Source organism: Streptomyces sp. NPDC050161 (assembly GCF_044460025.1).
Lineage (GTDB): Bacteria > Actinomycetota > Actinomycetes > Streptomycetales > Streptomycetaceae > Streptomyces.
Window position 1 is genome coordinate 1 of record NZ_JBITJM010000020.1, and the last position, 57,671, is coordinate 57,671.

Below are 57,671 nucleotides of genomic sequence, written 5' to 3' on the forward strand. Positions count from 1 at the left end.
CCTGGCACGCACGCTCGCCGCGTTGTCGGGATCTCCCCGGTACGCCCAGTACCGGGAAGACCCTCCGCCTTGCGAGCGCACGCACCAGACGCCGCAGGGCCCGCCCTCCGGGCGGACGACGGGAGTTCGACGACAGGCCCCAGCAGACTAACCAGTCGGTATGTCCCAGCGGAAGAGGCCGGAGCCCAGGCGGCCGGGATCGTTCCCTGGCGGGCCACGGAGCGTTAGCGTGCGCGGGGCACGTCGTTCCCACCGCTCACGGAGGTGCGCACATGGCCCTGTCGAGACGCGTTCTGCTCGGACGCCTGGCGGCGACCGGAGCCGCGGCGGCCACGGTCGGCACGGACGCCGGCCCGGCCCGCGCCGCGCACCCCGCCCACGGCGGCGGGACGGTGCACACCGGCTTCGACCGGCTGGCCGCCGACGGCTACCGGCTCCTGGACGGACACCGGACCGGCATCGTCACCAACCCCACGGGGGTCACCCGGGACCTGCGGCACATCGTGGACGTCATGCACGCCGACGACCGGGTACGGCTGACCGCCGTCTTCGGCCCGGAGCACGGCTTCCGCGGCACGGCGCAGGCGGGCGGCTCGGAGGGCCGCCACGACGACCCGGCGACCGGCCTCCCGGTGTACGACACGTACGACAGGAGCGGCAGGGAACTCGCCGCGATCTTCACCGAATCCGGCGTGGACACCGTGGTGTTCGACATCCAGGACGTCGGCGCGCGCTTCTACACCTACATCTGGACGCTGTACGACTGCATGGTGGCCGCCGCCCTGGCGGGCAAGCGGTTCGTGGTGCTCGACCGGCCCAATCCGGTCACCGGACGCGCGGCCACCGGACCGGTGCTCGACCCGGCCTACGCCTCGTTCGTCGGCCGCGAGCCGATCGCGCAGGCGCACGGGATGACGGCGCTGGAGTTGGCCCTGCTCTTCAACGACCTGTTCGTGCCGAGGGCCGCCGGGCGCCCGGTGCGGCTGGAAACCGTCCCGATGGGCGGCTGGCGGCGCGGTGACTTCTTCGACGCGACGGGGCTGCCGTGGGTGCCGCCGAGCCCCAACATGCCCACCGCCGACACCGCGCTGGTCTACGCGGGCACCTGCCTCTTCGAGGGCACCAACCTCTCCGAAGGGCGCGGCACCACCCGGCCGTTCGAACTCCTGGGCGCGGACGGCATCGACCGCCGGTGGGCGGCGGCGGTGAACGCGCTCGGGCTGCCCGGGGTCCGCTTCCGGGAGGCGTACTTCGCGCCGACGTTCTCGAAGTTCGCGGGCAAGACGATCGGCGGCGTCCAACTGCACGTCCACGACCGGGAGTTGTTCGACCCGGTCCGCACCGGCATCGCGCTGCTGGTCACCGCGAAGCGGGTGTGGAGCGGCTTCGCCTGGCGTCCCGACCACGGCATCGACCGGCTGACCGGCTCGGCGCGGGTCCGCACGATGATCGACGCGGGCGCCGGTACCGACGAGGTGGTCGCGGCCTGGCAGCCGGACCTGGCCCGCTTCCGTACCGAACGGGCCCGCCACCTGCGCTACCGCTGACACCGCCGCGGCGACCGCGCCAACCTCCGGATGTCCGCACCGGTTTGGGAACAACCGTGCCCCGGACGGCGATGATCGGCACAATGCAGGGGTGGGAAATTTCAACGAACTCCAGCTCGCCGACGGAACCGCCATCCGGTTCGACGTGACGGCGGGCGACGGCACACCCTGGCCGGACGGCGCCCCCGGGGCCGGCCAACTCCCCGATGACGCCGGGGAGTCCCGGCACCCGGAGGGCCCCGGCGCGCCGGACGAGGAGGCGATGGCCGAACTGCCCGACGGCATGGGCCCCAGCGTGCCGGTCGCCCGGGGCGACGGGGACAGCCGGGTGTCCCGGATGGCGGTGCGCACGGTACGGGCGGCGCTCGCGCCCGTCGGCTCGCTGCTCCAGGAGGTGCACGACGCGGTGCTGTCGGCGCCGCAGCCGCCGGAAGAGGTCACGGTGACCTTCGGCGTCCAGATCGGCCAGGACCTGAAACTGGGCGTCGTGGGCGGCACCGGCCAGGCCCATCTGACGATCGCGGCGTCCTGGCGGCCCGGCAGCAGCGGGGACTGAGCGTGGGCTGGTTCCACTCCTCGGTCAGGTCGCCGTCGGCGCAGCCGCTGTACTCCGTGGTCTCGGTGCTGCGGGCCAAGGACGGCAAGAGCGCGGGCGCCGGTGTCCTGCTCGCCCCGACCACCCTGCTGACCTGCGCCCATGTCGTCAACGACGCCCTGCAACGCCCGATGTTCGACGACCGGGAACCGTCCGGGGAACGCGTCAAGGTGACGCTCCACCGGCCCCACGAGGTCACCAGGACCTGGGCGGCGGTCACCCACTGGCTGCCGCCGAGGCGCCGGGTGCCGGGCGGGCCCGGTGCGGCGGGCCGGCTGCCGGTACGGCCGCTCCAGGACGCCGAGTGGCTGGGCGACCTGGCGGTGCTGGAGATCGAGGCGGCGGACGGCGAGGTGCACGTGCCCCAGTGGGCGCCGATGGCCGAGGGGCAGATGCTGCGCGCCTGGCACGGCTCGGCGCGCAGCAGCACCTACGCCGACGTCCGGGTCGGGCCCTGTGACGGGGAGATCGGCTACATGGACGGCTGGCCCACCGGCATGGCCATCGGGCCCGCCTACAGCGGCGGCCCGCTGTGGTCCACGATGCACAACGCCGTGGTCGGTCTCGTCTGCGCGCACGTCGGGCCGCCCACCGACGCCGCCGGCCGGCCGCTGCCTTACACCCCGCAGCACATCGCCCGGCGCAGCTGGGGCATGCCCTGGCAGCGGATCACCGAAGAACTCCGGGCGGCGGGCGCCGGGCACCTCTTCGACCCGCCCGAGGCGGACGCGGACGATCCGGCGGCGGGGCTGCTGTGCAGCCTGCTGAAGAGCCTGCTGCCGTCGGGGGTCAGGCGCGCCGACTACGCGCGGGCCGTCGCCGGCCGCTGCGGCTACGGCTACCCCGAGGGCGCGTCCTCGCCCTCCCCGGAGGAGTTCGCCGCGTTCCTGGTCACCGAACCCCGGGCGCTGGCGGCGCTGTCGGAGGTGCTGCGGCGCAACGAACCGCACGCCGCCGCGCAGTTGCTCGCGGTCGGCTGGCTCTCCCGGGTGCCGCGGCTGCTGGCCCCGCGCGAGTACCGCAGGCTGCACGACGTACTGGCGACGGTGCCCGCCGGGGCCCTGGCCAGGCTGCCGGAGGCGGTGCGGGCCGCGCTGCCCCGCACCGCCTCCTTCCCGGTGGAGGAAGTGGCCGGGCACCTCGGGCGGGACACGTCCGAGACGTCGGGAACCGGCACGGCCCAGGCACTCGACGCGCTCCTCGACCACCTGGAATACCTGCCGGGCGACAGCCGCAGCGAGCGGGGCGGCCCCCGCGTGCCCGCCCTCCTGACGGCCGTCGAGTACTTCTCCGCGCTCTGCCCGCCCGCCCAGCGGGCCCATCTGCGCCTGTGGTCCGACGGGGTCGCCGAGCGGCTCGCCGTCCCCCGCCAGGCGATGACCGAACGCCGGTCGGTGGCCGCCGGCTGGCACCAGACGCAGGACCGGGCACGGGCCCAGGGCGCCGTCCCCCGGGTGCTGGCCCAGATCGGCCTGGAGGCCGGGGACCGCTACCGGCTGCGGGTGTGGTGCGACGAGGGTTCGGGGCTCCGGCAGGTGTCGACCGAGGGCGACGTCACCTACAGCGCCACCGAGGCCGCCCGGGTGCTGCTGCGGGCGGTGGAATCCCTGTACCGGACCGCGCCGGTGGAGAGCAGGCCGGTGGTGGAGGCGCTGGTGGACCGGGGCGCGCTGAATCTGCCCATCGACGAATGGGAGAGCGTGGGGCCCGACGACGTGGTGCCCGAAGTGCTCGGCGTGGGGTACCCGCTCGTCGTCAACTGCCCCGACCTGCGCCGCAAGGAGCGCTTCCTGCACGACTGGCGGGACCGCTGGCGGAAGCTGGACACCGGCCACACGCTGCGGCTGGACGACGCGGCGGTGGGCGTGCGTGAGGTGTACGCCATGCTGCTGGACCGTACGGACACCGTGCGGGTGGCGGTGGACGTCCCGCAGGCGCTGCGGGAAGCGATCGTGCAGACCTGTCTGTCCGTGGGGGTGCCGGTGGTGGTGTGGGACCGGCAGGCGGACGACGGCGGCTCGCACGCCGTGCGCGAGATGACGGCGGTGACCACCAGAAAACTGCCCGAAGAGGTCAGGACCTACCGTGCCAAGTCCGTCCACCGGCCGCAGGAGTTCACCGGGCGTCCGGTGCTGGCCTGGGCGGACGCCGACCGTACGGTGCCGCAACTGCATCTGTCGGAGCCTCAGGAGGGCCCGTGAACGACGTACCGCAACCCGCATCGCCGCCGTCGGACGACGACTGGCGGCTCTTCCGTGGCGACGGGGTGCCGCGCCGGGTGACCATGCCGCCCGCGCCGCCCTGGCGCCGCTTCTCACCGGACGACCGCTCCGTCGCCCCGCTGCCGTACCTGATCTCCCGTGAGCACGCGGACGTGGTGAGCGCGGCGCTGCAACTGCGCCGCCCGCTGCTGGTGACCGGACCGGCGGGCACCGGAAAGTCCTCGCTGGCCCGCGCCGTCACCCATGAACTCGGCCTCGGCGAACTGCTGCGCTGGCCGGTCAACAGCCGCTCCAGCGTGCAGGACGCGCTCTACGGCTACGACGCCATCGGCCGGCTGCGCGAGACGACGCTCAGCCGGGACCGCGGCGAGGCGGAGCCGTCCATCGGCAGTTTCATCCGGCTCGGGCCGCTGGGCACGGCGCTGGTGCCGCGTGCGGCGCCGCGGGTGCTGCTGGTCGACGAGATGGACAAGGGCGATGTGGATCTGCCCAACGACCTGCTGACCGTCTTCGAGGACGGCGTCTTCGAGATCCCCGAACTGGTGCGGCTGCCCGAGGAGTCGGCCGAGATCGAGGTGCACACCGCCGACCACCAGGAGACCGTCACCGTCCGCAGGGGCCGGGTGCAGTGCACCGAGTTTCCGGTCGTCATCATCACCAGCAACGGCGAACGCGACTTCCCGCCGGCCTTCCTGCGCCGCTGCGTACGCCTCGACCTGCCGGTGCCTGGCGAGGAACGGCTGCGGGAGATCGTCACGGCGCATCTGGGCCCGGACGCGCTCCAGGAGGCCGACGGGGTGCTCCAGAAGTTCCTGAGCCGCCGCGCGCCCGGCGAACTGGCCACCGACCAGCTGCTGAACGCGGTGTTCCTGCGGGCGGGCGGCGTGGACCTGGACGGCAAGGGGCTGCTCGACGCCGTCCTGCACCAGCTGACCGGAAACGTCTGAGCGCCATGACACATCCGGGGGACGCCGCGGTGGACCGGGACCGGGACGCGGCGCGCGAGGAGCGTCTCGGCGCCGTGCTGCGGGTGCTGCGCACGGCCGGTTGTGACCTCGACGCGCAGGAGGCCCTGGACGTGCTCTGGCTGGCCGGGCGGCTGCCGGACGGCGGCCGGGGCGCGCGGCTGCCGCTGGCGCTCGCCCGGCAGGACGCCGAGGTCCCGGTGCCGGACGCGGCGGACGACGTGCCGGCGGAACCCGGTGCGGACGACGCGGAGCCGCAGGCGGAGCAGCCCGGCACCGACCCGCTGCCCGACCTTCCGGTGCCCGAGCTGCACGCCGCCCCGCGGTCCCGCCCGTCCGAACCGCCCGCGGTCGCACCCCAGGACCCCGACGAGCCGCAGCCCGCGCTGCCGGTGCGGGTGCCCGAGGTCAAGGCGCTCGCCCAGGAGTTGCTGGTCGGGCGGGCCCTTCGGCCGCTGAAACAGCAGCGGCCCAGCCGGTGGCGGCAGGAGCTGGACGAGTCGGCGACCGCGGCGGCGTTCGCCGAGACCCGGCTGCCGGACGTGGTGACGCGTCCGGCCAGGGAGCGCTGGCTGCGCCTGGTGCTGGTGGTGGACGACGGTCTGTCGATGCTGCTGTGGCATCAGCTCGCGGTGGAGTTGCGCACCACCCTCCAGCGGCTCGGCGCCTTCCGCTCGATCCAGGTGCACGGCCTGGACACCCGCACCTCGGGCGAAGTGGCCCTGCGCGGGCGCCCGTTCGACCCCGGTGAGGCCACGCTGGCGCCGTCGTCGGCCGCCGACCCTTCGGGGCAGACCCTGGTCCTGGTGATCAGCGACGGTATGGGGGCCGCCTGGCGCACCGGCCGGATGCACGAGGTGCTGCAACGCTGGGCCTCGGCCGGGCCCACCGCCGTGCTGCACACCCTGCCGCCGTCGCTGTGGCGCGGCTCGGGGCTCCAGGCCGACCGCTGGCAGGTCACCACCCACCGGCCCGGCGGCCCGCACACCGCCTGGGACGTCGCCGATCCGGTGCTCCCCGTGGAACTCGCCGCGTTCCACGGTGTGCCGGTCCCGCTGCTGGAGCCGTCGGCCGTGGCGCTGCACCAGTGGGCGCGGCTGGTCGCCTCGCCCGGCACCACGGCGGAACTGCCGCTGCTGACCGAGCCCCGGCACCACGCGGCGGTCACCGCCGCCCGTGAGGTCGGCACGGTGCAGCACTTCCGGGACGCCGCGTCACCGGAGGCGTACCGGCTCGCGGCGCATCTGGCGGCGGTGTCGCCGGTGTCGGTGCCGGTGATGCGGCTGGTGCAGGCGGCGGTGCCGTGGCAGGCGCGCACCGCGCAGCTGGCGGAGGTGTTCCTCGGCGGTCTGGTCGGCCCCGCGCCGGCGCCGGTGCCGGAGCCGGTGCCCGTCAAGCACCGGATCTTCGACTTCACCGAGGACGCCAAGAGCGCGCTGCTGGACGCCGTGCCCAGCGCCGAACTGATCCGCACCAGCCGCCGGATCGGCCGTCACCTGGAGCAACTGGCGGGCCGCTCACCGGACTTCCCCGCCTGGCTCGCCCACCCGGACGGCGATGACGCGCTGCCGGACGCCTTCCGCCCGTTCACCGCGGTCGAACGCCGGCTGCTGAAGCGGTTCGGGGTCAGCGTGGAGAGCATGGAGTCGCTGCGCTCCCGTACCCCCCTGGCCCCCGAAGCGGCGCCCGGCGCCGAAGCGCCCGCTTCGTGGCGTCCGCTCACCGGCCAGGATCCGCGCCGGCTCGGCGACTTCACCCTGCTGGGCAGGCGCCTGGGCGCCCGCACCGTCGTCTACCACGGCCGGGACTCGGGCGGCAGGGAAGCGGCGCTGCGGGCGGTGCGCCCGGGGCTGCCGACCGCCACGGAACGGCTGCTGGCCACCGAGGCGGAGGCGTTGCGCCGGATGAACGGCCGGTACGCGCCCCGTCTGGTGACCACCGGGCTGAACGACCGCCCCGCGTGGCTCGCCATGCAGCAGGTGCGCCGGGCCGACCGGACGCACGGCAGGCCCGGTGGCCGCGCCAAGGGCGACGCGCCGGCGCGGCTGGACGAGTTGCTGGAGATCGTGCTCCCCGGTGAGCTGGGGGTCCTGGACATCCTCAGCAGCCTCACCATCGCCTGGCAGCTCGCCGACGCGGTCCGGCTCTGCCATCTGAACGGCCTGGTGCTCGCCGATCTCACACCCGCCGACGTGATGGTGCTCGACCGCACGGTGCTGCTGGCCGGTCTGTCGGACTGCGCGGTGGACGGCGCGTGGTCGGGGCCCGGCCCCGCGCCGACCGAGGCGGGCAACATCAGCGCGCTGGGCGAGGTGCTGCGCGCCACGGCCAGCAAGCCGCCCGGTGTGCAGACCTGGGTGGCCGAGGGCATGCACCTGTGGCAGGGCGACATCTGGCTGCCGCTGCGCGAGCTGGTCGCCCGCTGCTCCGCGACGGATGAGGCGGAACGGCCCACCGCGGCGGAGGCGGCGGAGACCCTCGCACGGTACGTCGCACTCGCCCAGGCCATGCAGGGCACCGAGGCGCCGCGGACGGGTGCGGCAGGACCGCGGACCGGCAGCGGAGCAACCGGCGGCGCGGCAGCGGGCGTTGCGGCTCCGGACGCGTCACCCGCCGCCCGGCCCCCGCTCACGCCGCGCGCCGCCGGGGCGCCGGAACCGGTCAGCAGGATCGGCCGGCGGTCGCCGCGCGCCGGGCTCGGCGGGCGCCGGGCGGCGCACGAGAGGCGGGTGGCGGCGGCCCGCAGGCCGCTGTCGCACAGCCACCGCATCACGCTGGTCGGCACCGCCCCGGGGTCGGGCCGGCTGACCACCACCGTGGCGCTCGGCTCCGTGTACGCCGCCGTGCGCGCCGAGCCGGTGCTCGCCCTGGACGGCGCCCCCGGCCACGGCGATCTGCGCGACCGCTTCCCGCGGCCCGTGCCCACCACGCTGCGCCAGGTGAGCGAGCTGCCCACCGACGCGCCCTACGAGCGTCTGCTGCCCTTCGTCACGTCCACCGCCTGCGGCCTGGAGGTGCTCCCCTTCACCGCGCGTGCCGCCGCCGGGCGCAGTCAGCACGCCGACGAGTACGGCAGGCTGCTGGCGCTCAGCGCGCACCACTATCCGCTGGTGCTCACCGACTGGGCGGCGCCCGCCACCGGCCCCGCCATCGGCCCGGTACTCGGCCTGACGGACCGTCTGGTGCTGTGCGTCTCACCGGCCAGGGCTTCGGTGGAGACCGCTGCGGCCCTCCTGAAGAGCTGGCGCGCCGACGCGGCCAGGCGCCGTCTCGCCGAGCACGCCGTGGTCGTCGTGTCCCAGGTCGGCGTCCCCGACCCGCTTCCTGACGACACGGTCAGGGCGGCCCTCCCTCCGCTGCCGCTGGTCTTCGTCCCGTTCGACACCCACCTCGCCGGGCTGCGCGAGGTGTCGCTCCCACGCCTCAAGTCGCGTACCGCGGAGGCGTTCCTGGAGCTGGCGGCCCACCTCATGGAGGACGCCGGACACTGAGCGCACACGGCCCGCCTTCGTCTCACATACCAGGACGAAACATTCCACCTATTGACTGCCCCGTCCACAGGACGTGAGCATGCCGCTCGTGCGAACTGATGCGACACCAGCGAAGAAAGCGCCGGGAGCGGCGGATACGGCGGACGGTGCGGAGTCCGGCGGCGGCGAGAGCCTGCGCCGGGTGGCGGTGGCCTCCTTCATCGGGACGGCCATCGAGTTCTACGACTTCTACATCTACGGCACCGCCGCCGCGCTGGTCCTGAACCAGGCGTTCTTCCCCACCCTCGACCCGGTGAACGCCACCCTCGCGTCGTTCTCCACCTACGCGGTGGCGTTCGCCGCCCGGCCGCTCGGCTCGCTGGTCTTCGGCCACTTCGGCGACCGGATCGGCCGCAAGTCGGTGCTGGTCGTCTCGCTGCTGATGATGGGCCTTTCCACCGCGTTCGTCGGCCTGCTCCCCGGCTACGGCACGCTGGGCATCTGGGCCCCGCTGCTGCTGATCCTGCTGCGTTTCGTGCAGGGCATCGGGCTCGGCGGCGAGTGGGGCGGCGCGGCACTGCTGGCGGTCGAGCACGCGCCGCGCGCACGCCGCGGACTGTACGCGGCCTTCCCGCAACTCGGCCCGTCCGTCGGGTTCTTCGCGGCGACCGGGGTGTTCTGGGCGCTGTCCGCCGGGCTCGACGACGCGGCGTTCCGCTCGTGGGGCTGGCGGGTGCCGTTCCTGCTGTCGTTCCTGCTGGTCGGCGTCGGCCTGTTCGTCCGGCTGAAGATCAGCGAGACGCCGGTCTTCACGAAGGTGCTGGACGCGCAGGAGGCGAGCCGGGCGCCCGCCCTCGATGTGTTCCGGCGGCATCCGCGCGAACTCCTCCTGGGCACCGGCGGCATGATCATCGCGTACGGCCTCTTCTACACCGCGACCACCTACTGCCTCTCCTACGCCACCGGCTCCCTCGGCGTCTCCCGCAACACCATGCTCGGCCTCTCCCTGGTCGCCTGCCTCTTCCTGGCGGCCGGCACCTGGCTCGCCGCGACCCGCTCGGACGCCGCGGGGCGCCGCAAGCTGATCCTCGCGGGCACCGGCCTGGCCGTGGTGTGGGGTCTGGTCCTCTTCCCGCTGCTCGACACCGGGCAGCCGGTGCTGATCGCGCTCGGCATCGGCGGCGCGCTGTTCTGCATGGGTGTCGTGTACGGGCCGATGGGCGCCTACCTGCCGGAGCTGTTCGGCCCGACCGTGCGGTACTCGGGCGCCTCGCTCGCCTACAACCTGGGCGGCGTGCTGGGCGGCGCGGTCGCCCCGCTGTTCGCCACCCGGCTCCAGTCGGCGTTCGGCTCCGCGTCGGTGGGCTGGTACGTCAGCGCGATGGCCGTGGTCTCGCTGCTGTGCGTGCTGGCCCTGCCCGAGACCAGGGAACGCGAACTGGCCTGAACCGCGAGGCTCCCCGTACGGACGTGCCGTACGGGGAGCCGTCCTGTTCCCGGGCCGAGAGGGCCTACCGGTGCGAGGGGAATTCCACGACCTGCTGGTAGGTCGGCCGGTTCTGCCAGCTGATGGCGTCGTGGGTCAGACCGCCCACCGCGCGCTGCACGATGGAGTCCGCGCACCACTGGTCGCCCGCCTTGCAGCTGTCGTCGCCCGGGTAGACCTGCTCGGCGGTCTTGCCGCTCGCCTGCCTGAGCGTGTCCAGCAGGGTGTCGCGGCAGGCGGCGAGGTCGCCGTTGCCGCAGTACGGCACGGCGAGCGGGCCCTGGACCCGGTCGCCGAGCACCGCGCGCAGATCCTTGTCCGCGTAGCTCCACCAGCCGTACTGGAACGCCGATCCGGCGTGTGCGCCGGTCGGACCGTGGCCCGCCGAAGGCGACTCGTCGACGGCGAGGTTGGCGCCCAGCGCGTCGTAGAGGTCGCCGCCCAGGCCCGGTTTGAAGGCGCCTTCGATCATCAGCGGCCACCAGGCGTCCATCAGGCGTACGGCGTCGGGGTGCGTGTAGGTGTGCGAGCCGGCGCTCGTCTCGCGGCGCTGGGCGCCGTCCTTGCGCCAGGAATCCAGCTGCTGCACCGCCGTCCTGAGCTTCGGGTCGGTGACCGGCTTGCTGTTGAGCACCCGCAGGAGCCGGGGCAGTACGTCCTCGCCGCGCAGGTCGGTGACGGCGGCCTCGGACATCGCCCGGGTCAGCGCGGCGCGGGTGACGCCGCCCTCCTTGGTGAGCGCCGCGACCCGGTCGTCGAGCAGGTCGGCGCGGTGCACCGAGCCGTTGCCGAAGCCCGCCGAGTCGTAGTCCTTGGCCTGCTTGTTGTTCCAGGAGATGTAGTAGTCCTGGTCGACCGACTGCGGGTGCTGGTCGGGCGGTGTGTAGTCGGTGGTGTTGGCCTTGGGGTCGTAGCCCCGCCACTCGTACTCCGGGTCCGCCTTGATGGGCAGCGCCGGGTCGACGTCCGGGTTGCGGACCGGGTTGAGGCCGCTGTTGTAGTAGGCGATGTCGCGGGAGTCGGCGTAGAACCAGTTGAAGGCGTAGCCGATGTGCTGGGCCGCCTTCTGGAAGGTCGCCGCGTCACGGACGTACGAGGGGTCGTTGAGCATCTGGAAGCCGATGATGGAGTCGGCCTCGTGGCGGTAGGTGCTGCGCAGCGCCGTGTAGGCGACGGGCTTGCCGCCGACGGTGGCGCGGTGGGTGACGGTGCCGTACTTGGTGCGGAAGACCTGCATCCGGTACGAGCCTGCCGCGGTCGGGTCGGCGATGGTCGGCTTCCAGGAGTTGGTGCGCTCCAGCTTCTCCATCGGGACGCACGCGCCGTGGTAGCGGTAGGAGGTGGACTCCTTGGTGGCCGGTGAGCCGTCCTTGTTGCACAGGTCGACGGCGTAGGTGTCGGTGATGTCCTGGCCGGCCGACGTGGCGCTCCAGGCGTAGTCCTGGCCGCGGCCGAGCTGGACGTACATGCCGACCCCCGCGAAGGAGGCGCCCCGGGCGCTGATGCCGGGGCCCTGGATCTCCTGGAGCATCAGCAGCTGCGGCGCGAAGTAGCCGGTCTGCGGGCCGAAGACGGCGACCGGGTGGCCGCTCGCGGTGTGCTTGCCCGACACCAGGAGGGCGTTGGACATGCCGCGGTGCTGGGTCGGGTCGAAGCTGCCCTTGGGCAGCACCCCGTCCTTGAACATCCCTTCCAGCTTGCGGTACTTCTCCGGCGCCTTGACCGGGTGCTGTGCGGGCTTCTTGTCGCCGGCCGCTCCGGTGCGGTCGAAGACCAGCGGCTCGGGGGTGACCGAGCCCGCGTCGGGCAGCGCGGTGCCCTTGGCCTTGGCCGGCTTGACCGCGTACGGGAAACTCTGGCCGTCGTGCAGGGTCTTGGCGGCCTCGGGGTCGTTGCGCTCCCGGAAGGACTCCCAGACCTCGGTGCCCTTCGTGACGCCGTACTTCTGCTGGGCGGAGAGCAGCGCGAGGGCGGACGGGACCTCACCGCCGCCGCCGTTGCCGAACAGGCCGCCGACGACGGAGGCCAGCGCGATCAGGTCGGTGAGCTTGAACGGCGCGATCTCACCGGCGTTGGTGATCGCGTCGACGTGTCCGGTCAGGACGTACTCACCGGGGAAGTAGCGGCCGTTCTTGGACTGTTCCCGGTAGGCGTTGATGCCGTCGACGTACGCCTGGGCGTCCTCCATGGCCTGCTTGCCGCGCGCCCCGTTGGTGTCGCGGATCCGGTCCACCTGGGCCTGGAGGTCGGCCTCGGTGTACGGGGCCTGCGGCCAGAACTGCTGCTCGAGGCCCTGGTTGGCGAGGGCGCCACCGGCGAAGGAGGTGAGTTCGCCGCGGCCGATGTGGCGGAAGAGGTCCATCAGCCAGAGCCGGTCCTGGCCCGCGGCGTAGCCCGCGCCGTACTCGGTGCCGTAGCGGGTGGTGCCCTTGATGTGCGGGACGCCGGTCTTCTTGTCCCGGGTGATCGTGACGTCGTCGCGCGGCGCGGTGACCTTGGCCACCTGGTCCTTGGGGACGCCGAAGGAGGCGTCGTTGAAGAAGTCGGTGAGGGTGTCGTCGGTGAGCGACTGGTAACCGCTCGCCAGGGCGCCGTACGGGGCGAGTTGGTCGGTGGAGTGCCCGGGGTGGGTGCCGAAGACCTTGCTGGCGAGTATCTCGGCCAGGGTCGCGTTGCCGTTGGCGCCGGGCGGCAGGATGTCGGCGCACTGGCCCTGGCAGTAATCGGTGGTGCCGGTCGGTCCGTCGGCCGCGGCAGCGGTGGGCGGCGGTGCCAAGAACGTGGCACCCAAGGCGAACAGGGCTGCCGCGGCGGCGGTCCTGAGCCTTCCGGTACGTCGTCGCATTCCTGCTCCTCGAACGGGATTCCCCCCGCTCTTCGGGAGCCCGGGGGAGGGTGCGCCGGACGTTACCGCCGGTTACTCGCCGCCGGAAGATGAACAACAGTCACCTTTTCCAATTCCCCACAGGGGCACACCCGCTGCCCCGCTCCCGCCCTCCCGAAACCGCAAGAAAATTCGATGGATCCGGCGGACGGTCCGCTACGTCCATTCCCTGTCCAGTCGGGTCCTCCCCACGGAGGTGGGATGAAATTGGCCGGTTTCAGAGCTCTCGCGGAACAGGTCCGCAATCCGCGACTCGTCGCGGCCCAGCGGCGCACCGCCCTGCGCAAGTGCCTGGAGCGCTTCGCCCCTTACGGGCACCGCGCGACGTGGCACCACCTGTGCACACGGTCCGGGATCGCCACCCAGGACCGCGACCCCGACCCGGAACGGCTGCTGGCCGCGCTCGCCGAACTGGAGGAGGCACGCGCCCTCTGGCTGGCGTACGAGGCGGAGTTCGCCGCCCGGCGCAGGCGGGAGAAGCACGACGGCATCCGGCAGCCCAGCGCGATCGACGACTGGCACCGGCGCACCTGGGGCGGCTGCGACATCGTGCCCTGCGCCGCGCCGCACCTGCACCCGGCCGCCCGGCTCGCCGTCGTCCTGCGCAGCATGATCACGGCGATGGAGTCCGGCAGGCCGCGGCGGGACTGCCCGGTGTGCGGCGGCGACCGCTTCAACCGGCTCACCGGCACCGGCGGTTGCCCGGCGGCCGGCCCCGTGTGCGGCGACTGCGGGGTGGTGGTCCCGGCCACCGTCCTCGCCCGCGAGGCACTGACCGCCGCCGGGCCCGGCGGCGACGAGGCCGGGGCCGGACGGCTCCCGGCGTACGCGGCGGCCTGAGGGGCAGCGCGTCCGGGGCGTCCGGCGAGGGCGACGGCGCGCCCTGCGCCAGGCGGCGCGGCGCACGGCGGTGACCGGTCCGCCGGGCGGCCGGGCGCCGTTGTCAGACCCGTGCGGCACTATCGAGGCATGGTGCAAGTCTGTCTCAACGGGCCCCGGACCGCGGCCGATTCCGGAGCGGTGCCCCTGTCGCCCGCCGCGCTCGCCGAGGCCGCGCGGCGCGCCGTCGCGGCCGGCGCCGATGACGTCCACGTCCACCCCAAGACCCCCTGCGGCACGGATTCCCTCTCGCCGCGCGTCCTCGCTCCGGTGCTGGAGGCGATACGCGCGGCGGTCGACGTACCGGTGGGGGTGACGACGGGGGCGTGGGCCGAGCCGGATCCCGCCCGCCGGGTGGCGCGCATACGGGCCTGGACGGCGCTGCCCGACCACGCCTCGGTGAACTGGCACGAGCCGGGCGCCGACGAGGTGGCCGCCGCGCTGCTGGCGCGCGGCGTCGGCGTCGAGGCCGGTGTGTGGTCCGGCACGGCGGGAGCGGAGCGCTTCGCCCGCTCCCCGCTGGCGCCGCGGGTCCTGCGGGTGCTCGCCGAGGTGACCGACCGGGATGCCGCGTCGGCGGCCCGGTCCGCGCGGGATCTGCTGGCGGCGCTGGCGGAGATACCGCACGGCCGCCCGGTGCTGCTGCACGGCTGGGACGCCGGTGCCTGGCCTGTGGTGCGGCTGGCCGCCCGCATCGGCCTGGCCACCCGCGTCGGCATCGAGGACACCCTGCTGCTGCCCGACGGCTCCCCTGCGGCCGACAACGCCCAACTGGTCGCCGCCGCCCTGTCGTTGACGGACGCGGCCGGCGAGGAGGGCGGCGGATGAGGCCGGCGCGACCGCCCCCGGATCGTGCCACGCCCACGCCCCGGCGTGCCGTCGGGCACCGCCCGGCGTCCGCCACGCACGGTCCCGGCCGCCGGTCCCCCACGCCCCGGCGGGGGCTTTACGAACCCGCCGGGAGCTGAAACAACTGTTCACGGGCCGTCCCGCACCGGCGGCGGCCCGACCGCCGGTGCGGCAGCAGGGCCGCACGGGCACGCGCGAGAGGGTGGAGTCCATGGCCGAACTGCACGATCTGACCGCTCTGGAACAGGCCGGGAACATCAGATCGGGGGCGCTCTCCCCCGTCGAACTGACCGAGCACTACCTCGCGCGGATCGAGCGGCTCGACGACACACTCGGGGCGTTCCTCACCCGCACCCCGGAGATCGCCCGCAAGCAGGCGGCCGAGGCCGAGAACGAGGCCACCGCCGCCCGCAGGGAGGGCCGCGCGCTGCCGCCGCTGCACGGCGTTCCGGTGCCGGTGAAGGACCTGTCCCAGGTCGCCGACGTGCGCTGCACGATGGGCTCGCGCGCGTTCGCCGACCACATCGCCCCGGTGGACGACCACGTCGTCGGCAAGCTCCGCGCGGCCGGCACCATCCTGCTCGGCAAGACCAACACCCCCGAATTCGGCCTCCCCTGCTACACCGAGAACGCCCTGGCGCCGCCCGCCCGCACCCCCTGGGACCTGGAGCGGTCGGCGGGCGGTTCGAGCGGTGGCGCGGCAGCCGCCGTCGCCGGTGGCCTGGCGCCGCTCGCGCACGCGTCCGACGGCGGCGGTTCGATCCGCATCCCGGCGGCGGCCTGCGGCCTGTTCGGCATCAAGCCGAGCCGCGGCCGGGTCAGTTCGGGCCCTGTGCTGCACGACATCACCGGCCTGAGCACGTCGGGGCCCCTGGGCCGCACGGTCGCGGACACCGCGACGCTGCTCGACGTCCTGTCGGGCCCGATGCCGGGCGACCCGTACACCGCGCCCGCGCTGCCGCCCGGCGAGACCTTCGCCGCGCAGGCGGGACGCGACCCCGGGCGGCTGCGCATCGCGGTGCTCGCGGACGCCCCCGTCCCCGGCGTCGAGGTGCACGACGACTGCCGGGCCGCCGTCGCCGGGACCGCCGCGCTGCTCTCGGACCTCGGCCATCAGGTCGAGGAGCTGTCACTGCCCGCCGACGACGGCCTGCTGCACTCCTTCACCCGCGTCTGGTCGGTGATGGCGGCGCTGCGCCCGGTGCCGCCGGAGCACGAGGAGCTGCTGCTGCCGCTCACCCGCCATCTGCGCGAGCGCGGCGGCACGGTGCAGGGGACCGACCTCGCGGGCGCGCTGCACGCGTTCCGGATGCTCGCCCAGACCGTCGCGGACGGCCTGATGCCGCCCGGCGGCGGATACGACATGATCCTCTCGCCGACGGTCGCCGCACCGGCCCCGAAGATCGGCGCGCTGCGCAACGACGCCGATCCCCGCGCCGAGTTCGCCGCCATAGGCGCGTTCACCCCGTTCGCGGCGCTCTACAACGCCACCGGTCAGCCCGCGATCAGCGTGCCGCTGCACTGGACCGACAGCGGCCTGCCGATCGGCGTGATGTTCGGGGGCCGGTACGGCGACGAGGCCGGGCTGATCGCCCTGGCGGCGCAACTGGAGCAGGCCAGGCCCTGGGCGGCGCGCAAGCCGGCACTGTGGTGACCGGCCCGCGGCCCTGCCGCTCGACGGCGGCGGTCCCGGCCGCCGCCGCTCAGGGCTCGCACGGCTGAGCCGCGTCCCCGGGTGCGGCGCACGGCCCTGCGGTCGACGGTCCGGCGGAGCCGTCCGCCGGACCCTCGCCGCCCGCGGCCCGCCGTCCGTCCCGTGCCCCCTTGCCCGCGGTCACGGGGTCCGTGGCGGTCCGGTCGACGCGCAGCCGCTGCGCGCCGGGCCCCTGTATGCCGAGGTTGTCGTAGGGGTTGGACAGCGCGCAGCGCTCCAGCGAGAGGCAGCCGCAGCCGATGCAGTCGGTCAACCGGTCCCGCAGTTCGACGAGTTGGCTGATCCGCTCGTCGAGTTCGGAGCGCCACACCTCGGAGAGCCTGGCCCAGTCCTCGTGGTTGGGTGTGCGCTCGTCGGGCAGTTCGGCGAGCGCGTCCCTGATCACCGCGAGCGGGATCCCGACCCGCTGCGCGGCCCGCACGAAAGCGACCCTGCGCAGCGCGTCACGGGTGTAGCGGCGCTGGTTGCCCGAGGTGCGGGTGCTGCTGATCAGCCCCTTGGACTCGTAGAAATGCAGCGCGGACACCGCGGCCCCGCTGCGTGCGGAGAGCTGGCCGACGGTGAGTTCATGAACCTTGAACGGAAGCTGGGGCACGGTCCCAACCCTAGGTCCTGTCGTCGAGACCCCGCCGTCCGCCCGGATGCCCCGCATCCGTTGACAGCGGGCGCCCGCACTCAGCATGCTGAGCAAGCGCTTAGTAAGCGTACGGACGCGGCGGAGCGGGTGTCCGGCGCACGGATCCTTCAGGAGGCAGACGGAGATGGCAGAGCCCCGAGTGTTTGGATCGCTCGACGAGCTGCGGGCCGCGGTCGGCGAGGACCTGGGCACCAGCGACTGGCTGGAGATCGACCAGAAGCGGATCGATCTGTTCGCGGAGGCCACCGGCGATCACCAGTGGATCCACGTCGACGAGGAGAAGGCCGCGGCCGGACCGTTCGGCACCACCATCGCGCACGGCTACCTGACACTGTCGCTGCTGCCCGCGCTCGTCCCGCAGCTGATGCGCGTCGACAACGTCAAGATGGGGATCAACTACGGCACGAACAAGGTGCGTTTCCCCGCCACCGTCCCGGTCGGCTCCCGGCTGCGCGCCACCGCCAGGATCGCCGAGGTCACCGAGGTGCCCGGGGGCGTGCAGCTCACGACGACGGTGACGATCGAGCGCGAGGGCGGCGACAAGCCGGTCTGTGTCGCCGAGGCGGTCAGCCGCTTCTACCTCTGATATCTCTGAGCCGCACCGTGCGGCACGTCGGACGGGCGTGCCGCACGGTCGTGCGCGCACCTCCGGTGACCGCGTCCGCACGGCCGCGCTCACACCGCGTCGGCGCCCACCATCCGCAGCACCAGGTCCGCGTAGAGCGCGCCGACCTCGTCGGGGGTGCGCGGCCCGTCGGCGGCGAACCACCGGGCGACGTCCACGCACAGCGACAGCACGGCGAGCGTGGTGCCCGGCACGTCGTCGGCCTTGAACTCCCCGCTGTCCGCGCCGTCCTGGATGATCTGGCGCAGCAGCCGGTCGGTGCTGCGGCGCAGGCCGGTGATCTCGGCGTAGTGCTCGGGGCTCAGCGCCTGGAGTTCGTACTGGATGACCCGGGCGGTGGTGTGGTGTTCGGCGTGCCAGCGGGCGAAGGTCCGCACCGCGCCGGTCAGCCGCTCGGTGGCGCTGCCGCCCGCACCGGCCGCCGCGTCCATGATGCGCAGCGCCTTCTCGTGGCCGATGCCGCTGATGCGGTAGAGCAGCTCTTCCTTCGTCTTGTAGTGGATGTAGAGCGCGGCGGGGCTCATCCCGGCCCGTCCTGCGATGTCGCGTGTGGTGGTGGCGTGATAGCCGCGCTCGGCGAACGCCTCGACGGCGGCGCCGACCAGCCGCCGCGCGGCATCCGGCGTCACATCGGCCCACTCCTCGCCGGTCTGTGCCGCCTCCTGCGCCTCCGTGTCCATCGCGCACCCCGCTTCTCGACCCGCCGCGGGCCTTCCGCCGACGGATCGCACACGATACCGCGCCACTGAGCGCACGCTTAGGAAGCGCGGACGGCGGCCCGGCCGTGATTAGCGCTGCTAGTTTTCCGTCGGCGGCCCTTACCATGTGCGGCATGGCCCGACCCCGCAAGCCCCTGCTGAGCCGCGAGCGCATCGTCACCACCGCGCTGGCCCTCATCGACGCGGAAGGGCTCCCGGCGCTCTCCACCCGGCGGCTGGCCGCGGAACTCGGGGTGAGCGGGCCCTCGCTCTACAACCACTTCACCACCAAGGACGAGATCCTCGACGCGGTCGCCGACACGGTCATCGCGCAGGTCGACGTCTCGGCGTTCGCGACCGGCGACTGGCGGGCCGGGCTGCTCGGCTGGGCCCGCTCCTACCGTGCGGCGCTCGCCGCCCACCCGCACGTCGTGCCGTTCCTTGCACAGGGCCCCGGCCGCCGCCCCGCCGGGCTGAAGATGGCCGACGCGGCCTTCGGCGGCATGGTCGACGCGGGCTGGCCCCCGGGGGCGGCGACCCGGATCTGCGCGATGGTCCGCTACTTCGTGGCCGGCTCCGCCCTCGGCTCGTTCGCCCGCGGCTTCGTCGACGACCCGGGCGCCTACGACCCCGCGGACTACCCCCATCTCGGCCAGGCCCACCTCCTCCCCGACCATCAACGCCAGGTCGACGAGGGGGCGTTCGACGCCGGGCTGCTCGCGCTGGTCGACGGGCTCGCGCTGCGCCACCCCGGTCTCGCCCCGCCGGGCCGGTAGCGCCACGGCCGCACCCTGCGGCGCCGGAGCCGGAGCCGGTCCGTGCGGCGAGGCCACCGGCCACAACACCCCACCCTTACCTGCCCTTTGCTGTCGCATTACCGACAGACCTCCCGTACCCGTCGAACCTCTATGGCCCCACACGTATCCCCGCACCCCACCCGTAACACCCCTAGGTCATAGATGTAGAGTGCACCAGTCCCTGACGGGCAGGGGCAGCGTCAGGGAGCGGAGGCGCCATGCGCCAGCTGACAGCGGCCACGAGCCGTGACACCACGGGGCGTTGGCAGCCCTTCGCCGCCGAAGTGCTGCGCGGCCAGGCACAGGTGGACTTCCTGCCGAGCGCGCTCGCCGGCGCCATCTTCTCCGTCGCGCTGTTCGCCGCCGGCTGGGAGTACGGCGTCTACGGCCTCGTCGGCACGGCGGTCGGCACGGCCACCGCCCGGCTGCTGGGCGTCACCGAGAGCCGGGTCACCGCCGGTCTCGAAGGGTTCAACTCCTGCCTGGTATCGGTCGGTTTCGCGGTCTTCCTCGGCGCCGGCCACTTCTCGACCGTGCTGCTCGCGCTCGCCGGCAGCGCGGTGACCACCGTCGTCACCGGCGCCGTCGCACGGGTACTGGCCACCTGGGACCTGCCGACCTTCACCCTCCCGTACTGCCTGATGGCGAGCGCCATGACGATCGGGGCGCCCGGCTTTGAACGGGTCTGGCACCACGGCACGGGCCTGGCCACCCTGACCCACCCCGCGGGCGGCCCGACCGCACTCAGCCCGACCGATCTGTGGCACGCCTTCTTCGCCAACTTCGCCCAGATCTTCTTCATGCCGCAGTGGTACGTCGGGCTGATCTTCCTGATCGGTATCTTCGCGGCCAGCCGCCTCGCCGGTGTGCTGGCCTGCGTGGGCAGCGCGGTGGGCATCCTCACCTCCTGGGTGCTGGGCGCGCCCGCAGCGGAGGTGGCCGAGGGCACCATGGGCTACAACGCGGTGCTGGTCGCGATGGGCCTGTGCGGGGTCTTCCTCGTCGCCGACGCCTGGAGCCTGGGCTACGCGGTGGCAGGCGCGGTCGCGGCCACCGGACTGAGTTCGGCGATGGCCGCGCTCTTCGCACCGTCCGGCGGCCACACCTTCACCTGGCCGTTCGTCCTGGTCACGATGGTCTTCCTGGTGGCGGCGCCGGCCTTCCCGCGGCTGCGCAGAACCACGGCCGCACCGGCGGACGCCGCCTGAGCGCACCGCCCCGCGCGGCCACCCGTCCGTACCCGGCTCCGTACCCGGTCCCGGCTCAGTACACGATCAGGGCCCGGCCGCCGCGGCCCGCGAGCATCGCGTCGAAGGCGTCCGGGATGCCGTCCAGGCCGATCCGTTCGGTGACCAGCGCGGAGAGGTCGAGCGCGCCGCTGCGGACGTGCTCCGCGATGACCGGCAGGTCCCGGGCGGGATCGCTGTTGCCGTAGACACAGCCGGACAGCGTGCGGCCGAAGTAGAAGAGTTCCAGCGCCGAGAAGGTCACCTGCTGGTCCTGGCCGCCGATGCCGACGACGGTGGTCCGTCCGCCGCGCCGGGTGGACGACCAGGCGGTACGGATGGTCTGCGCGCGGCCGACGCACTCCACGGCGACGTCGGCGCCCTGCCCGCCGGTCAGCTTGCGGATGCGTTTGGCGGTGTCGTCGCCGGCCACCACGAACTCGGTGGCGCCCGCCGAGCGGGCCAGCTCCTCCTTCTCCGCCGAGACGTCCACCGCCACGATCGGGCCCGCGCCCGCGATCCGGGCCGCCTGGAGCGTGGCCAGGCCGACCCCGCCGGCGCCGAACACCGCGACCGACTCACCGGCCCGCACCCGGGCGCTGTGGTGCACCGCGCCCCAGCCGGTCAGCACGGCGCAGCCGAGCAGCGCGGCGTCGACCGGCGGCACACCGTCCGGCAGCGGCAGCGCGGCCCGCGCGGGCACCACCGTCTCCTCCGCGAAGGCCGCGGTGCCGAGGCCCGGGTAGAGCGCGCTGCCGTCGGCGGCGAGCGTGGCGTACGGGACCTCGGCCGCGGCGCCCGCACGGGCACAGAGCCAGGGCTCGGCGATGCCGCAGAAGTGGCACTCGCCGCAGGACGGCGCCCAGTTGAGGATCACCTGGTCGCCGGTGGCCACCCGCGTCACCCCCTCACCGACGGCGGTGACCGTGCCCGCGCCCTCGTGCCCCAGAACGGCGGGCGCGGGCTGGCGCAGTGTGCCGTTGGAGAGCGAGAGGTCGGAGTGGCAGACACCGGCAGCGGCGAGCCGGATCCGCACCTGCCCGGGGCCGGGTTCCGGCAGGTCGATGTCGGTGAGCTGCAACGGCGCGTTGACGGCGGGCAGGACGGCGGCGCGGACCACGGGTTCTCCTCGGTGCACGGACGGGCGGGAAGGGCGGCGGGCGAGACGGGCGCGGTGCCCGCTCAGAACTGCAGCGACTTCGTCTGGAGGTACTCGGCCAGGCCGTGCGGGCCCAGCTCCCTGCCGATGCCGGACTGCTTGTAACCGCCGAACGGGGCGAGCGGGTTGAACCGGCCGCCGTTGATGTCGACCTGCCCGGTCTCCAGGCGGCGGGCGAAGGCGACGGCCTCCGCCTCGTCGCCCGCCCAGACCGCGCCCGCCAGTCCGTAGACCGTGCCGTTGGCGATGCGGACGGCGTCGTCCTCGTCCTCGTAGCGCAGGATCGACAACACGGGTCCGAAGATCTCCTCCTGCGCGATGGTCATGCCGGGGGTGACGTCGGCGAAGACGGTCGGGGAGACGTAACAGCCCTCCGGGCGGGGCGCTTCGGGGCCGCCCGCGACGAGCCGGGCGCCCTCGGCGATGCCCTGCTCGATGTAGCCGCGCACCCGGCTCTGCTGCGCGGCGTTGACCACGGGCCCGATCCGCTCGCCCGGTACGTACTTCGCCGCTGCCGCCGCGGCCAGTTCCACGGCCTCGTCGTAGTGGTCCGTGTGGACCAGCATCCGGGTCCAGGCGCTGCACGTCTGGCCGGAGTTGGACATCACGTTGGCGACGCCGACGGCGACCGCCCTGCCGAGGTCGGCGCTCGGCAGGATCACGTTGGCCGACTTGCCGCCCAGCTCCAGCGCGACCCGTTTGACGGCCGCGCCCGCCAGTGCGCCGATCTTCCTGCCGACGGCGGTGGAGCCGGTGAAGGACACCAGGTCCACCCCCTCGTGCCCGGCGAGCGCGGCCCCGGCGTCCGGGCCGAGCCCCGTGACGAGGTTGAAGACACCGGCGGGCACCCCCGCGGCGTCGGCGCACTCGGCGAACAGCTGGGCGACCAGCGGGGTGTCCTCGGCGGGTTTGAGCACGACCGTGCAGCCCGCCGCGAGCGCCGGGGCGACCTTGGCGACGATCTGGTGCAGCGGGTAGTTCCAGGGGGTGATCGCCCCGACCACGCCGACCGGTTCGAGCAGCACCGTCGAATTGCCGATGCGCTCGTCGAAGGCGTACGAGGCGGCCAGTTCGGCGTACGAGGCGCAGACCGCGACGGGCGCTCCGGCGTGCACCGCCCGGCTGAAGGCGAGCGGTGAGCCCAGCTCCGCCGTGACCGTCTCGGCGATCTCTTCGGCGCGGGCGGCGAGTTGGCCGTGCAGCGCGGACAGCACGGCGGCGCGGTCGGCGGGCGCGGTGGCGGCCCAGCCGGGCAGGGCGGCGCGGGCGGCCAGGACGGCGGTGTCGATGTCCCGGGCCGATCCGGCGGGGACGGTGGCGATGACCTTCCCGTCGGCCGGGCCGACGACCTCGATCGTGCCGCTGCCCTCCGCGGGCCGCCAGCTTCCGTCGATGTACATCCCGTCGTGCTGCTTCACGTCGTGGTCCTCCCGGGCCTGCTGGTGGGCGTCACCCCAAACTAGCGCCGGTAGTTTTCCGGCGCCAGGGCATCCGGGCACGGGCTGCCGCGGACCGCCCGTACGCGGCCGTCTCTGTCGACAGGGCCTAGACGATGCCGAACAGCAGGCCGGCGCAGAGGATGACCAGGGAGGTCAACGCGGCCCATTTGATGGTGAATTTGGTGTGGTCGCCGAATTCGACCTTGGCCATGCCGATGAGCACGAAGACCGCGGGGACCAGCGGGCTGGACATGTGCAGGGGCTGCCCGACGAGGGAGGCGCGGGCGATCTCGACGGGGGCGATGCCGTGGGCGGCGCCGGCCTCGGCGAGGATCGGCACGATGCCGAAGTAGAAGCCGTCGTTGGACATCAGGTAGGTCAGCGGGACGCTCAGGATGCCGGTGACCAGGCCCATGTGCGGGCCGAGCGCGTCGGGGACGTTGCCGACCAGCCAGTGCGCCATGTGGTCGACCATGCCGGTGCCGGTGAGCACGCCGGTGAAGACGGCGGCGGCGAAGACCATGCCGGAGACGTTCAGGACGTTCTCGGCGTGCGCGGCGATGCGGGCCTTCTGGTCCGTCATCCGCGGGAAGTTGACGGTCAGCGCGAGGGCGGCGCCGAGCAGGAAGAGCACCGGGATCGGCAGGGTCTGGAGGATCAGCAGGGTGAGCAGCGCGAGGGTGAGCGCGGCGTTGAACCAGTAGAGCCGGGGGCGCAGGGTGGCGCGTCGCGGATCGAGGCCCTGGAAGCCCTCGTCCGGGGCGCCCGGGGCGTCGCCCGCGCCACCGGTCGTCGTGGCCGCGGTGCCGGCGCCGGGCGTGGCGCCACCCGCGGTCACCAGGGCCTGCGCGGGCTCGTCGGCATCGGCGGTGCCGAGCGTCAGCACGCCGAGCCGCTTGCGCTCGCGGCGGCCGAGCACGTAGGCGAGGGCGAGGACCGCGGCCATGCCGCAGGCGAGCGCCGGGATCATCGGGACGAAGACGTCGCCCGCGTCGAGCTTGAGAGCGGTGGCGACGCGGGCGGTCGGGCCGCCCCAAGGGAGGGTGTTCATCACGCCGTTGGCGGTGGCGGCGACGCCGGTCATGACCACCAGGCTCATTTTCAGCCGGCGGTAGAGCGGGTACATCGCCGAGACGGTGATCATGAAGGTGGTGGAGCCGTCGCCGTCGAGCGAGACGACCGCGGCGAGCACCGCGGTGCCGACCACGATCCGCAGCGGGTCCGCCTTGCAGAACCGCAGGATGCCCCGGACGACCGGGTCGAACAGGCCGACGTCGATCATCACGCCGAAATAGATGATGGCGAACATCAGCATCGCGGCCGTGGGGGCCAGATCGCCGATGCCCTTGACGACGTAGTCGCCGAGGTGCGCGCCCTGCCCGACCAGGACGCAGAACAGCGCCGGGATGAGCACGAGCGCTGCCATCGGCGACATCTTCTTCATCATGATCAGCACCAGGAAGGTGGCGATCATGACAAATCCGAGGATTGTCAGCATGGGGTACCTCACGTTCGCCCTTGAACACCCGCCAGGGATGGCGGTCGAGGTGACGTTAGGTGGCTGAAACTTGCGTTAACAAGGTCTTGACGTGCGAGCAATACGAGCAAAACACCAGGTCACGCAGGAAGGTGTGGTTCCGCGCCGGGCGGCGGCCCCTCCGGCGTCCCGGCACCCGCCCCTCGCGGCGTCTCCTCGCCGCCCAGATAGCGCCCCAGGTAGGAACGCAGCAACTCCTTCGTCTGGGTGACGATTGCCGGGTCGCCGTCGGGATCCACCCGGAAGGCGAGCTGGAGCAGGGCGTCCGCCGCCTCCACCCCGACGAGGAAGGCGGTCCGCAGCCGCTCGTCGGCCGCGTCCACGCCGAGCCGCCCGGCGAGCAGGCCCAGCAGCCGGTCGGCGACCGCGTAGTTGGCCTGCCGGGACTCGCGCGGCGCGGGGACGGTGAACTCGACGAGGGCGAAGCCGGGCACGGTCCGCTTCATGGCGAGGTATTCGTCGACCACCACGTCCATCGCACGGCGCCAGGCGACCGGCCCGCCCGGGTCGGCCAGCTCCCGGGTGATGCGGTCCGCGTAGCTGTCGAGATTGCGGCCTGCCAGCGCCTCGGCCATCGCCCGCTTGTTGGGGAAGAAGCGGTAGACGGAGCCGATCGGGACCTCGGCGCGGCCGGCCACGGCACGGGTGCTGAGGCCCTCGTACCCGGTCTCCTCCAGCACCTCGGCGCAGGCGTCGAGGATGCGGGCGAGGCGCTGGGCGCTGCGGCGCTGGACGGGGACGCGGCGGAGCGGACTGGGCTGCTGCACGGTCCCATCCTGCCCGCCGGGCGGGCGGGCCGACACGGTCGGATGCCGGTGCCGCACGGCGGTTCGCGGCCGGGGGCTGCGGTACGGGGGCCGGGATGGCGCACTGTGGGGCGTCGGCCGGGAGCCGGGCGCCGATATCCGGCCACGTGGGCCGGGAGTCTCCGTTGACGGCCTCCGGACTCAATCCTAATGTCTTGCATAGGATTCCTTGAGCGGCGGGAGCGCGCGATGACAGGCACAGGCACACAGCGGACAGGGAAGACCACCGGAGCGCCGGATGACCTGTCGTACGCCACCGGATTCGGCAACGAACACAGCTCGGAAGCCGTCCCCGGCGCACTGCCCGAAGGCCGCAACTCCCCGCAGCGCGCCCCCTTGGGCCTGTACGCCGAGCAGCTCAGCGGCTCGGCCTTCACCGAACCGCGCAGCCACAACCGCCGGTCCTGGCTCTACCGCATCCGCCCGTCGGCCGCGCACCCGCCGTTCGTCCGCGCCGCGCAGCACGCGGTCCGCTCGGCGCCGTTCACCGACTGCGCCGCCGACCCCAACCGGCTGCGCTGGAACCCGCTCCCCGAGCCGTCAGGACCGGTCGACTTCCTGGACGGACTGTGGACGCTCGGCGGCAACGGCGACGCGACCCAGCGCACCGGTATGGCGGTGCATCTGTTTCACGCCAACTCCCCGATGACCGACCGGGTGTTCAGCGACGCGGACGGCGAGCTGCTGATCGTGCCGGAGCGCGGCGCGCTGCTGCTGCGCACCGAATTCGGCCTGCTGCGGGCCGCGCCCGGTGAGATCGCGCTGATCCCGCGCGGCGTCCGCTTCCGCGTCGAACTGCCGGACGGGAGCGCGCGCGGCTACGTCTGCGAGAACTACGGCCGCCCCTTCCAGCTGCCCGACCTCGGCCCGATCGGCGCCAACGGCCTGGCCAACGCCAGGGACTTCCGCGCCCCGGTGGCCGCGTACGAGGACGTGGAGCGGCCCGTCGAGGCCGTCAACAAGTTCTGCGGCAACCTCTGGTCCGCGACCTACGACCACTCCCCGCTCGACGTCGTCGCCTGGCACGGCAACCACGTCCCGTACGTCTACGACCTGCACCGTTTCAACGTCATCGGCTCGATCAGCTACGACCACCCGGACCCGTCGGTCTTCACGGTCCTCACCTCACCGTCGGACACCCCCGGCCTGGCCGGCGTGGACTTCGTCGTCTTCGCGCCGCGCTGGCTGGTCGGCGAGGACACCTTCAGGCCGCCCTACTTCCACCGCAACGTGATGACCGAGTACATGGGGCTGATCGAGGGCGCCTACGACGCCAAGGCGGAGGGCTTCGTGCCGGGCGGCGGGTCGCTGCACAACATGATGTCGGCGCACGGGCCCGACCGGGAGACCTATGACCGGGCGAGCACGGCCGAGCTGAAGCCGCAGAAGATCGACGACGGCCTGGCGTTCATGTTCGAGACCCGCTGGCCGCTGACCCTGACCGAACAGGCCCGCGACGCCGGACATCTCCAGCGCGGCTACGACGACGTGTGGCAGGGTCTCCAGCGCCACTTCCGCCCGTGACACCGGGCCACACTCTGCACACCGGGGAACGCTCTGTGACCACCTTCGCCCCCGACTCGCTCGCTCTGAACCGCAAGCTGCCGCTGTGGTACCAGATCTCGCAGTCGCTGCGCGCCTCCATACTGGGCCGCTCCCCCGACGCGCCGTTGCGCCTGCCGACCGAGGACGCGCTGGCCGTGCACTACGGCGTGAGCGTGCTGACCATGCGCCAGGCGCTCAAGGAGCTGGAGACGGAGGGCCTGATCAGCCGCCACCGGCGGCGCGGCACGTTCATCGAACCGAGCGCGCTGCGCGGCGCCCCGGTGCGGCTGCTGGGGTCGGTGGACGCCATCGTGGCCCAGCAGTCCGGTATGCGCAGCGAACTGCTGGAGCACGGCAGCACCCCCGTGCCGTCCGAACTGGCCGAGTACTTCCCCGACATGACGGAGGTGGCCGGCTACCGCAGGCTGCGCAGCGACGAGGAGACCGGCGAGCCGACCAACCACGCGCGCAACTACGTGCGGCCCGACATCGCGGCCCGTATCGACCTCGACGACCTGGCGCGCTGGCCCATGACCAAGGTGCTGCGGGACGCGGTGGGCATCCGCATCAGCCGGATCACCGACACCGTCGAGGCGCGGCTCGCCGACCCGGAGACCGCCAGACTGCTCCACGTACCGCTGCTCAGCCCGATCCTGCACTACACCGGCATCACGTACGACGAGGCGGGCCGGACGGTCGACGTCGCCCGGATCCACTACCGGGGCGACCGCTTCTCGTTCACGGTCACGATGGACGCCCACTGAGGCGGCGCGGCCCGGGAAGCCGCGCCGCGCCGCCTCAGATCCGCTCCAGGCTGCGTCCGGTCGAGCGCGGCCCGAACAGCGCCACGTCGAGGCAGAGCAGCACCATCAGCACGGCGGAGCCGGTGAAGACGCCGACCGCGCCGAGGTCGGTGAGCACGCTCAGCGCGATGAACGGCAGCACGACCGAGGTGAGCCGGGACAGCGAGTAGGCGATGCCGATGGCGCTGCTGCGCAGCCCGGTCGGGAAGATCTCGGTCTGGTAGACGTGGAAGGCGTTGGAGAAGACGTTGCTGCACACCGTCAGCAGGAAGCCGAAGGTGACGATGGCCCAGGGGACGGCGGCGAAGCCGAAGGCCAGGCCGCAGGCGGCGATGCCGAGCGCCGACGCGATGATCAGCGTCCGGCGCTCGATGCGGTCGATCAGGGGGATGGAGAGCGCCGCGCCGATCGGGTAGCCGCTGAAGCTGAGCGCCGCGTACAGCAGCGAATCGGTGACCGTGTACCCCTTGGCGGTGAGCACGACCGGGGCCAGCGAGCCGAAGCCGTAGTAGCCGACGGTCTGGAGCACCTGGAACACCCACCACATCAGCGTGCGCCGCCGCAGGTCACCGCGGAACATCTCGCGCAGCGGCACCCGCCGTTCGGGCACCGCGTCCGCCTCCGGAACGGACGGCAGCGTCCCGCCGCTCTCCCGCGCCACCTGCTCCTCGATGTCCCCCACGATCCGCTCCGCCTCCGCGTCGCGCCCCTGGACGGTGAGCCAGCGCGGCGATTCGGGGAGCCGGCTGCGCATCAGCTGGATGAAGACGGCACCCAGCGCGCCGGCGATCAGCAGCCAGCGCCAGCCGGCCATGCCCAGCACCTGGTGCGCGGCCACCAGCCGGGCGCCGAGCAGGGCGGCGACCGGGACGCCGACGAAGCCGAACGTGTAGGCGTACGCGACGTAGCGGCCACGCACCGCGCGCGGCAGGAACTCCGCGAGGTAGGTGTCCACCAGCACCAGTTCGGCGCCGAGCCCCAGACCCGCGAGGAAGCGCAGGACCAGCAGGGACGGGAGGTCGGGGGCGAACGCGGACAGCAGCGAGAAGAGGGAGTAGGCGCCGAGGTTGACCAGGAACATCCGGCGCCTGCCGAGCCGGTCGGCGAGCACCGACAGGACGTTCGCGCCGACGAACATGCCGAGGAACCCGGCGGCGATCACCCAGGACTTCGCGGCGTGCCCGAGGTGCCACTGTTCGGCGAGTACCGCGGCCAGCACCCCGCCGAGGAAGATCTCGTAGAGGTCGAAGAAGGCGCCGATGCCGACGATGAACGTGAGGCGGCGGTGCCAGCGCGAGGCCGGCAGCCTGTCGAGCCGCGCGGCGGCCCGGGTGCCGGCAACGGTGGTGTCCGTCAAGGCGGTCCTCCCCTGTGCAGATCCCGGCGCACACGGCGGAAGGCACCCGCCCGCACCGTGCCCTCCGGCGTACGGCGAGGACCGTACCTCTCAAGATCAGTTGGCGGAAGCCCGCACCGGTCCGGTGCCCGGCGCCCGGCGGGAGCCGAACGCGGCCCGGCCGGCCCTGGTTACGATGCCGGGGTCAACCGAACGGTCCGGGAGGGGCTCCGCGTGACGGCGAAGCAGGACGCGCCACGGCTGTCCGAACTGCTGCCCTGGTCCGTGGCGCCGCTGCGGCCAGGCCGCTCCTGGGTCATGGCGCCCGACCCCGCGGTGCTGCGCAGCCGCTGGAAGGCGCTGGTCGGTGCCGCGGACCCGGCCGAACGCGCCCGGCTCTTCCAGCCGTCCAGGGCCCGTACGCTGCACTCCGCCGTCGGCCAGCTCCCCGGCCAGGCCACCGCCACCGGGCGCCTCGCGCGGGCGGAAGGCGCCTGCCCCGAGCCGGTACGGATCGCCCACGGGCCCTTCGACCGGCAGTGGTTGCTGCCCGACCACCGGCTGCTGGACGCCGCGCGGCCGGAGTTGTGGCGGGTCGCCGACACCCACCAGCGCTTCGCCGTGGAGTGGGCACAGGTGCCGCAGGTGCCTGGCCCCGCCGTGGTGTGCTCCGCGGTGCTGCCCGACGGCCGCTCACCGGCCGGCCGCCCCGGCCGGATCCGCCCGCTGTACCGCAGGCCGGGCGGCCGGGAGCCGAACCTCGCGCCCGGCCTGTCCGGGCTGCTCGCCGACCGGCTGGGCCGCCGCGCCGACCCGGCCGACCTGCTCGCCTGGATCACCGCGTGCTGCCGGTACTCCCCCGAAGGCTGCGTGGTGCCGCTGACCGCGGACGGGGACCTCTGGGACCGGGGAGTCGCCCTGGGCGAGCGGCTGTTGTGGCTCCAGACCCGCGGCGCGCACGACCGCGGCGGCCCGGCGGGCGAGCGGCCCCGGATGCCCGGTGGCCGCCGCCCGTACGTACGCGCCGCGCTGCCCGCCCGCGGCCTTCCGCAGACCCTTGCCTACGACCCGGGCGAGGAGGCGCTGCTGCTCGGGACCGGCCGCATCGCGCCGGTGCCCGCCGGGGCCTGGGACTTCCACGCCGGCGGGGTGCGCGTCCTGGAGGCGTGGTTCGCCGCGCGGTCGGCCGCCGCACCGCCGGGCACGGAAGCGGACGAGGCGCCGGGCCTCGCGGCGCTGCGGCCGCCGGCCTGGCCGCAGGAGTGGACGTCGGAGCTGCTGGAGCTGATCACCGTCCTGGCACTGCTGGCCGAACTGGAGCCGCGTCGCGCGGAGTTGTGGCAGCGCACGGCGGACGGGCCGCGGATCGGCGCCGATGCGCTGCGGGCCGCCGGAATCCTGCCGCCCCCGGATGCCGCGCGCCGCCCGGCGTCGGTCCTTGACCACCAGGAGGAGGGCCCGGAGGGGCAGTTCGCGCTGCTGTGAGCGGGCGTGCCCGGCCGCTCACCGCCCCTTCGGCTCCGGCCCCGCAGGCCCCGCGTACCCGTCGAGCACCCGCCCGATCACCCGGTCGAAGACCTCGTCCGCGTCCACCGCTGGCACACTGCTGTGCGCGAACGCCCGCGCGACCCGCGGGTGCTGCCCATCGGCGACGACCCGGGCGAGGTACCCGGCCTGGGCGGCGCGGTGCTGTTCGACGGTGTGTCCTGACTCCTTGGCCCGCTCGGCGGCGGCGAGTTCGGACGAGGCGATGGAGATCACGGTGCCGTTGACCATCGAGATCAGCTCCAGCTTGAGCCCGTCGTCGAGCCCGCTGTCCGCCAGGGCCGCGAGGGCGAACTCCAGGTAGCGCAGGGCGTTGGGGCCGAGGAAGTTGTGCGACAGGACGGCACCGGCCATCCAGGGGTGACGGCGCATCATGGCCCGTTCCTGGTAGGCGAGTTGGCGCAGGTCGGCGCGCCAGTCGCCGGAGGGTTCGGCGGGCAGCTCGTACTCGCCGCCGACCAGGTCGACCATCAGGTCGACCAGGTCGCCCTTGCTCGGCACGTAGTTGTACAGCGACATCGTCGCGCAGCCCACCGCCGTCGCCACCCGGCGCATCGAGACCGCCGCGAGGCCGTCCGCGTCGGCGATGCGCACCGCGGCGGCGGCGATCTCCTCGCGGGTGAAGGCGGGACGGGGTCCGCGACCGGCACGCTCGGGGCGCGCCCAGATCACCTCGGGTCCGGCCGCGCGGCCGTTTGCTGCCATGGATCGATCACCTCACCCACCATCCTAGTTACGTACGCTGTACGTCGTGAGGTGTGGTGCCGGTACGCCTTCCACGAATACGGACACAACGGGCGCCGCCCGCGGCGCCGGGGTGGGGTCCGGGGCCGCGGGCGCACGCAAGAAAACCACCCGTCGCAGAGTACGGGTGGTGAAGGCGGGGAGCCGCCCCGGGCCTGGCGAGCGATCGGATCGCCGCGCCACGCCGGGACGGCGCGGTCGCCGGGGTGTCCGCCTCAGCCGCGGGTCAGCTGTGGCCGCCGAACAGCGAACGCCGCAGCCTGCGCAGCGGCGCGAACAGCGACACCCGTGCGCCGCGACTCCGCCTCGTACGCGAGTGGTCACGAGCCGTCAGCTCCTGCATCAGCGACGTCGCGCCCTGCGCCTCGCGCTGCGGGATGGCAGGGCCGCCCAGCACCGCGAGATGACGGTCGAGGCGCGCACTGGACGCACCGCTTTTGCATGTGATGGCAGGGACTCGCGCCCTGCTGCGCACTGTTATCTGTTCCATGACTCTCCCCACCCTACGAGGGCACCCGGCCCCGGGCAGGGTAACCCTATCTCTCCCGGAGGACACACGTGCAGACCGACCATCGGATTCACCTGCCCCGGCGTGACGTTGACGGACACCCTACGGAACCCCCGTACAAGGCTGCCACCAGGGCGAGTTGGCCCGCCATGACCCGGTTCCTGGTGGTTGACACGCAAGGGAGGGCCCGGACGGCAGGCCCTCCCCCGCGGCGGTGAGCGGCGGACTACACCGCGGATCCGAACACCGGAAGGTAGCCGTCCGACTGCCCGGTGGCGGTGGGGTGGTACGACTCGTCGACCGGGACCGTGACGCTGTGCAGCCACGGGTCGCCCGAGCAGAGTTCGTGGCCGGTGAAGGTGCTGTTGACGTCGGCGAAGCTGAAGCCGTGGTCGGCGGCGCGCTTGGCGGTGACGCCGTTGATGGTGTCGGCCGCACCGTTTATGGCACTGCGGGATTTCTCGGAGAGGCCGGCGGAGCAGCTGCCGCCGATCTTGTAGAAGTGCGGATAGCCGAGCACCACCACGTGCGCGGCCGGGGCCTTCTGCGTGATCGCGTCGTACACCCCGTCGAGCTGCCCCGGCAGTGTGCTGTTGATGTAGTCGACGGCCTTGGCCACCCGGTCGAGGCAGGCGCTCTCGCCCTGGAGGGCGCAGGTCGTCATGGTGTCGGCGAACCCGGCGTCGTTGCCGCCGATGCTGATGCTCACCAACCCGGTCGATGCGCTGAGCGGTCCGAGCTGACCGCCGGTCACATCGCCCGTGCGGGCGCCCGAGCACGCGACGAAGTCGAAGGACGAGGGGGAATGGGCGGCGGCCCACAGGGCGGGGTACGCCTTGGTGCTGCGTTTGCAGCTGCCGCTGCCGCTGTCGTAGCTGCCGGAGCCGACGCCGGCCGCGTAGGAGTCGCCGAGTGCCACATAGCCGGTGGCCAGGGGGCGTTCGGCGGATACGGCGGCGCTCGCGCCGGTCAGCGCGAGCGCCGTGGTGACGAAGAAGGCGGATGCCATCGCCGCAATACGGGACAGTCTCATGGAACCTCCCCAGAGGCAGGATCTCTGCCAACTCTGTGGTAGCAGGACTCACGAGTAACCGGAAGCGTTCATGTCAAAGATCGTCGAGAGTTCACGGCAAATCTGCCGATGCGTGGGGGTGTTCACCCACCGTCAGCGGCGCCCCCCACCCCTCCCGCACGCCCCATCCGCACCCGGCGCCGCCCCGCCGTCGCGATATTCCGTGTACGCGGCGGCCGGTCTGGCGGATCATGGCGGCATGAGTGCCGACCCCGTCCCGCCGAGCGCCGCCGAGAAGTCCGTGCCGCTCCGTCTGACCATGGACGACAGCGACTCGCCTTCCGACGTCGTCGACGCCCTGTTCCTGGGGCGGTTCGCCAACGGCGACCAGCCGTACGCCCGCAGCAGGTCGGTGGACAGGGTGAAGTCGGGCCACACCCTGCTGCCGCCGGGCAGCACGGTGCTCCGCTCGGCGCGCGACGACGACCGCAGCGCCACCCTCGCGGAGGGCGAGGGGTTCACGGTGCTGGTCTCACGCTGGAACCGCGGCGCGGACGTGACGGTCACCGCCGTCAGCGACCACCTCGCCGAAAAGGTGCTCGGCCAGGCCGCCGACGGCGCCGAGGACGAGCCGGAGCCGCAGCCGGAGAACGTCCCGATGGGCTTCTGGTACTTCTCGCCCCGCCGCGGTCCGCACCGCACCAGCCGGCAGATCTCGGCGGGCACCTGGGAGGAGATCCGCGGCAACTACACCGCCCCGGTGGCCGGCGCGCTGGACACCCTGATGAAAGTGGTCCCCGAGGAGATCGCCGGCCGGCTGCTGTTGCTGCACGGCCCGCCCGGCACCGGCAAGACCTCGGCGCTGCGCACCCTGGCCCGCTCCTGGCGCGACTGGTGCCAGGTGGACTGCGTACTCGACCCGGAGCGGCTGTTCAACGACGTCGGCTACCTCATGGACATCGCCATCGGCGAGGACGACAGCACGGGCAAGGGCCGCTGGCGGCTGCTCCTGCTGGAGGACTGCGACGAACTGATCCGCGGCGAGGCCAAGCACACCGCGGGCCAGGCGCTCTCCCGGCTGCTCAACCTCACCGACGGGCTGCTGGGCCAGGGCCGCAACGTCCTCGTGGGCGTCACCACCAACGAAGACCTCGAACGCATGCACCCCGCGGTGGTCCGCCCCGGCCGCTGCCTGGCCCGCATCGAGGTGGGCCCGCTGACCCACACCGAAGCGGTCGGCTGGCTCGGCACCGAAGAGGGGATCGGCCGGGAGGGCGCCTCCCTCGCCGAGCTGTACGCCCTGCGCCGCGGCAGCCGCCCGGCCTCCGTCCCGCCCCAGGACGCGGGCCGGGACGCCGGGCTGTACCTGTAGCCACCGCCCCGCCCTGTGGCGCCGCGCCCGCGGGTCGGGGCGACCACCCGCGGGCCGCGCCGGGCCGGGGTGCCACAATGCCTCCATGAGCACCGAGAACGTCTTCTTCGACATCACCATTGACGGCGAGCCCGCCGGGCGCATCGTCTTCAAGCTGTACGACGACATCGTCCCCAAGACCGCCAAGAACTTCCGCGAGCTGGCCACCGGCCAGCACGGCTTCGGCTACGCCGGCTCCAGCTTCCACCGCGTCATCCCGGAGTTCATGCTCCAGGGCGGCGACTTCACCCGCGGCGACGGCACCGGCGGCAAGAGCATCTACGGCGAGAAGTTCGCCGACGAGAACTTCCAGCTGAAGCACACCAAGCCGTTCCAGCTGTCGATGGCCAACGCCGGCAAGAACACCAACGGCTCGCAGTTCTTCATCACCACGATCGTCACCTCGTGGCTCGACGGCAAGCACGTCGTGTTCGGTGAGGTCGTCGAGGGCAAGGACCTGGTGACCCGCATCGAGTCGCTGGGCTCGCAGAGCGGCGCCACCAAGGGCAAGATCACGATCGCCGAGTCGGGCACCCTCCCCGCCTGACCCCCGGTACCACCCCGCTGAGGCCACGGGCCTCGGCCACCACGAGCGCGCTTCCCGGCCACCGGCAGGGAGGCGCGCTCGGTCGTTCTGCGGCGAACCCCGCACCCGGGCACGGGAGTTCCTCCCCCATAAGCCCGCAGAACGGACCGTAACGCGCCGAAGACCCCTCGGCGGAACGGCAGATGGGCCTCCACGGCACCTCGCGCTGGGCCCTCGAACGTTTTTCTGATCTGATGTCACCGGCGCCGAGAACCTCTCCGTCGAGGTGGTCACCGCGCACTTCGGCGTGCCTGCGCCGGTTCTGGGCGCCATCCCCCCTATCCCGGTGCGCAGGGCGCTCCATGACGCCCCCTCTGTCGAAGACGCCTTGGCACCGTTGCACCGAAGGGAAGATCTTTGCACAAGCGAAAAGTAAAGCGCTGGCTGCCGGCGGCAGTACTCGGCGGCACCCTCGCCGCAGGCGCTTTCGCTTTCCTGCCCTCCTTCGCTCAGGCACAGAACGAGGACGACGCCAAGGCGTCGAGCACCCAGGCCGATTTCGCCGCCGCCGCAGCGGAGTTCAAGGTTCCGCTCGCCGTTCTTCTGGGCGTCGCCCACGAGGAATCCGGCTGGCAGCAGCACAGCGGATACAGCAACACCGGCGGCTGGGGCCTGATGAACCTCACCGACGTGACGCCGAAGATGGTGGCCGGCGGCTCCGCGGGCGCGGCCGGGCGCTCCGACCTCGGCTCGTTCACCGACCACCCCGAAATGCACACCCTGCGGACCGCGGCCAAGCTGACCGGCGTCCCGGCCGACCGGCTCAGGAAGGACCGCAAGGACAACATCCGCGGCGGCGCCGCCCTGCTCGCCGCGTACCAGAAGCAGCTCACCGGCGGCACATCCGACGATCCCTCGCAGTGGACCGCCGCCGTCGCCAAGTACAGCCGCCTGACGGACAAGAAGGCCGCCACGTCGTACGTCGACAAGGTCTTCGCCACCATCACCTCCGGTGCGCGGCAGAAGTCCGCGCACAGCCCCTCGGTCACGATGCAGGCCGAGCCCGCCGCGAAGCCGGTGGCCGGTCAGCTCGGCAAGCTCAAGCTGAAGGACACCCCGTCGCCCCAGGCCGAGTGCCCTCCGGAGATGACCTGCCGGTTCATCCCGGCGGCGGCGTCCAACGGCCAGGTCTCCGACCGCCCGGCCAACGGCATCAAGATCAATCAGATTGTCCTGCACACCACCGAGGGCTCGTACGAGAACGCGATCAAGACCTTCCAGACCGCGGGAGGCGCCTCGTCGCAGTACGTGATGAAGTCGGCGGACGGTTCGGTCACCCAGATGGTGCCCAACAAGGACGTCGCGTTCGGTGACGGCAACTACGACAGCAACCTCCACGCGATCCAGATCGAGCACGAGGGCTTCTCCGCCCACGGCGCCGACTGGTACACACCGGCCGTGTACGAGCAGACGGCCACGCTCGTGAAGTACCTGGCGGCCCGGTACCACGTGCCGCTGGACCGCCAGCACATCCTCGGTCACGACAACGTGGCCGGCCCCTCGACCGACACCGTCTCCGGCATGCACTGGGATCCGGGCAACGGCTGGGACTGGACCCGTTTCATGCGGGTGCTCGGCGCCCCGATCGACGACGGTCCCCGCGGCGTCGGCCCGATCGGGACCGCGGTGACCATCACCCCGGGCTTCGAGGAGAACCAGCAGACCCACACCGTCTGCCCCGACGACGACCCGTCCGGCGCCGTCAAGAGCTGCGGCCCGGTGACGGCACCGTCGAGCGCCCTGTTCGTGCGCAGCGCCCCCCGGGACGACGCGCCGCTCCTCCTCGACCCGGTCGTGCACGGCGGCAAGGACGAGACCAGCGGCACCGACCGGGTCTCCGACTGGAGCACCACCGTCCAGGCCGGCCAGAAGTTCGTCGTCGCCGACCGGCAGGGCGACTGGACGGCCATCTGGTTCGACGGCCAGAAGGGCTGGATCCACAACCCCGGCGGGAAGAACACGACACCCGCCGTGGGGGCCCACCTCATCAAGGCGGGCGGCGCCACCGCCGCACCCGTGTACGGCACCGCGTACCCGGACCCCGCCGAGTACCCCAAGGGCATGTCCCCCTCGAAGCAGACCCCGCTGACGGGGAAGAACTACGCGATCCCGGCGGGTCAGAGCTACGTCGCCGAGCAACCGCCGGTCGAAAGCGAGGACTTCTCGCCGTCCGACGGCACGGTCGTCAAGGGCGCCAAGCACTACTACACCGTCCAGTTCAACCACCGGTACGTCCTGGTGAACGCCGCTGACGTGACGGCCACCAAGGCCGCGCGGCACTGACCCCCACGCGGCACACGCGGACGCCCGGGACCAGTTGGTCCCGGGCGTCCGTATATTGCTGCCGCCCTTGCCGCACCCCGGTCTCCCGGGCCGGGCGCCACAGGCGGCGCCGCTCAGGTGCCGGACTTGCGCCCGTAGACGTACACGTCATCGCCGACGGACAGCAGCTTCCAGTACGCCTTCGCGTCCGCCGTCCGCATGTTGATGCAGCCGTGCGAGCCCGGCGCCGACCAGACGCTGCCGCCGATCGCGTGGAACGCCTCGCCCCCGTCGAAGAACTGGGAGTACGGCATCTTGCTGTGGTACAGCGACGACACGTGGTTCTTGTGCCGCCAGTAGACCCGCTGGAGCCCGGTGCGCGTCTCGTCGCCGTTCCGGCCGGTCCGTACCGGGACCGGGTGCTTGACGAGGTGGCGGCCGTCCTGGATCCAGCTGATCTGCCGGGTCAGGTCGACGCACGCGATGCGCCCACGGTTGGTGGGGCACCGGCCCGCGCGGTTCGGGTTCTTCCACGCGCTCCGCTGCTTCTTGACCACCTTCATCACCTTCCAGGTGGCCGGCCCCGCGTAGCCGTACTGCGGGTAGACGCCGTGCGCCACCTGGAACGACCGGATCGCCCTGCAGTCCCCTGCCGACTGCCGGCCGTCGGCCTTGCGCCCCAGGAACTTCTCGGCCTGCTTCTGGTACGGGCCCCGAAGGCCACCGCACCAGGACGAGGAAGCGGAAGCGGCCTGCGCGGGCACGGCCTGAAGCCCGGCCAGCAGCGGCGCCAGCACCACACCCGCTATGCCGTACGCGGCCACCCGGCCCCGGCGGCCCGTTCGAGAACTCGTCATGTAACCCACCCTCGACTAGACGCCCTGCGGGCGTACTTGGCGTGCCTTCACGGTTGCGCGGAGTGAGGCGATGACGCCTGCACCGTCCGCCGGACGCCACAGTAGACCGTTATGTGGCGCCCAACCGGTACGTGGAAGATTTGTCGGCCAAGACCGAGAGAGCGACACAGCCGCCGCCCGGCCCGGCCGTGCCCCGCGGGCAGAGGATTACGGATTCCCCTTCCTTCCCCGGAGCCGGGACGACGACGTGGGAACGTCAGCTCACCGGGGACGTGGGTTTCCCGCCGCGCTCCGCCTGCCGCTCCCCGGCCGGCGCGTCGTCCGGCGCTGCGTCCTGCGCCTCGGGGCGACCGGGAAGCAGCGGTGCCGCGGCGACGATGACCAGGGCGACCGCGAACACGAACCCGTAGACGACCTGGAACCCTCCGATCCCCGAGCCGACGTCCGCCGCGGGGCCCGTGCCCGTGCCGGTGACCGCCAGGATCAGGGCGACGCAGGCGACACCGAGCGCACCGCCGAGCTGGTTGAGGTTGTAGACGACGGAGCTTCCCTGCGCCACCTTTTCCGGCGGCAGTGTCCGGTACAGCGACCCCATGGTCGGCGCGCCGACGCCGCCGAGACCCGTACCGATGGCGAACACGGCCAGGGCCGACCACACTTCGCTGCGGTCCGGGCCGATGCGGGTGAGGGCGACCGCCCCGAACGCCGCCAGGAGCGCTCCCCCGCGGACCAGGCTGCGCGGACCCAGCCGGTCGCTCAGCCGTCCGGCGAGGGGCATGGCGAGCGCCGAGCCCAGTCCCAGGGGCGCCACCAGCAGGCCGGCCGCGCGGGCGCCGTGCCCGTGCAGCACCTGGTAGTACAGCGGCAGCGCGAACAGCCCGGCGAAGGTGGCCAGTCCGACGAGTCCCTGGACGGTGACGCTCGCGGCGAAGCTGCGGCTGCTGAACAGCCGGACATCGATCAGCGGTTCGCGCCGTCGGACGCGCAGCGCGTGCAGCACGTACCCGGCGAGCAGCACGATCCCGCCGATCAGGGGGATGAGCACGGACGGCGCGTCCAGCCGAGCCTGCTCACCCGCCTGTGTGAGGGCGAGCACGATCGCCGCGAAACCGGGGGCCATCAGCACGGCGCCGATGAGGTCGAGCCGGGCGGCGGGCTTCCTCCCGGCGGGCGCACCGGCCGGGATCACCCGCAGGGCGAGCAGGACGGCCACGATCCCGATGGGCAGGTTGATGGCGAACATCGAGCGCCAGCCCAGCGATTCGAGGACGACTCCACCCAGGACGGGGCCGAGCACCGGGCCGAGCGAGAGGACCACACCCATCATGCCCATCACGCGTCCCGCCCGGCTCGCTCCCGCCGCACGGGCCAGGATCACCAGGACCAGCGGGTCGACCACGCCGGCGCCGACGCCTTGGACGACGCGGAAGGCGACCAGGCTCCACAGGTTCCAGGCGAGCGCGGAGGCGAGTGAGCCGGCCAGGAACAGCACAAGTCCGAACAGCCAGAGCTTCTTGACGCCGAACCGGCCGACGGCCCAACCGGTGACCGGGATGGTCACGGTGAGCGCCAGCAGGTAGCCGGTCGAGGCCCAGCTGACGGCACTCAGTGTGGTGTGGAACTCGTCGGCAAGGGTGTCGGCGGCGACGGTGACCATGGTGCTGTCGAGGATCCCCATGATCCCGCCCAGCAGGGTGACGCCGATGAGCCGTAACAGCCCCGCGTCCAGGCGGTCATCTCTGACTTGAGACATCACTTTCCCACTCCGTCGAGCGCGGCACGCACACGCCGCTGAACCAGGCGGTTCAACTTAACGACCCGTCGGGTCCGGCTGCAACCAGTCAGCCCACATTTTTGAACCGCACGGTTCATTCAGGGGAGCGAGGCGATATGGTAGTGGGGTGAACCGACCCAAGACCCCAGCCACGGCCTCGGAGTTGAGCGGGCGTGCTGTGCCGCGCGGGCGCGTCGACAAGCGGCAGGCGATCCTCGAAGCCGCGTTCAAGACGTTCGCCCGCGAGGGATACGGGCAGTCCTGCGTACGGGAGATCGCAGCCGAGGCGGGCGTGGCCAAGCCCACCATCTACAACCACCTCGGCGACAAGGAGACCCTGTTCCGCGAGGCGATGCGGGCCGCCGCCGGTCGCACGGTCGGCCAGGGCCTGGCGGCACTCGACGCGCTGCGGGACGTGCAGGGCGACGTGCGCGCCGGACTGGAGGACGCCGGTCACCGGCTGCTGCTGCACCACTGCGATGACGAGTCCCAAGCCCTCCGCCGGCTGCTGCACGCCGAAGCGGCCCGTTTCCCCGAACTGCTGGAGCTGATCCAGCAGGAGGGGGCCCGGCGCCTCCACGACGCCCTCGCCGACCGCCTGGCGCGCCTCGCGCTCTCCGGCCGACTGCACACGGACGACCCGGACCTCGCAGCCGAACAGTTCCTCGCGCTGCTCACAGGACCGATGGAGCTGCGCTCCCGCCTCGGCACCCGCAAGGTCCCCGACGCCGAACTGCGGGCGGTCGGACGGTCCGCGGTCGACACCTTCCTGCGCGCCTACGCCCCCCGACCCGTGGACGCGTAACCAGGGCCCCGCCCCCGGGCGCAGCGGCCCAGGATCTCACCCCGGCTCAGCGCACCCGCCCCCGCGCCTTCAACGCCACCGCCGGGAGTTCGGGGGCGGCCAGCCGGGCGCCGTCGTAGCCGTGGACGGTGCCGAAGCGGGAGCCCGTCATCCAGTCGGTGCGGGCCTCTTCGATGTCCTGCTGGGTGCGGCCGATGAAGTTCCACCACATGACGATGTCCTCCTCGAAGGGCTCGCCGCCGATGAGGAGCAGGCTGCTGTCGGAGGTTGCCCGCAGCGGCAGTTCGCTGCGACCGCAGCCGAGGTAGAGGAGGGCGCCGGGGGCGAGCCGGACGCCGTCGATGGTGGATTCGCCGGAGATGGTCAGCGCCGCGTACTCGAAGTCGGGTTCGAGGGGCAGCCGGGTGTCGGTGCCTGCGGCGAGGGTGAGGTCGGCGCCGGCGAGCGGGGAGTACGTGGTGCCCGGGGAGGTGGCGCCGGCCAGTTCGCCGAGGATGACGGTGGCGGTGAGGCCGCCGCCGGTGATCACCGGCAGGTCGTCGTGGTGCTCGAACGCCGGTGCCGCGTCGCGGTGTTCGCCGGGGAGCGCGACCCAGAGCTGGGCGCCGTGCAGCAGGGGCGCGTGGCCGCGCGGGGACTCCTCGGAGTGGGCGATGGCCCGGCCCGAGGTCATCAGGCCCAGCTCGCGCGGGCGTACGGTCTGGAGGCTGCCGAGGCTGTCACGGTGCAGCACCTCGCCCTCGCGCAGCCAGCTGACCGTCTGGAGACCCATGTGCGGGTGCGGCGGCACCTGCATCCCGGGCTCGTCGGCGATGTCGTCGGGACCGTAGTGGTCCACGAAGCACCAGGCGCCGACCATCCGCCGGCCGAGGTTGGGCAGCAGCCTCCGGACGACCGTGCTCTCGCCGAGTGGCACCTGCTTGCCGGGCTGGACGTCGCGGACCGGGCCCGTGCGGCCGTTCCCCCCGCACAGGTTCGCCGCGGGCTTGAGATCGAGGTTGCTCATACCGTCACGATATGCGCGGTCAGGCGTACAGCTCGCGCAGGCGTACGGACAGGCATGTCACGCAGCCCTCCAGCTTCTCGAACTCGCCGATGTCCACCGGAACCGGCTCGTATCCCAGGTCGGCGAAGAGTTCGGCGCTCCTCGGCGCGTCGGCCGCCATCAGCAGTTTCCCGCCGCCGAGCAGGACGACATGGGCGCCGGACTCCTCCGGGACGGGCAGGAAGCGCGGGAAGGCGGCCGGGTCGTCGACCAGCGGCGGGTGGCCGATGACCGTGCCGTCGGGCAGGGCGGTCACCGCGGACTTCAGGTGCAGCACCTTGCTGACCGGCACGGCGACCACGCGGGCCCCCAACGGCTCGAAGGCGGCGCGGAGTTGGCGTACACCGTCGGCGTTGGTCCGGCCGCCGCGGCCGACGAATACGGTGTCGCCGATCTTCAGCACATCGCCGCCGTCGAGGGTGCCGGGCGCGCGGATCTCGTTGACGGAGCAGCCCAGCGCCCGCACGGCCTCCCGGGCCGCGTCGATCTCGGGCCTGCGGGTGTCCGCACCGGGGCGCGTCAGCAGCGCGACGTTGCGGAAGACGACCATGGTGTCCTCGACGAACACCGCGTCGGGGCAGTCGTCGGCGGCCGGCACCTCGGTGACGTGCCAGCCGTGCTCGCGCAGCGTCAGGACGTAGGTCTCCCACTGGCGCAGCGCCAGGGCCACGTCCACCGGCCTGCGGTCGATGTGGGTGACGAGTCCTTCGGCGAGGCGGGGGCCGGGTCGACGGACGAGGGCGTGCCGGCTGGGCATACGGGGCTCCTCCTGGGGCGCTGGGTGCGGGCGGGGCGGACGGGGTGTCAGCCGTCCGTGTCGTAGACCGCGCGCAGGGCGTCCTCGACGGCGGCGAGGGCGGCCCGCCGGTCGAGGCCCAGGCGGTGGGCCCGCCGGGCGTAGCCTGCGGCAGCCGCGGCGGCTTCCTTGTCGGCGGCTTCGCCCGCAGCCGCGATGAAGCTGCCGTTGCGGCCCCGGGTCTCGATCACGCCGTCGGATTCCAGGGCCCGGTAGGACTTGGCGACGGTGTTGGCGGCCAGACCCAGCTCGTCGGCGAGGCCGCGTACCGTCGGCAGCTTGTGGCCGACCGGCAGCACACCGGTCCTGGCCTGCTCCGCGATCTGGGCGTGTACCTGCTCGAACGGTGCGTCGGCCGCCTCCGGGTCGATGATGATCTGCAGTTGCTGCGGTGACACGGCGGGCGCTCCTGACGGTGGTGGTGCGCGGTTTTGTGGCACCCATTGTGCGCCAGGGGCGTCCGCCGTGCCGCTACCGGGGAAGCCGGGAAACCGGCCCTCCCGGGGAGGGCGGCCCGCGCCCCTTCGGGGGAAGGTCGGGGGCGGGCCGCCCGGCGGATGCCCGGTGGTCCCGGGCGTCGGCTCACAGGTCCAGTGACGTCCCCGTGGTGCGCAGCCAGGCGTCGAGCCCCAGGATCAGCTCGGCGCCCGGACGGATGTCGCTCGTCGCGCCGTCCGCGGTGGCCTCCGCGGCGGCGGCGTCGTCCAGCAGCGGCTGCACGGGGGCGTTCCGGTCGGCCGCCAGGTCCTTGAGTTCGGCGCGCAGGGCCTCGTTGTAGCGCGGGTCCTGGGTGCTGGGGTAGGGGCTCTTGACCCGGTCGGCGACCAGGTCGGGCAGTACGTCGCGGGCGGCGGCGCGCAGCAGCGACTTCTCGCGGCCGTCGAAGGTCTTCATCGACCACGGGGTGTTGAAGACGTACTCGACGAGGCGGTGGTCGCAGAACGGGACGCGGACCTCCAGGCCGACGGCCATGCTGGCCCGGTCCTTGCGGTCGAGGAGCACCTGCACGAAGCGGGTCAGGTGCAGGTAGCTGATCTCGCGCATCCGGCGCTGGAGCCCGGTGTCGCTGTCCAGGTACGGGACCTCGGCGAGCGCCTCGCGGTAGCGGCGCTGTTCGTAGCCCTTGAGGTCGAGCTTGTCGAGCAGGCCGTTGTCCAGCAGCGCCTCGCGGGTGGCGTTGCCGCCGGCGAACCGGCCCGACACGCCGGCCGCGATCCAGGGGAAGGTGTCGGCGTGGACGGCCTCGGGGTCGTGGAACCAGCGGTAGCCGCCGAACACCTCGTCGGCCGATTCGCCGGACAGGGCGACCGTGGACTGTTCGCGCACCGCCTTGAAGAGGAGGTAGAGCGAGGTGTCGCCGTCACCGAAGCCGTTGGGCAGGTCGCGGGCGGCCAGGACGGCGGCGCGGTGGCCGGGGTCCATCAGGGCGGCGGTGTCCAGGACGATGTCGTGGTGGTCGGAGCCGACGTGCTCGGCCAGCGCGTGGGCGTACGGGCCGTCGGGGGTGCCGCGCAGGTCGTCGGCCTTGAAGTTCTCGGTGTAGCCGGTGAAGTCGACGGCGAACGAGCGGACCGGGCCGATGCCCTGGGCGGTCAGCGCGCGGGCCGACAGCGCGGTGATGACGGACGAGTCGAGCCCGCCGGAGAGCAGGGTGCACAGCGGCACGTCGGCGATGAGCTGGCGGGCGACGATGTCGTCGAGCAGCTCGCGGATGCGCGCGACGGTGGTGTCGAGGTCGTCGGTGTGCTCGCGGGCTTCGAGCGCCCAGTAGCTCCTGACGGACACGCCGTTGCGGCTGACGCGGACGATGTGTCCGGGCCGCACCTCGTGCATGCCCTTGAAGACGCCGTGTCCTGGGGTCTTGGTGAAGGTGATCAGCTCGGCGAGGCCCTCGGTGTCGATGGCGGGCCGCACATCGGGGTGGGCGTTGATCGCCTTGGGCTCGGAGCCGAAGAGGACACCGTCGGACGTGGGGAAGTAGTAGAGCGGCTTGATGCCCATCCGGTCGCGTATGAGGAGGAGTTCCTCGGTCCGCGGATCCCACAGGGCGAAGGCGTACATGCCGTTCAGGCGCTCGGCGAACGCCTCGCCCCACTCCAGGTAGGCGTGCAGGACGACTTCGGTGTCGCTGCTCGTGCGGAACGCGTGCCCCAGGGTCTCCAACTCGGCCCGCAGTTCACGGTAGTTGTAGACCTCGCCGCTGTAGGTCGTGACGATCAGGGTGCGGCCGTCGTGCTCGACGGACATGGGCTGCTTGCCGCCGTCGATGTCGATGACGGCGAGGCGGCGGTGGCCGAACGCGGCGTGGGTGTCGAGCCAGATCCCGGCGGCGTCCGGGCCGCGGCAGGACATGGTCTCGGTCATGGCATCGAGGGTGGCGCGCTCGGTGGTGAGGTTACGGTCGTAGGAGATCCATCCGGTGATTCCGCACATGTTCGCGGCTCCTCCTTCGTCGGCAGCGGGCCGCCGCATCCCGGCTGCGGTCCGCGGTGATCACCGTACGCCCAGATAGTTGCAAGGGCCACCTATACTGGATCCGGACCGTCCGGAACCGGCCACCGGGCCTCCGCTCCCCGGGAGATCACGTACGGGCCGCCCGCCGGACGCCCGGAAAATGGGGAGGCACCGGGACACGGCGGGGCGTACTGTCCGCGCCCATGACGCTCACCTTGCGCGACTTCCGGCCCTCCGACGCCAAGGCCGTCGCCGACCTGCGGCGCGCCGTACTGCCCCATCTCATCTTCACCCCGCAAGGCATCGCCTGGCATGTCGCGAACGCCGCTCCCGCACAGCGGCTGCGGCTCTTCGTCGCCGTCCTGGACGGCCGGGTGGTGGGCTCTGTGACCTGCGGACTCGTCCACGACAGCAGCGTCACGGGGCAGGCCGTCGCGACGCCCTGCGTACACCCAGGCCACCGGCGCACGGGCATCGGTGGTGCGCTGCTGAGCGCCACCGAGGAGCATCTCACCGCGGTCGGCGCCGAGCGGGTCTTCGCCTGGGCGAACGACACGGCCGCCGCCGACGCGTTCGCCGTACGCCACGGCTACCGCCGCACCCGCCCGGCCCGCTTCCTGCGGCTCGGCCTGGCGGACGCCGCGCTGCCGCCGCCCGGGGAACTGCCGCCCGGCGTCCGGCTGCACACCGGCGCGGACTTCGGCGCCGATCCGTACCCGCTCTTCCGCGCGGACGCCGAGGTGACGGCCGACGAACCCGGCGACGTCGCCGGCGACGCCATGACGTACGAGGACTGGCTGCGGCACACCTGGGAGCACCCGGACAACGACCTGCACCTCACGTCCGTGGTGACCGTCGACAGCGAGATCGCGGCCTTCAGCCTGGCCACCACCGACGGCGCCGGCCGCTACTCCTCCGCGATGACCGGCACCCGGCGCGCGTTCCGCGGTCGCGGCCTGGCCCGGCTCGCCAAGACCGACTCCCTGCGCCGCGCCCGGGACGCCGGCTGCACCGAGGCGTTCACCGGCAACGACGCCGCCAACACCCCGATGCTGACGATCAACCGAAGCCTCGGCTACCGGACCTGCGCCACGGAATGGCGCTGCGTCCGCGAACTGCCGCGCGGCTGAATCCCGCCGTCCGCATATCCGGCGCCAGAGGGTATTTGGGGGTGAAGCGGGCGGGGGTGGGACCAAGGCGATGGGGCCAAGGCAGTGGGTGCGCGGCCCCATACGGGAGAACGGGTCCGCCCCGGCGGGAAGGTATCCCAGCCGGGGCGGAACGGGTGCGGGCACGGGGCGGGCGCCGGGCGGGCGCCCCTCCTGTGCCGGCTGCGGTGGCGTCAGCCGAGGGTGGACAGCGCCTGGTTCAGCGTCTGCGACGGGCGCATCACGGAGACCGCCTTGGCCGCGTCGGGCTGGTAGTAGCCGCCGATCTCGGCCGGGGAGCCCTGCACGGCGATCAGCTCGTCGACGATGGTGCGCTCCTGCTCGACCAGCGTCTTGGCGAGCTGCGCGAACGCCTCGGCGAGCTGCGTGTCGTCGGTCTGCTTGGCCAGCTCCTGGGCCCAGTAGAGGGCCAGGTAGAAGTGGCTGCCGCGGTTGTCGATGCCGCCCAGCTTGCGGCTCGGCGACTTGTCCTCGTTGAGGAAGGTGCCGGTCGCACGGTCCAGGGTGTCGGCGAGCACCTGGGCGCGGGCGTTGCCGGTGGTCTGCGCGAGGTGCTCGAAGCTGACGGCCAGCGCGAGGAACTCGCCCAGGCTGTCCCAGCGCAGGTAGTTCTCCTTGACCAGCTGCTGGACGTGCTTGGGCGCGGAGCCGCCGGCGCCGGTCTCGAACAGGCCGCCGCCGTTCATCAGCGGGACGACGGAGAGCATCTTGGCGCTGGTGCCCAGCTCCAGGATGGGGAACAGGTCCGTCAGGTAGTCACGCAGGACGTTGCCGGTGACGGAGATGGTGTTCTCGCCGCGGCGGATGCGCTCCAGGGAGAACGCGGTCGCCGCCTCCGGGGTCATGATCTCGATGGTCAGACCGTCGGTGTCGTGGTCGGCGAGGTACGTCTTGACCTTGGCGATCAGCTGCGCGTCGTGGGCGCGGCCCTCGTCGAGCCAGAAGACGGCCGGGTCGCCGGTCGCGCGGGCGCGGGTGACGGCGAGCTTGACCCAGTCCTGGATCGGCAGGTCCTTGGTCTGGCACATGCGGAAGATGTCGCCGGCGCCGACGGCCTGCTCCAGGACGGCGTCGCCGTTGCCGTCGAGGACGCGCACGGTGCCGGTCGCGGGGATCTCGAAGGTCTTGTCGTGGCTGCCGTACTCCTCGGCCTTCTGCGCCATCAGACCGACGTTGGGCACCGAGCCCATGGTGGCCGGGTCGAAGGCGCCGTTGGCGCGGCAGTCGTCGATGACGACCTGGTAGATGCCGGCGTAGCTGCTGTCGGGGATGACGGCGAGGGTGTCGGCCTCCTGGTCGTCCTTGTTCCACATGTGCCCGGAGGTGCGGATCATCGCGGGCATGGAGGCGTCGACGATGACGTCGCTGGGCACGTGCAGGTTGGTGATGCCGCGGTGCGAGTCGACCATCGCCAGCTCGGGGCCGTCGGCCAGCTCGGCCTCGAAGGACGCCTTGATGGCCGCGCCCTCGGGCAGCGCCTCGGCGCCCTTGAGGATGCCGCCGAGACCGTCGTTGGGGGTGAGCCCCGCGGCGGCCAGCACGTCGCCGTACTCGGCGAAGGTCTTGGGGAAGAAGGCGCGCACGGCGTGACCGAAGATGATCGGGTCGGAGACCTTCATCATCGTGGCCTTGAGGTGCAGCGAGAAGAGGACGCCCTCGGCCTTGGCGCGGGCGACCTGCGCGGTGAAGAACTCGCGCAGCGCGGCGACGCGCATCACGGAGGCGTCGACGACCTCGCCCTTGAGCACAGGCACCGACTCGCGCAGCACGGTGGTGGTGCCGTCGTCGCCGGTCAGCTCGATGCGGAGGGCGCCGTCCGCGGCGATGACCGCGGACTTCTCGGTGGAGCGAAAGTCGTCCACACCCATGGTCGAGACGTTCGTCTTGGACTCGGCGGTCCAGGCGCCCATGCGGTGCGGGTGGGCCTTGGCGTAGTTCTTGACCGACGCGGGGGCGCGGCGGTCGGAGTTGCCCTCGCGCAGGACCGGGTTGACGGCGCTGCCCTTGACCTTGTCGTAACGGGCGCGGACGTCCTTGTCCTCGTCGGTCTTCGGGTCGTCCGGGTAGTCCGGAAGCGCGTAGCCCTGCTCCTGGAGCTCGGCGATGGCCGCCTTGAGCTGCGGGATGGACGCCGAGATGTTCGGCAGCTTGATGATGTTGGCCTCGGGCGTCTTGGCCAGCCGGCCCAGCTCGGCGAGGGCGTCGTCGATGCGCTGGTCCTCCCGGAGGCGCTCGGGGAAGCTCGCGATGATCCGGCCCGCGAGGGAGATGTCGCGGGTCTCCACAGCGACTCCGGCGGTCGAGGCGTAGGCCTCGACGACCGGCAGGAACGAGTAGGTCGCCAGGGCCGGCGCCTCGTCGGTGTGGGTATAGATGATGGTCGAGTCAGTCACCGGGTGCTCCGCTCCACGTCTGCAACATTGCTTGACGTCAAGATATCTCGTGACGGCCCCTCTCTCGACAGGGCCCTGCCCACGGCGACGCCACCCTCAGGTCACCGCGGCCCGCCCCCGGCACCGCCGCGGGCCGCCGGGGGCGGAACCTGTGCCGCCGCTTAGCCCCGCCTTAAAGGCGCCATAAGGATCGGCCCGAGCGCGCTTTCCGGCCCGAACGGGCTGGTCGGCGTGGCTAGCGTGCTGCTCGCAAGGCGGGGCGCGGACCTCGGCGGTGTGCTCCCGGGCCGGCCAGGCCACCCGCATCCCGACCCCCCACCGCGCCCGCCTTGCGCCCCGGCACCAGGCACCTGAAGGAGACCCGCAGATGACCGCTCGTCGCAAGGCCACCGGGATCGCGCTGACCGGCCTCGCCCCGCTCGCCCTCACCGTCCTGTCGGCGGCACCGGCAGTCGCGCACGGATCGATGGCGGACCCGGTCAGCCGGGTCTCGGCCTGCTTCGCCGAAGGGCCGGAGAGCCCGCGGTCCGCCGCGTGCAAGGCCGCCGTGCAGGCCGGTGGCCCCCAGGCGCTCTACGACTGGAACGAGGTCAACATCCCGGACGCGGGCGGCCGGTCGAAGGAGATCATCCCGGACGGGAAGCTGTGCAGCGCGGGCCGCGACAAATACAAGGGGCTTGATCTGCCGCGCGCCGACTGGCCCGCGTCCCCGCTGGCGGCCGGCACCCACACCTTCCGCTACAAGGCCACCGCCCCGCACAAGGGCACCTTCCAGCTCTACCTCACCAAGGAGGGCTACGACCCGGCGAAGCCGCTGACCTGGGCGGACCTGGAGTCCACGCCGTTCGCCGAGGTCACGAACCCGGAGCTGAAGAACGGTGACTACGTCTTCGACGGCAAGGTGCCGGCCAGGAAGGGCCGCCATCTCGTCTTCAGCGTCTGGCAGCGCTCGGACAGTCCGGAGGCGTTCTACACCTGCTCGGACGTCGTGTTCGGCAAGGACGGATCCGGCAAGGGAGGGAAGGACGGCGCGGGCAGGGCGGGCGGGGCGCAGGCGCCCACCGACACCCAGATCGCGGCCGGCGCCGGGCACTCGACCGTCGACCACCACGGGCACGGCGGCACCGACACCGGCACCGGCACCGGCACCGGCACCGGGCAGGAACACCCCGCCGGTGTCCACAAGATGCCGCACGACGACGGCACGGACACGGCTACGGACGCGGCCACGGCCACGGCCACGGACGGCAACGCCCCGCGGACCGACGGCGGCGGTGCCCGCCCGGCCGGCGGGCAGCGGCTGGCCGAGACCGGCGGCGACTCCAGCGCCACGCCGCTCGCGCTCGGCGGCAGCGCGGTGCTCGCGGCGGGCGCCGCCTTCCTGTTCACCGCCAACCACCGCAGGGCGGTCCGCAGGCGCGGCTGACGCGTCGCCGCCCCTCATGGGCCCCGGGCTGCGGCCCGGTCCGCCGGGCGCCGACCGCTCCGGCCCCGGCAGCGTGGCCCCCCCCCCCGGCCGGGGGGGGGGGGCCCCCCCCCGCGGGGGGGGGGGGGGGGGCCCCGGGCGGGGGGGGGGGGGGGGGGGTTGGGGCCCCCCCCCCCCCCCCGTCCCCCACCACCCCGCCGTCCCGCCGTCCCGCCGTCCCGACTCCCGGGCGACCCGCCTCATTCCGGGGGCCGCGCCTCCCCCTCCAGGCGGTCGGCCAGCCGTTCCAGGAAGACCCGCTGGCCCGCCACCAGGCGCCCGCGCGCCACGTCCGGTGTGCACCACTCCACCCGGTCGATCTCCGGGAAGCTGCGCAGTGTTCCGGAGCCGCGCGGCCAGGGCATCTCGAAGGTGCCCGGCACGATCAGGGCGGGATCGAGGTCGCTCTCGACCGCCCACACCGTCACGGTCTTGCCGCCCGCCTGCCGGGTGTCGCCCAGCGGAAGGTACCGGCCGCCCGGCGGCGGCAGCCCCAGTTCCTCCTCGAACTCCCGCCTGGCCGCGGCCTGCGGCTCCTCCGGCGGTACGTACTCGCCCTTGGGAACGGACCAGGCGCCGGCGTCCCTGCGGGCCCACAGCGGACCGCCCATATGGGCCAGGAGCACTTCGACGCCGGAGCCGCCGACGCGGTAGAGCAGCAGTCCTGCACTGCGTTTTCCCGCCATGGGACCAGTCTGGGACACGGCCGCAGCGGGCGCCGGTCACGGCCGGTCCGTGCGGCCCGCCGCCACGGGCTCCACGGGCTATACGGGCGGCAGCGGTTCGACGACGTCCGTGGCCACGTGCTGGTAGATGACCGAGCTGCGGCAGTCGACGACCTCGCGGCGCTTGAAGACCTGATCCATCAACAGCGCGTGCAGCCGGTCGACGTCCGGGACGGCGACGTGCACGAGGAAGTCGTCGCCGCCCGCCACGACGTAGACGCTCAGCACCTCGGGCAGCGAGGTCAAGAACGCCTTGAAGCGCTCGATGACCTCGCGGTTCATCGGGCGGATGCGGACCGTGAGCAGGGCCTGCACCGGGCGGTTGAGCGCCCGCAGATCGACCGTGGCGCGGTAGCCGGTGATCACGCCGCGGGCGCGCAGCGCGCGGACCCGCTCCAGGCAGGTGGAGGGGGCGATGCGCAGCGTGCGGGCGAGATCGCGGTTGCTCTGCCGTGCATCGCGCTGCAGTTCGCGGACAATCGCCGAATCAATGTCGTCCATGCCGCCCCATGGTGCCCTATACACCGAATTTCGTTCGGCAAGCGCTTCCTTTGATCATTGTTCCGGCTAACTTCTGCCATCGTGACCGTTCAACAGACACCTCTTCCCGTCTCTCACACGCCGGTTGTACGGCGGCTGGGCGTCGGAAGCGGCACCGCGCTGTGCGCCGGTGCCGTGCTCGGGCCCGGCGTGCTCACCCTGCCGTCCCTGGCAGCGGCGGCGGCCGGACCCGCCTCGATCCTCGCCTGGGTCGTGCTGCTCGCCATGTGCGTACCGGTCGCGGCGGCCTTCGCCGCGCTCGGCGCGCGGTTCCCCGACGGCGGCGGCGTGGCCACGTACGTGCACCGGGCCGCGGGGCCGCGGGCCGCGGCCACCGTGGGCTGGTGGTTCTTCGGCGCGGTGCCGATCGGGGTGGTGTCGGCCGCCTTGATCGGCGGGAAGTACGTGGCGGACGCGGCCGGTTGGGGCGACGCGGGCGCCGCGGCGGTCGGCGGCGTGGTGCTGGCCGGTTCGCTGGTCTCCAACGCGGTCGGGCTGCGGATGTCGGGCCGGGTGCAGCTGCTGCTCGGCGGGCTGCTGGCCGCGGTGCTGCTGTGCGCGGTGCTGGCCGCCGCCCCGCACGTGTCGGCCGGTCACTTCACCCCGTTCCTGCCCGGCGGCTGGTCGTCGGTCGGCTCGGCCGCTTCGGTGCTGTTCTTCGCGTTCGCCGGCTGGGAGGCGGCGAGCCATCTGTCCGGTGAATTCGCCGACCCCGCCCGGGACCTGCCGCGGGTGACCCGCAACACGCTGATCACGATCACGGTGCTCTACCTCGGCCTGGCCCTCGCCACCATCGGCGCGCTGGGCCCGGAGGCGGCCGGTACGGACACCCCGCTGACCGCGCTGCTCGCGCAGAGCATCGGCGGTGCCGCGCGGCCGGTCGCCGCCGTGGCCGCCCTGTTCCTCACCTTCGGCGCGGTCAACTCCTATCTGGCGGGCGCCTCCAGGCTCGGCGCCGCGCTCGGCCGTGACGGGGCCGCGCCCCGCTGGCTGGCCAGGGGCGGCGGTCCCGGCGAGGTGCCGCGCCGCGCGCTCGCGGTGCTCGGCTGTGCCTGCGTCCTGCTGGCCGTGGCGGCGGGCTTCGGCGGCGCCGACCTGGATCTGCTGATGCGGGCGACCGCCACCTGCCTGGCCGCGGTCACCCTGGCCGGGCTCGGCGCCGCGCTGGTGCTGCTGCCGCGCCGCACGCCCCTGTGGTACGGCGTGATCGCCAGTGCCGTGCTGACGGCGGGGGTGCTGGCCTTCTCCGGGTGGCTGCTGCTGATTCCGACGGCGCTGGCGCTCGCCTCGTTCGGCTTCCTGACGCTGCGCGGGCTGCGGCGCCGGGACCTGCCGGGGGCGCGCGGGTCAGCCGGCTGAGCCGCGGGGGCCCCGCGCCCGGTGGCCGGTGCCCGCCGGGGAAGCGGGCGGGCGCGTCGCCGCAGGGCCTGCCGCGCGCTCGCCGAAGCGGGCCCGCGCCCGGTCGACGGCGGCCTCGATCCGGCGGGCCCTGTCGTCCACCGGGTCGAACGTCAGCTGCCTGGTGGCCAGTTCGGCCCGGCACAGGTCATCGGCGCGCAGGGCCACCGACCGCACCCGCGCCCGTTGCAGCCCGAGCGCCGCGTGCAGCGCGTAGGCCGCTTCGGTCAGCGCCGGGCCGTGCGCGGTCGGCTCGGCGAGCCTGCGGGTGCGGGTCGTCGATGAACGGTCGGCGTAGCGGACGACGAGGGTGAGCGCGCGGGCCGCCTGTCTGCCCGCCCGGAGCCTGGCCCCCAGTCCGTCGGCGAGCGCGAGCAGCGCGCCGCGCCGCCTGGCCGGGTCGAGTTCGTCGTGCCAGAAGCGGTGTTCGGCGGCCATCGAGCGGGCGGCGGCGTGCGGGGAGACCGGTGTCGGGTCGATGCCGCAGGCCCGCTCGTACACCATCCGGCCGGTCTTCACACCGAGGATCCGCTGGAGGGTCGCGGGTGGCGCGGCGGCGATCCGCCCGACGCTGTCGAGCCCGTAGGCGCACAGCGTGCGCGCGGTCGCCGGGCCCACGCCGTGCAGGGCGGCGGCCGGACGGCGGGCGAGGAAGGCGGCGACCGACCCTTCGTCCGCGGGGACGACCCTGACCTCGCCCGGCGGTGCGCCCTGGGCCGCCATCCGCGCGAGCAGCGGGTTGCCCGCGACGCCGATCGTGCACCGCACGCCGTACCAGGCCAGGGCGCGCAGCCGCACCAGGGCGGCGATGCCCGCCGCGTCCCGGCCGAAGTAGCGCAGTGCCCCGCGGACGTCGGCCAGCGCGGCGTCCGGCGGCAGCGCCTCGACCGCCGGCGTGAACTGCGCCAGCAGGCCGAGCAGTTGCTCGTACGTCTCCGCGTCCACGGGCTCGCCGTCCGCGGTGCAGAACCGTATGTGGAGCGTGCCGGGCTCCGGTGCGGTGGTCATCCCGCGCTCCCCGGGCTGGAGTGCCACAGCTTGCGGCCGGTGGCGGCGCGTCCGCCCGGCGGCTGGAGGTCGGCCCACGGGTGCAGGGTGTAGCCGGTCTCCAGCCGGATGGTGCGTCCCGGTGCGGCGTCCGGCGCCTGCGGTGCGGCGGCGAGGCGGGTGGTGACCGCCTCCAGGCCGCCGTCGCGGCGCAGTTCGGCGAGTTCGGCGAGGTTCCAGGCGGCGGCGCCGACCACGCTGACGCTGCGCGGGCCGCGCCGCTGGACGGTGCCGCGCACCAGCAGCAGCCAGGAGTGGAAGACGGTGTGCGCGCACGCCTCGTGGCTGTCGTCGAAGAAGGCGCAGTCGACCAGGCCCGTGCTGTCGTCGAGGGTGGTGAAGATGACCCGGCGGCCGGAGCGGACCGGCGGCGTCTGGGTGGCCGCCTTGGCCCCGGCGACCAGCACCGTCTCGCCGTTGCCCGCGTCGCGCAGCAGCCTGGCGGGCAGCGCGCCCAGCTCCGCGAGGAACTCCCGGTGGTCGGCCATCAGATGGCGGGAGGTGTCCATGCCGAGGACACCCAGCTCGGCGCTGAGCCGTTCGACGTCGCTGAGGTCGGGCAGCCCGACGGGTCCGGCGGTGTCGGCCCGCTCGTCGCCGTCGGTACGGCCCGGCAGCGTCAGCTGTCCTGCGGGGGCCCGGCGCTGCCGCTGGTGGAGTTCGGCGATGTGCAGCAGCAGGTCCCTGCGGTTGGCGCCGAAGGCGTCCAACGCGCCCACCCTGGCGAGGCGTTCGGCCACCGGGCGGCGCGGCGCGGCCCGCTGCCACAGGTCCTGGAGCGAGGGGTAGGGCTGCCCGGCCTCGATCCGCCGCGCCTCGTCGTCGCCGATGCCGTGCACGTCGCCGAGCGCGAGCCGCAGCCCCCAGACGCCGGGGCCGCCATCCACAGGACCGGACACCAGTTCGATACGGTGGGTGGCCGCCGAGCGGTTCACGTCCAGCGGCAGCACCGGCACCCCGCGCCGCCGCGCGTCCGCGAGCAGCAGCCGCTTCGGGTACATCCCGGGGTCGTGGGTGAGCAGCCCGGCGTAGAAGGCCGCGGGATGATGCGCCTTGAGCCAGGCGGACTGGTAGGTCGGCACCGCGAAGGCCACCGCGTGCGCCTTGCAGAATCCGTACGCGCCGAACGCCTCGACGATCTCCCAGGTACGCGCGGTCACTTCGGGCGGGTAGCCGCGCCGCCCGGCACGGTCGGCGAACCAGGCGCGCACCCGCCCCTGGCGCTCCGGATCCGAGAGCGCCCGCCGCTTCTCGTCCGCCTCGTCCCGCGCGCAGCCGGTCATGATCCGCAGAATTTCGATGATCTGCTCGTGGAACACCACGACGCCGTAGGTCTCGCGCAGCGGCTCCTCCAGGTCGGGGTGCGGATAGCGGACGGGCCTGCGGCCGTGCCTGGCCTCGATGAAGGGCCGCACCATGTCGGCGGCGACCGGTCCGGGACGGAAGAGCGAGATGTCGACGACCAGGTCGTGGAAGGAGGCAGGTTGCAGCCTGCCGACCAGGTCACGCTGGCCGGGCGACTCGAGCTTCTGTGTACGGTCCCCGTGTTGCTGGAGGTCGTGTTGCGCAGGGGATGGACTGAGTTGTGAGCGAGTGGCGGCTGTTTTGGGTGGGTGCTGGCGGCGAACCGGCCGGGGCCGGCATGGACGTTCTCGACGGTTGGAGAGACCTGGCCGAGCGCGAGCGGGCCCTCAAGATCCGAGTCGGGCAGCCAATTCTGATCGATCCCACAGGCCGGTCCGATCCTCGGCTGAGCCAGATCTTCCGACACCGTGATTTCGCGAGGAAGGCGGATGGCACGAAGGAGACGTATGCGCCGGACTACCGGCTGTTCTTCACTTTCTTGTGGCAACGGGGAGTGAGGTGGGATCAGGCCACAGACGAGGACCTCGACGACTGGGAGGACTGGCGCCGACGCGGCGAAGGAAACCCCCGGAGGATCGGAGGGGCGAAGTGGCAACGGGAGTTGGCCGCATTCGGCCTCTTCTACAAGATCGCTAAGAGTCTGGGGTTCGTGGATCACTCGCCGGTGCTGACGCACACCGTGAGCACGCCGGACGGCGGCACGGCCGAGGTGGCGGGCCTCGCGCCCACAGATGTGCGCAGCTCGAACGTGAAATGGCTCTCGCCGCGGGGGTATCGGCTGTGGCGGGACGTAGGTCTGGGAGGGATGCTTCGCAGCGGTCTGGAGAACCCGAGCTGGCCGGGCCGGAACGACGGCCGTGACGTGGCGTTCGCCGACTACATCTACTCAAGTGGGCTGCGCAGGCGGGAAGTCGGCACACTACTGACCTGGGAGTTGCCTCCCCTGGAGAACCTCGCTGCTCGCCGCTACCACTCAGGCTGGGTCGCCAAGGAAGTGGCCAAGCGGGCCGGGCGCTTCTACTACGTCAGCGAACCAGCTCTCCAGCAGACCGACGTGTATCGGCTCGGCACCCGCGACGCGGTAGTCCGCAAGGCACAAAGGCGCGGACTCTATGACCAAGTGGAGGGTCGACTGCTGCTGAGAGAGATCTCCGACGACCGCCGCGTCCTTCGGTGGAGCGATGAGGCGGGCCGCACGCTCGAGGCGCACGTGGATGAAGTCACCGTCGTGCAGCGCCTACGGATGTTCGTTGAGGGGCTCAACGGCCTGGAGCCCGCGATGCTGTGGCTGACCGAGACCGGCATGCCGATGCACCACAAGAGTTGGACGAAGGTCTTCAAGCGAGCCAGCGTGCGGTGCAGGAGCCAGGGCCTGAAGGTTTACGCGACGCCGAAGATGCTGCGCCATTCGATGGCATTGCGCATTCTCGTGCACCTGCACCACGCGTTGGACCGACGTTTCGGGCTGACTCCCGAGCAGCGGAAAGACTACGAGGACGCGTACGGCAGTGTATGGACCATGGTCAAGGATCTGCTGGGTCATCAGTCCGAGGTCACGACGCGGGAGATCTACCTCGAGCCGGTCCGCGGTCTGCAGATCGAGAGCCTGCTTAACGACGAGGACAACCCTGGCAACAGTGCCTGGTTCACCGAGCTGGCCCGGCGCACCGGCCTGATCTTGGATGCCGCATGAGCCCGACGGGCCTGCGGGCTCTGCTCCCGCCCACCGGCCGCAGGCGGCGCGAGATCGTCGATGCATCAGGTCTGGTGGTGCGCCCCCTCGGCGAGAAAGGTGAGGACCTGGGGACCTACGACTACACCGCACTGCCAGGCTCGCAGACACTGCGGCGCGAGGTGGCTGGGGCCTTCGCCCGGCATGCCCGCGCGCACTGGGACAGCAAGGCATCCTGCACCACCTACGACAAGAGCGTGCGGCACTTCCTGCGGACGATGGCGGAGGTGGAGCCGCCTGTGGAGTCCCTATCCGAGTTGACCGCGGAGATCTGGAGGATGTGGGCTGAGGCACCGGGCGGATTCGTCCGGGCCAAGCATCTGTCCGTCCTACTGCGGAAGGCTCCCGGCGTGCCCGCAGCAGCTGCCGCCGCGATGACCAAGCGCCGCCAGTTCGTCGCGGCCAAGGCCAAGAAGAGCCTAACCGGCACTGAGATGAAACGTGTGCGGCAGGTCGCTGCGCACACGGTGCGCCGTGCCGAGCAGCGCATCGCCACCAATCTCGCGCTCCTGGAGCGCTGGAGGGCCGGCGAGATCACCGAGCATCCGGATGCACTGTGGGGTGAGTACCTGGATCACCTGGCACGCACCGGCGACGTGCCGCGTTTCCCCGACGGCAGAACAGTGCGCCATTGGGCCAAGAACGAGTGCCGCCGCCGGCTCGGCGCATGGAGTATGCAGACGGCCGTAATGCAGCTGTTCCCCTCAGTGAACGAGAAGGGCGCGGCCTCGGTGCTCCTGGTATGCCACGAGGGCTGGAACGGGTCAGTGCTCGAGAAACTGACGGTGCCTGACCAGTGGCCGAACGCGGACGAGGACG

45 protein-coding genes and 1 pseudogene (1 of these 46 running past the window's edge) are annotated in these 57,671 nt (G+C 72.8%); 24 read left to right on the plus strand and 22 right to left on the minus strand.

Going from position 1 to position 57,671, the window contains the following annotated elements; translation table 11 throughout:
- Positions 1–272: 272 nt before the first annotated feature.
- The 6 genes from ACIBK8_RS27430 to ACIBK8_RS27455 all read left to right on the plus strand — a co-directional run bounded on the left by ACIBK8_RS27430 (position 273) and on the right by ACIBK8_RS27455 (position 10,246).
- Positions 273–1,547 carry an exo-beta-N-acetylmuramidase NamZ domain-containing protein gene (locus ACIBK8_RS27430; protein WP_399044532.1) on the plus strand — a complete coding sequence of 425 codons (1,275 nt, stop codon included), beginning with the start codon at positions 273–275 and terminating at the stop codon, positions 1,545–1,547.
- A gap of 91 nt (positions 1,548–1,638) precedes the next feature.
- A complete protein-coding gene (locus ACIBK8_RS27435) occupies positions 1,639–2,103 on the plus strand; it encodes a CU044_2847 family protein (protein WP_399044533.1) in 465 nt (154 codons plus the stop codon).
- A 2-nt stretch (positions 2,104–2,105) separates the two neighbouring features.
- Positions 2,106–4,343, plus strand: coding sequence for a trypsin-like peptidase domain-containing protein (locus ACIBK8_RS27440; RefSeq protein WP_399044534.1), 2,238 nt, complete (start codon positions 2,106–2,108; stop codon positions 4,341–4,343).
- A gap of 83 nt (positions 4,344–4,426) precedes the next feature.
- Complete coding sequence (locus ACIBK8_RS27445; protein WP_393686489.1) at positions 4,427–5,311, plus strand: AAA family ATPase; 885 nt, start codon at positions 4,427–4,429, stop codon at positions 5,309–5,311.
- A gap of 5 nt (positions 5,312–5,316) precedes the next feature.
- Positions 5,317–8,820: an SAV_2336 N-terminal domain-related protein gene (locus ACIBK8_RS27450; RefSeq protein ID WP_399044535.1), complete on the plus strand. Its 3,504-nt coding sequence runs from the start codon at positions 5,317–5,319 to the stop codon at positions 8,818–8,820.
- 79 nt (positions 8,821–8,899) lie between these two features.
- A complete protein-coding gene (locus ACIBK8_RS27455; protein ID WP_399044536.1) occupies positions 8,900–10,246 on the plus strand; it encodes an MFS transporter in 1,347 nt (448 codons plus the stop codon).
- Positions 10,247–10,310: 64 nt separating this feature from the next.
- Here ACIBK8_RS27455 and ACIBK8_RS27460 read toward each other — a convergent pair whose 3' ends face one another.
- Complete coding sequence (locus ACIBK8_RS27460; RefSeq protein WP_399044537.1) at positions 10,311–13,130, minus strand: penicillin acylase family protein; 2,820 nt, start codon at positions 13,128–13,130, stop codon at positions 10,311–10,313.
- Positions 13,131–13,376: 246 nt separating this feature from the next.
- Here ACIBK8_RS27460 and ACIBK8_RS27465 point away from each other — a divergent pair, with 246 nt between their 5' ends.
- From ACIBK8_RS27465 to ACIBK8_RS27475, 3 genes are all read left to right on the plus strand, one after another.
- Positions 13,377–14,009, plus strand: coding sequence for a hypothetical protein (locus tag ACIBK8_RS27465; RefSeq protein WP_399044538.1), 633 nt, complete (start codon positions 13,377–13,379; stop codon positions 14,007–14,009).
- A 129-nt stretch (positions 14,010–14,138) separates the two neighbouring features.
- Positions 14,139–14,876 carry a 3-keto-5-aminohexanoate cleavage protein gene (locus ACIBK8_RS27470; RefSeq protein WP_399044539.1) on the plus strand — a complete coding sequence of 246 codons (738 nt, stop codon included), beginning with the start codon at positions 14,139–14,141 and terminating at the stop codon, positions 14,874–14,876.
- 232 nt (positions 14,877–15,108) lie between these two features.
- Positions 15,109–16,551: an amidase gene (locus ACIBK8_RS27475; RefSeq protein ID WP_399044540.1), complete on the plus strand. Its 1,443-nt coding sequence runs from the start codon at positions 15,109–15,111 to the stop codon at positions 16,549–16,551.
- A 49-nt stretch (positions 16,552–16,600) separates the two neighbouring features.
- Here the strand turns inward: ACIBK8_RS27475 and soxR are convergent, their stop codons facing one another.
- Positions 16,601–17,206 (minus strand): redox-sensitive transcriptional activator SoxR, encoded by a 606-nt coding sequence (gene soxR / locus ACIBK8_RS27480; protein ID WP_399044541.1) that lies wholly within the window; start codon positions 17,204–17,206, stop codon positions 16,601–16,603.
- Positions 17,207–17,372: 166 nt separating this feature from the next.
- On the opposite strand from soxR, the gene ACIBK8_RS27485 reads away from it, so the two are divergent.
- Positions 17,373–17,834, plus strand: a complete 462-nt coding sequence (locus ACIBK8_RS27485) for a MaoC family dehydratase (protein ID WP_399044542.1) — start codon at positions 17,373–17,375, stop codon at positions 17,832–17,834.
- Positions 17,835–17,923: 89 nt separating this feature from the next.
- Here ACIBK8_RS27485 and ACIBK8_RS27490 read toward each other — a convergent pair whose 3' ends face one another.
- Positions 17,924–18,553 carry a TetR/AcrR family transcriptional regulator gene (locus ACIBK8_RS27490; RefSeq protein WP_399044543.1) on the minus strand — a complete coding sequence of 210 codons (630 nt, stop codon included), beginning with the start codon at positions 18,551–18,553 and terminating at the stop codon, positions 17,924–17,926.
- Positions 18,554–18,705: 152 nt separating this feature from the next.
- On the opposite strand from ACIBK8_RS27490, the gene ACIBK8_RS27495 reads away from it, so the two are divergent.
- Together ACIBK8_RS27495 and ACIBK8_RS27500 are read left to right on the plus strand one after the other, a co-directional pair.
- Positions 18,706–19,347, plus strand: a complete 642-nt coding sequence (locus ACIBK8_RS27495) for a TetR/AcrR family transcriptional regulator (protein ID WP_399044544.1) — start codon at positions 18,706–18,708, stop codon at positions 19,345–19,347.
- A gap of 239 nt (positions 19,348–19,586) precedes the next feature.
- Positions 19,587–20,576: an urea transporter gene (locus ACIBK8_RS27500; RefSeq protein WP_399044545.1), complete on the plus strand. Its 990-nt coding sequence runs from the start codon at positions 19,587–19,589 to the stop codon at positions 20,574–20,576.
- Between the two features lie 55 nt (positions 20,577–20,631).
- Here the strand turns inward: ACIBK8_RS27500 and ACIBK8_RS27505 are convergent, their stop codons facing one another.
- The 4 genes from ACIBK8_RS27505 to ACIBK8_RS27520 all read right to left on the minus strand — a co-directional run bounded on the left by ACIBK8_RS27505 (position 20,632) and on the right by ACIBK8_RS27520 (position 25,496).
- Positions 20,632–21,714, minus strand: coding sequence for a Zn-dependent alcohol dehydrogenase (locus tag ACIBK8_RS27505; RefSeq protein ID WP_399044546.1), 1,083 nt, complete (start codon positions 21,712–21,714; stop codon positions 20,632–20,634).
- A gap of 62 nt (positions 21,715–21,776) precedes the next feature.
- A complete protein-coding gene (locus tag ACIBK8_RS27510) occupies positions 21,777–23,171 on the minus strand; it encodes an aldehyde dehydrogenase family protein (protein WP_399044547.1) in 1,395 nt (464 codons plus the stop codon).
- Positions 23,172–23,298: 127 nt separating this feature from the next.
- The gene (locus ACIBK8_RS27515) at positions 23,299–24,690 is read right to left on the minus strand and encodes a CitMHS family transporter (RefSeq protein WP_399044548.1); all 1,392 of its coding nucleotides are present in this window, start codon (positions 24,688–24,690) and stop codon (positions 23,299–23,301) included.
- A 119-nt stretch (positions 24,691–24,809) separates the two neighbouring features.
- Positions 24,810–25,496 carry a TetR/AcrR family transcriptional regulator gene (locus tag ACIBK8_RS27520; protein WP_399044549.1) on the minus strand — a complete coding sequence of 229 codons (687 nt, stop codon included), beginning with the start codon at positions 25,494–25,496 and terminating at the stop codon, positions 24,810–24,812.
- Positions 25,497–25,724: 228 nt separating this feature from the next.
- Here ACIBK8_RS27520 and hmgA point away from each other — a divergent pair, with 228 nt between their 5' ends.
- Together hmgA and ACIBK8_RS27530 are read left to right on the plus strand one after the other, a co-directional pair.
- Positions 25,725–27,059 (plus strand): homogentisate 1,2-dioxygenase, encoded by a 1,335-nt coding sequence (hmgA, locus tag ACIBK8_RS27525; RefSeq protein ID WP_399044550.1) that lies wholly within the window; start codon positions 25,725–25,727, stop codon positions 27,057–27,059.
- A gap of 35 nt (positions 27,060–27,094) precedes the next feature.
- Positions 27,095–27,844: a GntR family transcriptional regulator gene (locus tag ACIBK8_RS27530; protein ID WP_399044551.1), complete on the plus strand. Its 750-nt coding sequence runs from the start codon at positions 27,095–27,097 to the stop codon at positions 27,842–27,844.
- A 34-nt stretch (positions 27,845–27,878) separates the two neighbouring features.
- On the opposite strand, the gene ACIBK8_RS27535 is transcribed toward ACIBK8_RS27530, so the two are convergent.
- Positions 27,879–29,240 (minus strand): MFS transporter, encoded by a 1,362-nt coding sequence (locus tag ACIBK8_RS27535; RefSeq protein WP_399044552.1) that lies wholly within the window; start codon positions 29,238–29,240, stop codon positions 27,879–27,881.
- A gap of 213 nt (positions 29,241–29,453) precedes the next feature.
- On the opposite strand from ACIBK8_RS27535, the gene ACIBK8_RS27540 reads away from it, so the two are divergent.
- The gene (locus tag ACIBK8_RS27540; protein WP_399044553.1) at positions 29,454–30,704 is read left to right on the plus strand and encodes a type ISP restriction/modification enzyme; all 1,251 of its coding nucleotides are present in this window, start codon (positions 29,454–29,456) and stop codon (positions 30,702–30,704) included.
- Positions 30,705–30,722: 18 nt separating this feature from the next.
- Here ACIBK8_RS27540 and ACIBK8_RS27545 read toward each other — a convergent pair whose 3' ends face one another.
- The 3 genes from ACIBK8_RS27545 to ACIBK8_RS27555 form a co-directional block, all read right to left on the minus strand.
- The gene (locus ACIBK8_RS27545; RefSeq protein WP_399044554.1) at positions 30,723–31,469 is read right to left on the minus strand and encodes a TetR/AcrR family transcriptional regulator; all 747 of its coding nucleotides are present in this window, start codon (positions 31,467–31,469) and stop codon (positions 30,723–30,725) included.
- A gap of 265 nt (positions 31,470–31,734) precedes the next feature.
- Positions 31,735–31,998 carry a hypothetical protein gene (locus ACIBK8_RS27550; RefSeq protein WP_227048504.1) on the minus strand — a complete coding sequence of 88 codons (264 nt, stop codon included), beginning with the start codon at positions 31,996–31,998 and terminating at the stop codon, positions 31,735–31,737.
- 244 nt (positions 31,999–32,242) lie between these two features.
- Complete coding sequence (locus ACIBK8_RS27555; protein WP_399044555.1) at positions 32,243–33,049, minus strand: SGNH/GDSL hydrolase family protein; 807 nt, start codon at positions 33,047–33,049, stop codon at positions 32,243–32,245.
- 238 nt (positions 33,050–33,287) lie between these two features.
- On the opposite strand from ACIBK8_RS27555, the gene ACIBK8_RS27560 reads away from it, so the two are divergent.
- The 3 genes from ACIBK8_RS27560 to ACIBK8_RS27570 all read left to right on the plus strand — a co-directional run bounded on the left by ACIBK8_RS27560 (position 33,288) and on the right by ACIBK8_RS27570 (position 37,308).
- Positions 33,288–34,400: a DUF5925 domain-containing protein gene (locus ACIBK8_RS27560; protein WP_399044556.1), complete on the plus strand. Its 1,113-nt coding sequence runs from the start codon at positions 33,288–33,290 to the stop codon at positions 34,398–34,400.
- Positions 34,401–34,485: 85 nt separating this feature from the next.
- Complete coding sequence (locus ACIBK8_RS27565; protein WP_399044557.1) at positions 34,486–34,986, plus strand: peptidylprolyl isomerase; 501 nt, start codon at positions 34,486–34,488, stop codon at positions 34,984–34,986.
- A 396-nt stretch (positions 34,987–35,382) separates the two neighbouring features.
- On the plus strand, positions 35,383–37,308 hold the full coding sequence (locus tag ACIBK8_RS27570; protein WP_399044558.1) for an N-acetylmuramoyl-L-alanine amidase: 1,926 nt from the start codon (positions 35,383–35,385) through the stop codon (positions 37,306–37,308).
- A gap of 113 nt (positions 37,309–37,421) precedes the next feature.
- Here ACIBK8_RS27570 and ACIBK8_RS27575 read toward each other — a convergent pair whose 3' ends face one another.
- Both ACIBK8_RS27575 and ACIBK8_RS27580 read right to left on the minus strand, forming a co-directional pair.
- Positions 37,422–38,144, minus strand: a complete 723-nt coding sequence (locus tag ACIBK8_RS27575) for a L,D-transpeptidase family protein (RefSeq protein ID WP_399044559.1) — start codon at positions 38,142–38,144, stop codon at positions 37,422–37,424.
- A 256-nt stretch (positions 38,145–38,400) separates the two neighbouring features.
- Positions 38,401–39,897, minus strand: a complete 1,497-nt coding sequence (locus ACIBK8_RS27580) for a DHA2 family efflux MFS transporter permease subunit (RefSeq protein ID WP_399044560.1) — start codon at positions 39,895–39,897, stop codon at positions 38,401–38,403.
- 148 nt (positions 39,898–40,045) lie between these two features.
- Between ACIBK8_RS27580 and ACIBK8_RS27585 the strand changes: the two genes are divergently transcribed.
- On the plus strand, positions 40,046–40,723 hold the full coding sequence (locus ACIBK8_RS27585; RefSeq protein ID WP_399044561.1) for a TetR/AcrR family transcriptional regulator: 678 nt from the start codon (positions 40,046–40,048) through the stop codon (positions 40,721–40,723).
- A gap of 46 nt (positions 40,724–40,769) precedes the next feature.
- Here the strand turns inward: ACIBK8_RS27585 and ACIBK8_RS27590 are convergent, their stop codons facing one another.
- The 4 genes from ACIBK8_RS27590 to asnB all read right to left on the minus strand — a co-directional run bounded on the left by ACIBK8_RS27590 (position 40,770) and on the right by asnB (position 44,997).
- Positions 40,770–41,729 (minus strand): pirin family protein, encoded by a 960-nt coding sequence (locus ACIBK8_RS27590; RefSeq protein ID WP_399044562.1) that lies wholly within the window; start codon positions 41,727–41,729, stop codon positions 40,770–40,772.
- A gap of 19 nt (positions 41,730–41,748) precedes the next feature.
- On the minus strand, positions 41,749–42,525 hold the full coding sequence (gene ddaH, locus ACIBK8_RS27595) for a dimethylargininase (protein ID WP_399044563.1): 777 nt from the start codon (positions 42,523–42,525) through the stop codon (positions 41,749–41,751).
- Positions 42,526–42,572: 47 nt separating this feature from the next.
- On the minus strand, positions 42,573–42,962 hold the full coding sequence (locus ACIBK8_RS27600) for a GntR family transcriptional regulator (RefSeq protein WP_399044564.1): 390 nt from the start codon (positions 42,960–42,962) through the stop codon (positions 42,573–42,575).
- Between the two features lie 184 nt (positions 42,963–43,146).
- Positions 43,147–44,997, minus strand: coding sequence for an asparagine synthase (glutamine-hydrolyzing) (asnB, locus tag ACIBK8_RS27605; protein ID WP_399044565.1), 1,851 nt, complete (start codon positions 44,995–44,997; stop codon positions 43,147–43,149).
- Positions 44,998–45,221: 224 nt separating this feature from the next.
- On the opposite strand from asnB, the gene ACIBK8_RS27610 reads away from it, so the two are divergent.
- Entirely contained in the window at positions 45,222–46,148 is a 927-nt protein-coding gene (locus tag ACIBK8_RS27610; protein WP_399044566.1) for a GNAT family N-acetyltransferase, read from the plus strand.
- A gap of 212 nt (positions 46,149–46,360) precedes the next feature.
- On the opposite strand, the gene ACIBK8_RS27615 is transcribed toward ACIBK8_RS27610, so the two are convergent.
- The gene (locus ACIBK8_RS27615; RefSeq protein ID WP_399044567.1) at positions 46,361–48,580 is read right to left on the minus strand and encodes an NADP-dependent isocitrate dehydrogenase; all 2,220 of its coding nucleotides are present in this window, start codon (positions 48,578–48,580) and stop codon (positions 46,361–46,363) included.
- 367 nt (positions 48,581–48,947) lie between these two features.
- On the opposite strand from ACIBK8_RS27615, the gene ACIBK8_RS27620 reads away from it, so the two are divergent.
- A complete protein-coding gene (locus tag ACIBK8_RS27620; RefSeq protein ID WP_399044568.1) occupies positions 48,948–50,006 on the plus strand; it encodes a lytic polysaccharide monooxygenase in 1,059 nt (352 codons plus the stop codon).
- 239 nt (positions 50,007–50,245) lie between these two features.
- Here the strand turns inward: ACIBK8_RS27620 and ACIBK8_RS27625 are convergent, their stop codons facing one another.
- Together ACIBK8_RS27625 and ACIBK8_RS27630 are read right to left on the minus strand one after the other, a co-directional pair.
- Entirely contained in the window at positions 50,246–50,731 is a 486-nt protein-coding gene (locus ACIBK8_RS27625; RefSeq protein WP_399044569.1) for an NUDIX domain-containing protein, read from the minus strand.
- 78 nt (positions 50,732–50,809) lie between these two features.
- Positions 50,810–51,271 (minus strand): Lrp/AsnC family transcriptional regulator, encoded by a 462-nt coding sequence (locus ACIBK8_RS27630; RefSeq protein ID WP_227050922.1) that lies wholly within the window; start codon positions 51,269–51,271, stop codon positions 50,810–50,812.
- An 81-nt stretch (positions 51,272–51,352) separates the two neighbouring features.
- Between ACIBK8_RS27630 and ACIBK8_RS27635 the strand changes: the two genes are divergently transcribed.
- Entirely contained in the window at positions 51,353–52,669 is a 1,317-nt protein-coding gene (locus ACIBK8_RS27635) for an APC family permease (RefSeq protein ID WP_399044570.1), read from the plus strand.
- On the opposite strand, the gene ACIBK8_RS27640 is transcribed toward ACIBK8_RS27635, so the two are convergent.
- Together ACIBK8_RS27640 and ACIBK8_RS27645 are read right to left on the minus strand one after the other, a co-directional pair.
- Positions 52,658–53,716: a DNA polymerase thumb domain-containing protein gene (locus ACIBK8_RS27640; protein ID WP_399044571.1), complete on the minus strand. Its 1,059-nt coding sequence runs from the start codon at positions 53,714–53,716 to the stop codon at positions 52,658–52,660. The genes ACIBK8_RS27635 and ACIBK8_RS27640 overlap by 12 nt on opposite strands.
- Positions 53,713–55,284 (minus strand): annotated as a pseudogene (locus tag ACIBK8_RS27645) (OB-fold nucleic acid binding domain-containing protein); the annotation flags it as partial. The pseudogene ACIBK8_RS27645 and the gene ACIBK8_RS27640, both read right to left, overlap by 4 nt.
- A 56-nt stretch (positions 55,285–55,340) precedes the next feature.
- On the opposite strand from ACIBK8_RS27645, the gene ACIBK8_RS27650 reads away from it, so the two are divergent.
- Positions 55,341–56,813 (plus strand): integrase, encoded by a 1,473-nt coding sequence (locus ACIBK8_RS27650; protein ID WP_399044572.1) that lies wholly within the window; start codon positions 55,341–55,343, stop codon positions 56,811–56,813.
- Positions 56,810–57,671: the start of a hypothetical protein gene (locus ACIBK8_RS27655; RefSeq protein WP_399044573.1), read on the plus strand. The gene runs 917 nt beyond the window's last position; the window shows 862 of its 1,779 coding nt (coding positions 1–862); its start codon is at positions 56,810–56,812; the stop codon falls past the right edge of the window. Before ACIBK8_RS27650 ends, ACIBK8_RS27655 begins: the two co-directional genes overlap by 4 nt.

Coding starts and splice junctions, on each gene's coding strand:
- ACIBK8_RS27560 (WP_399044556.1), top strand. CDS start 33,288: ATGAGTGCCGACCCCGTCCCGCCGAGCGCCGCCGAGAAGTCCGTGCCG.
- ACIBK8_RS27640 (WP_399044571.1), bottom strand. CDS start 53,716: ATGACCACCGCACCGGAGCCCGGCACGCTCCACATACGGTTCTGCACC.
- ACIBK8_RS27490 (WP_399044543.1), bottom strand. CDS start 18,553: ATGGACACGGAGGCGCAGGAGGCGGCACAGACCGGCGAGGAGTGGGCC.
- ACIBK8_RS27555 (WP_399044555.1), bottom strand. CDS start 33,049: ATGAGACTGTCCCGTATTGCGGCGATGGCATCCGCCTTCTTCGTCACC.
- ACIBK8_RS27500 (WP_399044545.1), top strand. CDS start 19,587: ATGCGCCAGCTGACAGCGGCCACGAGCCGTGACACCACGGGGCGTTGG.
- ACIBK8_RS27580 (WP_399044560.1), bottom strand. CDS start 39,897: ATGTCTCAAGTCAGAGATGACCGCCTGGACGCGGGGCTGTTACGGCTC.
- ACIBK8_RS27590 (WP_399044562.1), bottom strand. CDS start 41,729: ATGAGCAACCTCGATCTCAAGCCCGCGGCGAACCTGTGCGGGGGGAAC.
- ACIBK8_RS27630 (WP_227050922.1), bottom strand. CDS start 51,271: ATGGACGACATTGATTCGGCGATTGTCCGCGAACTGCAGCGCGATGCA.
- ACIBK8_RS27575 (WP_399044559.1), bottom strand. CDS start 38,144: ATGACGAGTTCTCGAACGGGCCGCCGGGGCCGGGTGGCCGCGTACGGC.
- ACIBK8_RS27450 (WP_399044535.1), top strand. CDS start 5,317: ATGACACATCCGGGGGACGCCGCGGTGGACCGGGACCGGGACGCGGCG.
- ACIBK8_RS27455 (WP_399044536.1), top strand. CDS start 8,900: ATGCCGCTCGTGCGAACTGATGCGACACCAGCGAAGAAAGCGCCGGGA.
- ACIBK8_RS27625 (WP_399044569.1), bottom strand. CDS start 50,731: ATGGCGGGAAAACGCAGTGCAGGACTGCTGCTCTACCGCGTCGGCGGC.
- ddaH (WP_399044563.1), bottom strand. CDS start 42,525: ATGCCCAGCCGGCACGCCCTCGTCCGTCGACCCGGCCCCCGCCTCGCC.
- ACIBK8_RS27495 (WP_399044544.1), top strand. CDS start 18,706: ATGGCCCGACCCCGCAAGCCCCTGCTGAGCCGCGAGCGCATCGTCACC.
- ACIBK8_RS27460 (WP_399044537.1), bottom strand. CDS start 13,130: ATGCGACGACGTACCGGAAGGCTCAGGACCGCCGCCGCGGCAGCCCTG.
- hmgA (WP_399044550.1), top strand. CDS start 25,725: ATGACAGGCACAGGCACACAGCGGACAGGGAAGACCACCGGAGCGCCG.
- asnB (WP_399044565.1), bottom strand. CDS start 44,997: ATGTGCGGAATCACCGGATGGATCTCCTACGACCGTAACCTCACCACC.
- ACIBK8_RS27545 (WP_399044554.1), bottom strand. CDS start 31,469: ATGGCAGCAAACGGCCGCGCGGCCGGACCCGAGGTGATCTGGGCGCGC.
- ACIBK8_RS27475 (WP_399044540.1), top strand. CDS start 15,109: ATGGCCGAACTGCACGATCTGACCGCTCTGGAACAGGCCGGGAACATC.
- ACIBK8_RS27565 (WP_399044557.1), top strand. CDS start 34,486: ATGAGCACCGAGAACGTCTTCTTCGACATCACCATTGACGGCGAGCCC.
- ACIBK8_RS27610 (WP_399044566.1), top strand. CDS start 45,222: ATGACGCTCACCTTGCGCGACTTCCGGCCCTCCGACGCCAAGGCCGTC.
- ACIBK8_RS27515 (WP_399044548.1), bottom strand. CDS start 24,690: ATGCTGACAATCCTCGGATTTGTCATGATCGCCACCTTCCTGGTGCTG.
- ACIBK8_RS27470 (WP_399044539.1), top strand. CDS start 14,139: ATGGTGCAAGTCTGTCTCAACGGGCCCCGGACCGCGGCCGATTCCGGA.
- ACIBK8_RS27430 (WP_399044532.1), top strand. CDS start 273: ATGGCCCTGTCGAGACGCGTTCTGCTCGGACGCCTGGCGGCGACCGGA.
- ACIBK8_RS27485 (WP_399044542.1), top strand. CDS start 17,373: ATGGCAGAGCCCCGAGTGTTTGGATCGCTCGACGAGCTGCGGGCCGCG.
- ACIBK8_RS27620 (WP_399044568.1), top strand. CDS start 48,948: ATGACCGCTCGTCGCAAGGCCACCGGGATCGCGCTGACCGGCCTCGCC.
- ACIBK8_RS27445 (WP_393686489.1), top strand. CDS start 4,427: ATGCCGCCCGCGCCGCCCTGGCGCCGCTTCTCACCGGACGACCGCTCC.
- ACIBK8_RS27550 (WP_227048504.1), bottom strand. CDS start 31,998: ATGGAACAGATAACAGTGCGCAGCAGGGCGCGAGTCCCTGCCATCACA.